Here is a 56,753-nt window from a genome sequence, read left to right on the forward strand (position 1 = left end):
CCCGGCACACCGGCCTTCATCCCCCCACCCCACATCGACCCCACCCAAACACCCCAACAAAACCACTACTTCAAACCACCCCCGCCACCCCACCCACCACGCGAAGAGTGTCCAAAGACAGTCCGTTAGGCTTCACCCATGACCGAAAACAGCAGCGCAAAAGCCTCCGAACTTCTCCGCCTCCACCAGGCCCCTGAGATCCTCCAGGTGGTCAACGTCTGGGATGCCATCACAGCCAAAGTCATCACGGACATCCCGGGAACCACTGCCCTGGCAACGGCAAGCCACTCGATCGCCGCGACGCTGGGCTACGAGGACGGCGAGAACATTCCCGTCGACGAGATGGTCAGCTTTGTGGGCCGCATCGCCGCCGCCACCCACCTGCCGGTCAGCGCTGACCTTGAGTCCGGCTACGGGAACCCTGGGGAGACAACCCGGAAGGCCATCGGAGTCGGAATCGTTGGCGCCAATATCGAGGACCAGATGCGCCCGCTCGAGGACGCGGTGAACCAGATGGCAGCCGTTGTGCATGCCGGCGCTGCAGAGGGAATCGACTTCGTCCTGAACGCGCGGACCGACGCCTTCCTCAAGGGCAAGGACCGGGACCCCGAAGACGTTCTTGCGGATGCCATCGCGCGGGGCAAGGCCTTCCTGGACGTCGGTGCCACCACGGTCTTCGTCCCCGGCCTTTTGGACGAGCCCACGGTGACTGCCCTGGTGGAAGGCATCGGCTGGAACAAGGTCTCGGTCATCAACGTTCCTGGGTCCCTGCCGCCGGCGACGCTGCAGGAACTGGGCGTGGCCCGCATTTCGTATGGTCCCTGGACGCAGAGGGTGGCGCTGACTGCCCTGGCTGACACGGCTGCGAAGCTTCTCGCCGGTGGCCAGCTTCCCGAAGACACACGCCCGCTGAACTGAGAGCTGCGGGGCGGAAACCAGGAGCTTCGTCATCCAAACCGAGCGAAGGAGTGGGAGGACCTTGACCGGGAACCTGTATGCCGCGGGAGTGTGGCCGCGGCCGCCGGCACTTCCAAGGCCGGTACTTTCCGACCAGCGGTGGCTTGATGCCGTCTTCCTTCACTGGCGCATTCCGGAGGCCACTGCCGCGGCGTTCATGCCGGACGGGGTTCAACCCGATGTGTTCGACGGCAGTTCCTGGGTTGGCCTGATCGGCTTTCGCATGGAGCAGGCAGCGCTTGGGCGAGGCCCCGGCATCCCGTATCTGGGGAGCTTCAACGAGGTGAACGTCCGGCTTTACTCCCGCGAGCCGGACGGCACCCGCGGAGTGGTGTTCCTGAGCCTGGACGCAGACCGGCTGCCCGTTGTCCTGGCGACCCGCGCTGCCGGGATTCCCTACATGTGGTCGCGCATCCGGCAATGGCCTCCCTTTCCGGGGTACGGCGGTGGACGGCAGCACGCCACCGGCGCGGCCGGAACACCCGGCGGCCAGACTGGATCTGCCGTTGGTTACTCCGTACGCCGGCTGGGCGCCACTGCCGCCCGCAGCAGCTTTGGGGTCATCCCCCAGCTGCACGCCGCGGCAGCCGACCCTTTGTCGATCTTCCTGACGGCCAGATACGGCATGCATGGCCGCTTCTACGGCAGAACCATCTACGTTCCAAACACGCACCACGAGTGGCCGCTCTTCGGCGCTGAGGTCCACCAGCTCAGCGATGGGTTGGTAGGAGCCGCCGGGATCGGTGTCAGCGGTCCGCCAGAGTCTGTCCTTTACTCCCCGGGAGTCCGGACAAGGTTCGGCAGGCCGCGCGTGCTGGAAACTACCGGCTAGAAACCTCGGTACCGCCAAAAGACCCGGTGGACTACTTGCCCAGGCCGGCCTTCCGAAGTGCCTCGGCCATGGCCGTGTTGACGGGTTGGGGTGCGGGGCTGGACCTGGCACCCCCACCGGACGCGCCTGATCCCTGCTTCCCCTGCTGTTGGCGATCCGGACGCCCGGCACGCTCGGTCTTTCGGCTCCCGGAATCGCGCCGGCCGGAACCTGAATCGCGCCGGCCTGGACTTGCCCCGCCGCCGGCGGGTTCGTCGTCGAGCCTCAACGTGAGCGAAATCCGCTTCCGCTCCGGGTCGGCCTCCAGTACCTTCACCCGGACCACCTGGCCGGACTTCACCACCTCGCGCGGATCGGACACAAAGCGGTTGGACAGGGCGGAAACGTGGACCAGGCCGTCCTGGTGGACTCCAACATCCACGAACGCCCCAAAGGCCGCGACGTTGGTTACCGTTCCTTCGAGAATCATGCCCGGCACCAGGTCCGAGATCTTCTCGACGCCTTCCGAGAACGTGGCGGCGGCAAAGGCGGGCCGGGGGTCACGCCCGGGTTTGTCCAGTTCAGCGAGGATGTCCTTGACGGTGGGCAGGCCGAACGTGCCGTCGACGAACTTTTGCGGGTCCAGGGAGGAGGCCGGGGCGGAACCGGCAGCCACGAGGATCTTCCTCGCCACGGCGTAGGACTCCGGGTGCACGCTTGATGCGTCCAGCGGCTCGGCTCCGCCGGTGATCCGGAGGAATCCTGCGCACTGCTCGAACGCCTTGGCGCCCAACCGCGGCACTTTCTTGAGGTCGGTCCGCTTGTTGAAGGGTCCGTGCTCGTTCCGGTACGCCACGATGTTTTCGCTCAGCAGGGGCCCAACGCCGGCAACCCGGCTCAGCAGCGCAGGCGAGGCAGTGTTGACGTCAACACCGACGGCGTTCACGCAGTCCTCCACCACCGCGTCCAGGCTCCGGTCCAGTTTCGACGCGGTCACATCATGCTGATACTGGCCTACACCGATGGACTTGGGATCGATCTTGACGAGTTCGGCGAGGGGATCCTGCAGGCGGCGGGCAATGGACACGGCACCGCGAAGCGAAACGTCCATTCCCGGCAGTTCAGCGGCGGCGAGCGCCGAGGCGGAATAGACCGACGCGCCGGCCTCGGACACCACGATTTTCTGGGGTTTCCGGTCCAACTCGGGAAGCAGCTTGATCAGTTCGGCAGCGAGTTTGTCCGTTTCGCGTGAGGCGGTCCCGTTGCCGATGGCCACAAGTTCGACGGCGTGCTGCCGCGCCAAACGCACCAAAGTGGCCAGCGCTTCGTCCCATTTCCGCGCCGGAGCGTGCGGGTAAACGGTATCGGTGGCCACTACCTTCCCGGTGCCGTCCACCACGGCGACTTTCACCCCGGTCCGCAGTCCCGGGTCGAGGCCCAGCGTGGCACGGTTTCCGGCGGGGGCGGCCAGCAGGACGTCCCTGAGGTTAGCGGCGAACACCCGGACCGCTTCGTCCTCCGCTGCGGCGAACAACCTGCCGCGGAGGTCGGAAGTGAGCCGTGCCAGCACGCGTGAACGCCAGGCCACCTGGGCTGTCTGCATCAGCCATGCGTCGGCGGGACGGCCACGGTCGGCGACCCCGAGGAACCTGGCAACTGCGGACTCGTAACGGGCGCGGGCGGCGGTCAGGGCGGCGTCGTCCGATGGGTCGGCTTCGGCGAGGTCCAGCTCAAGGACGCCGTCCTTCTCCCCGCGGAACAGCGCGAGCACACGGTGGGACGGCATCCGGTCCGGTGCCTGCGCGAACTCGAAGTAATCGGCGAACTTCTGGCCTTCGGCTTCCTTGCCCTTTTTGACGCGGGAGACCATCCGGCCCTGCGTCCACATCCTGTCCCGCAGGTTTGCGGCGAGGTCAGGGTCCTGCGCCACGCGCTCCACAAGGATGGCCCGGGCACCGGCGAGCGCGGCGGCGGGGTCACCGATGGCGTGGTCACTGTTGAGGTACTTCCCCGCCTCGTGTTCGGGGTCCAGGTCCGGCCGCTTCAGCAGCGCATCGGCGAGCGGCTCCAGCCCGGCCTCCCGGGCAATCTGGGCCTTGGTCCGGCGCTTGGACTTGAACGGGAGGTAGATGTCTTCTAGCCGCGATTTGGTGTCCGCGGCCAGGATCGCCTTGCGCAGTTCAGGCGTCAACTGGCCCTGCGCTTCGACCGCTTCGAGGACTGCGCGACGGTGGTCTGCCAGTTCGCGGAGGTAGCGCAGGCGTTCGTCGAGGTCACGGAGCTGGGTGTCGTCCAGCGTGCCGGTGGCTTCCTTGCGGTACCGGGCGATGAACGGAACCGTTGCCCCGCCGTCGAGCAAACCAACCGCGGCCTTTACCTGCCAGGCCTTGACCCCCAATTCGGCAGCGATCTGGGCGAAGATCGCATCGTCCTCCGATGCGCGGGAGGGGGCGGAGACAGCGGAAGGTGCAGGCAGTTGAGTCACCAGAACATCTTGCCTTACCGCGCTGCGGGGCTCCACCGGGCGCCGTGCGGATGGGGATTCAGCAGGGGACGGGAGGGTATTCCGCTGGGCCCGGCAAAGTGCTGTAGTGGACATGCCGTTACTGGCGCCCATGCTCGAGGAAGAGGCCATCATGCGGGAACTGCTTGTGGTGTTTCAGGAGGGATTCGATGAGGCTAACGTCACCGTGACCGTCAACGGCAAGGAGGTGCGGCGGGACCTTGGGATCTCGACCAATCCGCTGCTCGGCATCGCATCCGAGGTGTCCGTGGAGTTGCCGGCAAAGGGCGCACAGGTGGGAGTTGAGGTCACGAATCGGGGGTTGAAAGCCATTACCAAGGTCAGCGGGAAACCCAAGAGCGTGCTGGTTTCGATCGAGGATGGGCGCCTGCTGATGAAGGAAGGCACAGGCCGCGAGGCCGTTCTGTAGCTAACTTCCCAGGTGGCAAAACTGGCTCTGGTAAGAGTCCATTCGATGGAGTAGCATCTGATCACCGCCGGCTTCCAGTGGAGTCCGGCGGGCCACACAAGTCTTCAGCCGGGGGTCGTCGGATGGCCTCCGGCGCCGCTGTCCGGGACCAGCACCCCTGACAGCCAACGACGGCGGCACCCATGATGGGTGCCGCCGTCGTTGTTTCATCCGGGTTGGCCGGTGGGCCGCCACTTAGCCCTGGTACATCGGGTAATCCGTGTAACCGGTGGCGCCCTCCGCGTAGAACGTGGAGGCGTCGGGCTCGTTGAGCGGGAGGCTTTCCTTCCAGCGCCGGGCAAGGTCCGGGTTGGCGATGGCGGGGCGTCCCACCACAACGGCGTCTGCGTGGCCTTCCGCCACCAGGTTCACGGCTTCTTCGCGCGTGGTGATCACGCCGAAGCCGGTGTTCACCAGGAAGGTTCCGCCGAAGCGTGCACGAAGGTCCTGGACAAGTTCACCGGTGGGCTCGTGGTGCAGGATGCTCAGGTATGCCAGGTTGAGCGGTGCGATGCTGTCCACGAGGACCTCGTAGGTGGCACGAACGTCAGCTGCGTCCGTCTCGGCGATGCCCTGCACGTTGTGCTCGGGGGAAATGCGCACACCCACGCGGTTCGCGCCAAGGGCTGCCACCACGGCGTTGATGGTTTCGATGACGAAGCGGGCGCGGTTTTCCGGTGATCCGCCGTAGCTGTCCGTCCGGACGTTGGAGTTCGGCGCCAGGAACTCGTGCAGGAGGTAGCCGTTGGCCGCGTGCAGTTCCACGCCGTCGAACCCTGCCTCGATGGCGTTCAGCGAAGCGTTGACGAATTCCTGGATGACCATGGGGAGTTCGTCCGTGGTGAGGGCGTGCGGCACGGGGTACGGCTGCTTGCCGGCCGGTGTCCGGACCACGCCGTCGATGGCTACGGCGCTGGGAGCGACGATAGGCAGCCCACCGGTGATGTCGGAGTGGGAAACGCGGCCGCCATGCATGATCTGCGCGAACATGCGTCCGCCTTCGGCGTGGACGGCATCGGTGACCGTCTTCCACCCGGCAACCTGTTCTTCGGTGACGATACCGGGCTGGCCCGGGTAGGCCTGGCCAGCCGGGGTGGGGTACGTACCCTCGCTGACGATCAGGCCCAGGGAGGCGCGCTGGCGGTAGTGCTCGGCCAGGAGCGGCCCGGGGATGCCTTTCTCACCCGCGCGGAGGCGGGTGAGGGGTGCCATCACCAGGCGGTTGGGAAGTTCAAGTTCGCCGAGGGTGAGTGGGGAAAACAGCATGCGCAGTTCCTTTCGAAGGCTTAAGACGTACTGTCTTTGCCAACTGTGGGGCGCGTGCAACTATTCCGGACTTCCCCCGGTGCGACGGGGATCACAAGCTTCCTTCGGTCCCCGCGCTATCCCCCGACACCGGGGCAGCCCTGGCCCTGCGGATTTGCGTTGCAGTCGTCGGCATAGTTGCGGGTGAGCGAACGCCACACACTGATGCTTTGCGGCGGGGCGTTGAACTGGCCTTGACCGGGGATCGGCAGCGGCGGCCCGGAGTTCACCGAGTACGTGCCCTGGAACGAGGTGGTCAGGACAACCTGGAAATCGCCCGTGGAGGCATACGGCTGGTGCGGGTCTTTTCGCCCCACCGGTCCTGCGGCAACGGGCCGCCCATGGAAGGCTGCGGGCCGAAGACTGTGCCATCTCCGTAGTTCCACGTGTACTGCACAGGCGTGGCCACCACGTGGACTTTCTGGCCGAACATGGTGATGTCGAACTGCTGTTCAGCCGCTTCCGCGTAGAAATTCGTCTCGGCGCCCCGGAGGGTGTTGGGGCTGGGCTGGGCCACGACCGCCCCGGCATTGACAGGGAGGTTCTGGAACTGCCGCTGGATATCCGCGGCGATCCTGGGCAGGAGGTCCTCGGGCTTCGGATCGTAAAGGCAGGTGGGGCCCGAGTGATGCGCCCAAACAGCCCCTGGCACACCCCGGGGCCGCGACAGCCACATGACCGGAATGCCCTTGGCGCCGTCCTCACGGTCTTTGCAGTCGAGCTGGCGGGCTAGGCAGGGCGTATCGAAGTCGCCTCCGCCAAGATGGCACTGAAGTTCGTACTTGTATTCGTTGGGGTCGGTACTCACAGTGCCGGGAGGGACCGGAACAACAGATCCGGTCGAGGGATCTGACATCAGGTCGTCAGCACCAGCCTGGAGCCCAGTGTCCACGAAGCCAACGTCTACGGGAGGCTTGGGCTTGGAGTGGTCTTCGCCGAACGCAGGGCCGCCAAGGAGTAGAAGCGATAGCACGGACAAACAGAGCGCAAGAATCCCCCTATGTTCGGCGCGCATAGCTAGCGGATCAGGCTCAATTTGTTAATCGTCCAGCCCGCACTCCCGAATGAAGCGGTAGCCCGGCTTCCGGAGTTTGTGGCTGCTGTTGGTTCCTGATAGGGACTTCCATCTGCGTCCCGAATTACCAGTTCCTTTTGGATCACCTGCAAGGTGACATACGTCGATCCACCGGCAGGAGCATCGGCCGTAACTGCCGGAGTTTCTATTTGGCCGCCCGATATCCACTTCCCGTCGCTCCAGGCTGTTTCGATATTGTCGACCAGTCCTTTGCAGAAGAGGCAATCCGGCCCAGATAACGCAGACAAACGTTCGGTATCACCGGTTTCGTATCCATAGCTGAGGAGCTGGAACCAGTACTTAGCGAACGCTTCTGCACCTTCCTTCGTCTCCGTCTTAGCTACCTCGGGCAGCACGGGCACGGGAACGTTCTGGGCGGGTCCGGAGGCGTCGGCGGGCTTGTAGACGGCGCTCGGCGTTGGGGTGGGAGCGGCCGTGGCGCTGGCAGTAGGCTTTTCCTCCGCTACCTGGGACGAAGTGCCGCCCGGGCCCGGCGACCCTCCGGAGTTACAGCCGGACAAAGCGAGCGCCAAACCGACAACAAGGGCTGCTGCTCCCGACGGCACAGCGCGGGACGTAAAGGAGTTCTGTGATGTCATGGGCCGCTATTCCCCCAGTAGTTTCAAGACGGCTTGCTCCGAACAGTGCCTTAAGGGTAGCCCACGTCACAATTTGGCGATCAAACTTATCCACAGGCACCGCCCACAGTTCTACCACCGGGTCCGCCCGGCAAAAAGTCATAAAAGGAGCCGGTGCATAAAGTGCACCGGCTCCCCCGTCAATAAAGAATCAAGAAAACAAAACCCTACTTCTGTGCGGGCAGGACCAACTCCCCCGTCTTGTCCGTGGACAAGGCGAGCGACGAAACATACTGCGGGCCGCCGTCGGACGCGTCCTGTGCGGACCGCACCATGTCCGGCCGTTCGAACTCCAATCCCGTCACGTGGCACAGGAGCTTGGCGTCGCTGGGGTTCCCGTCGGCGTCGAACATGGGCAGGTCGATCCCGTCGTCGGTCCGGCGGAGGTAGTAGCGGCCGCGGGTCAGGACCGCGAGCGCCGGTGGCAGGACCAGCGCCAGCCCCACCGCGAAGATGGGCGAGTACGGCTGGATCGCAGTTCCAAATGCCCCGAAGAACACGGCAATCGAAACCCCTGCGGAGACCAGCATGGACACGAAGCCAACAGGGTTCACGGCGTACAGCATGCCGCGGCGGAACTCAGGCACCTTGGGGGAAATCTTGAGCAGGTACTTGTTGATGGCAATATCGGACGCCACGGTGACCACCCACGCCATGGCGCAGTTGGCATAGAACCCGAGGATGGTGTTGAGGAAATCGAACATGTTCGCTTCCATCAGGACCAGGGCGATCAGCAGGTTCACCACCACGAACACCATCCGGCCCGGGTAGGTCTTGGTGATGCGTGTGAAGGAGTTGGTCCAGGCCAGCGAGCCGGAGTAGGCGTTGGTGACGTTGATCTTGATCTGCGAGATGACCACCAGCACCACGGCCAGCGTCATGGCCAGCCACGCGGGCATCATCTCCTGGTACACGCCCAGGAACTGGTGCACGGGCTCATTGGCCGTGGCGGACGCGGCGGGATCCAGCGTGGCGATCAGGTAGATGGCGATGAACAGGCCCACGATCTGCTTGATGGCCCCGAAGATCACCCAGCCCGGGCCGGCCAGGATCACTGCGCGCCACCAGGCGCTCCGGTTGGCCTCGGTGCGCGGCGGCATGAACCGGAGGTAGTCGATCTGCTCGGCAATCTGCGCCATCAAGGACAGGCACACGCCGGCGGCGAGCATCACGGACGCAAGGTTGGGACCGCCGTCGCCCGTTGCTCCGGTGTAGGCGAAGAAGCTGTCGATGCTCTCCGGGTGCGAGACCAGCAGGTATCCCACAGGCACCACCATGAGGAGCAGCCAGAGCGGGGTGGTCCACACCTGGAGTTTGGCCAGCGTGTTCATGCCGTAGATGACCAGCGGGATGATGATCACCGTGGACGCGGCGTATCCCATCCACTGCGGAATGCCGAGCCCCAGCTCCAGCCCCTGCGCCATGATGGAGCCCTCCAGCGCAAAAAAGATGAAAGTGAACGTGGCAAAGACGACGTTGGTGACCACCGACCCGTAGTATCCAAAGCCCGAACCCCGGGTGATCAGGTCCAGGTCGATGTTGTAGCGCGCGGCGTAGTACGCCAAGGGAAAGCCGGTGGCGAAGATGACCACGGCCGCCACCAGGATTCCCAGGATCGCGTTGACCGTCCCGTAGGAGATGCCGATGTTCGCCCCGATCGAGAAGTCCGCCAGGTAGGCGATGCCGCCCAGCGCACTCGTGGCCACCACGCCCGCACTCCACTTGCGGTAGGACCGCGGCGCGAACCGCAGCGTGTAATCCTCCAGGCTTTCCTTGGTGGCGTTGAGGGCGGCAGTGTTGCCCGCCGTAGGGATTGCCGGAGAACGTCCGACGACGGCGGCACCAGCGGGTGCCGCCGGTTCCAGCAGTTGCGTTGTGTCTGTGTCGTTGCCCATTGGGTGCGTCGCTTTCGTTTGCCTTCAGCCGTCATGGCCCTGCGTGCGACGCTATCCAGCGGGAAATACAGCCCGGTCACAGACCTGTTTCCGAACTGTTAAGCCTTGACTGTGCTGTCATAAAGCGGAGGAAATGGGGCACAAAGCCTCTGGCGCATTTCTACTCCACGTAGAAGAATGGCCGCATGATGTTTGAACACGCGGACGGCAATCCTGTCCTGGAACTCGAAGATGAGCAGTCGTGGCGGCTTCTGGCGGCGACGCAGCACGGCCGGCTGGTGGTCTCCGTCGCAGGGGAACCGGACATCTTCCCGGTGAATTACGTGACCTCCAACCGGAAGCTCTACCTGCGCACAGCACCTGGAAACAAACTGGCGCAACTCACAATCAACGCCAAGGTGCTGTTCGAAACCGACGGCATCCTGTCGCAGGAGGCCTGGTCCGTTGTCCTCCGGGGGACGGCAAGGGTCCTCAGCAACTCGGACGAGCTCGCTGCCATCGAAGAACTGGGCCTGAAGACCTGGGTCCCCACGCTCAAGGACTTCTACGTGGAGATCGACCCAACCTCCGTCAGCGGCCGGCACTTCGTGTTCGGCGAACAGCCGGAACGGGAGATCTAGGCCCTCCTAGACTGGAAGGATGCCGGACGACTCCAGCGCTGCCAAGCCCACTGCAGACAAACTCACTCCTGCGCAGCGCAGCTGGAACATGTCCCGGATCCGTGGGAAGAACACCAAACCCGAGCTGCTGGTGCGGCAGCTGCTGCACGCCAGGGGCTACCGGTACCGGCTGCACGGCAGGTCCGGCAGCACCAGGCTGCCAGGCAATCCTGACCTCGTCTTCGCCTCCCGGCACAAGGTGATCTTCGTCAACGGCTGCTTCTGGCATTTCCACGACTGCAGGGTGGGTCTGCACGCTCCAAAAGCCAACGCCGAGTTCTGGGCAGCGAAACGGAGCCGGACCCGGGAACGCGACGCCGGCCAGCGCCGGAAGCTGGAAGACGCCGGCTGGGAAGTGCTGACGGTCTGGGAGTGCGAACTGAAGGATCGATCAGCACTCGAAGCCCAGTTGGTGCATTTCCTCGAAGCCGGCGCATGAAGGCTTGTAAACAGCCAATCTTGAGGAAATCTTTCGCTGCTCCGGCCACTGTCCTTGATCCTGGCGCGGCAGGATAAACGGGTTGCCGGCGATCAGGCAGCCGCCACTGACAGTTTCGGAGCAGCTATCCCCTATCCCCTAGCTTCTTCGAGCCAAAAGGGCGGACTTGAACGCCGACGCCGACGAGTCACTGCTGTTGATGCGCCAGTCTGTTTCCTTTTGCATATGGAACCAGACAAAGCCCATCACGTCCGGCTGGGCGGCAAGGTAGGACACCAGGTCCGTATTCCAGGTCGCTTTGGAACCTCCCAGTTCGCTGGACGCCGTTTCCGCGACCAGCACGGGTTTCCCGGGGGCCAGGGTGCGGAGCTGGGAGATGCCGGGGCCGAGGAGGTCCACGGGGGAAACCCAGCTGCTCCAGGTTTGCGAGGTGCCCCAGTTGTAGCCGTCCAAGGCCACGATGTCCGCGTAGCCCGGGCCCGGGTACAGGCCTGCCAGGTCAGTGGAGCCCCAGTACGGCACGTTGGGCGACCAGACCCACTGGACGTTCGCGGCGCCCGTGCCGGCAACGACGTCGTGCACGTGCCGCCAGGCGGCTACGTAATCTCCGGCCTGGTTACCGTTCACGCCTTCGGCCCAGGGATACCAGTTGCCGTTCATCTCGTGGGCGAAGCGCAGCATGACCGGTTTGCCCCATGCCGCGAGGGACTGGCCCCACTGGCTGATGTACCCGTCGAAGTCCCCGGCAGTAATCCGGGCCAGCGAAAACGCCGGCTGGTTGACGCCACCTCCCCAAGCCCACGGCTCCCAGGTAACCAGGGGCGTGGCTCCGCGGGAGCGGACAGCGTCCAGCTCAGTGATGGGCGGGGGCTGCAGGAAATCCTTGTAACTCATCACGATGGAAGGGATTTCCCCGGACACGGTGGCAACCTCGTCCAGTTCCGAACTGGCCAGGGGTCCCCCCGGCGTTGCCGCTCCAAAGCGCAGGGCGGCGGAACTGATGGCCGGTGCCGGTGCGGGCGCCGGAGCCGGCGCCGCCTGGACCACGAATGTGGCGGATGCCTTGATGGACGACGTCTTGGCGGTGATGGTGAGGTTCCCGGTGGCCGCCGCCGGAATGGTGATGCCTGTGCTGAATGCACCCGTCGAGGTTGTTTGGAACGCGAACGTGGTGGACCCGACGATCACGGTGCCTGTGGTGGAGGCCCTGAACCCGGTTCCGGCGATCGTCACGGCGGAACCGGCCGGTCCGGAGGTGGGATTGAGCGAAACTTGCGGTGACGTGGCTGCTGCGCTGGCCGGCTGGATGACGGAAACCGCCAATCCAACCCCGATTATGAGCGCGACAAATAAGGACCTAAGCATTCGGAACACGGCAATCTATCCCCAGATTGAGAGGCGGCCGCGGCCGCCGGTGGCGTCAATGCAGAAAGCACTGGCCTTGATTTTATGGGCAAAAATCCGCACTCCCATCAAGAAAACCACAATTCTTGCCGAGTCTTCTGCGAGGTCCTGGGAACAGTCCTAACCTGAAAAAGAGCAAGCGTTCCGGGCTCAGCGCCCAGATTCCCGAGTCTACAAAACCAGCAGAAAGGAGTGTCATGAGCACATCAGATGATGCCCCCAGGCCGCTGGTAGACCAGTCCGTCCTGGACCGGCTGCGGGACGAACTCGAGGAGGAGGAAGGCTACAGCCGCGTCTTCGTGGGGAACTTCATCGAGTACCTGCCCCAGCGGCTGGGCCGGTTGCGGCTGGCCCTGACCACGGGGGACCTGGAGGGCTCCATGGACGCGGTCCTCAGCCTGAAGACGTCAAGCCAGATGGTGGGAGCAGAGCGCCTGGCCGGACTGGCTTTGGAGCTGGAGAACGAGATCCGGGCCGAGGCGCGCCACGCAGACATGGCGGTGGCGCTGCCCAGGCTGGCCGCCACCTATCTGCGGCCCATCACCCAGTGCAGCAGGCAGACCATGCACCGGCTGCAGGCTCAGTGCTGCCCCGGGGCCAAACGGTAGCCCACCCCGCGAACGGTTTGCAGCCACCGTGGCTGCTGCGGTGAGTCGCCCAGCTTTTTGCGCAGGTTCCCCATGTGGACCTCCACGGAACGTTCGTCTGCTTCGCTGATGTAGCTGCCGACGTCGTAATCCTCGTCGCGAAGCCGCCGCACCAGGTCGGACTTGGTCCTGACCGTCCGTCCTGCTTCCAGGAGCGCGTAAAGGAGTTCGAACTCCGTACGGGTCAGGTTCATCTCTATGCCGTCAACGGTGACGGTGCGGGAGGCGTAGCTGAGCTCCAGGCCGTTGTGGGTGAAGTTTCCGCGCTCCGGATGGGCCGCGCTGTCCGCGGAGGCATCCACCGAAACTTCGTGCGGGTCAGGAACGGACCGCGGCCGGCGCATCATGGCCGCAACCCGGGCGCGGAGCTCCCGCGGGCGGAACGGCTTGGTGAGGTAGTCATCGGCCCCCGATTCGAGCCCGATCAGGGTGTCCAGTTCCTCGGTGCGCGCCGTCAGCATCACGATGTACGCATCCGAGAACTCGCGGATCTGCCGGGAGACTTCAAAGCCGTCGATGTCCGGCAACCCCAGGTCCAGGGTAATGACATCGGGATTAAGGCTCTTGGCCATCAGGACGCCCTCGGCGCCGCCGCTGGCGACGGTTACCTCAAATCCAGCCTGGGTCAGCACAGTGCGAACCAGTTCCCGAATGTCGTGGTCATCTTCGATGACCAGACCCACACGTGCCTCACTCATAGAGCCCCCTCAGTGCCAACGTCTGAAGTATAGCTGGCTGCGGATATCCTGCTGGTATGGTCCCGCACACCCCCACATCCGCGTCCCCCGCGCCATGAGCGACCCCACTGCCTGGTCCTCGGGCCGGCTGCGGTTTTTCAAGCGGCCCTTCCATGAGTACCGGCTGACGGACCGGGTGGCCTTGAGCCAGATGCCGTTGTTCGTGACCACGCTCCTCACGGCTTTCCTGGTGTGGGCGTTCTTCCCGGACACCATGGGCAATCCCCTCTTTGTTACGTTCCTTGTTTCGCAGCTGGCCATCATGGCGCTCTGCTATGTGATCCCCTGGGACCGGCTGCCCTACACCAGCTTCCTCGCCATCCCGCTGCTGGACTTCATCTCCATCGGCGCAGGCCGCGAAGGTGGCCAGGAAAGCCTGACGGGAATCAGCCTGCTGGCCGTGTTTCCCGTCATTTGGCTTTGCGCGTCCGGCTACTATCCGAGAGCCGCGTTGTGGTTCTCCTTCCTTGGACCGCTGGCCATCATCTGGGTGCCGCTGCTCCTGAAGGGCAACTTCACGCCGCAGGACTTCGCGCGCTCACTGCTGCTGCCCGTCATGATGCTGGGCATCGGCGTGTCCGTGAGCGTCCTGACCTTGAGCATGATGCGCCAGCAGAAGCAGCTGGAAGAAAAGGACGAGCAGCTGCGGGCCAACCTGCGGACCAGCAAGCGCCAGGAATCGCTGCTGAACACTGTGCTGGATACCGTGCATCTGGGCGTGCTGGCTATTGATGCCGACGGCCATGACATCCTGATGAACCGGAAGCAGCGGGCCAACCATGAACTGGCCCGGCCAAAGAACATTGCGGACCCCAACGAATCGCAGCTGCTGGTCTACGGCCCGGACCGGAAAACCCTGATCCCCGTCCAGGAGCGTCCCGTGCGCCGCGCCGTCCTGGGCGAAACCTTCACCGATTACCTGGTCTGGCTGGGTGACGGGAAGGACCAGCGGGCACTCGTGACCACGGCCCGGGCCATGAAGGACTCCGACGGCAACTTCACCGGCTCGGTGATTGTCTTCAGCGACGTCACGGACCTGGTGAATGCACTCACCGCCAAGGACGACTTCGTCTCCAGCGTCTCCCACGAATTCCGGACCCCGCTGACGTCCATCCTGGGCTACGTTGAGATCCTGCTGGCCGATGATCCGGACGAGCCTGAACGGGAGATGCTGGAGATCATCCGCCGGAATTCCGAGCGCCTCCTGACCCTGGTGTCGGACCTGCTGGCCAGCCGGAACGGCCAGCTGATCGTCTCGCCCGACGCCGTGGATGTTGCCGAACTGGTGCGCAGCAGCGTGTCCTCGGCGTTGCCCCGCGCAGCCGCAGCCGGCGTGGAACTGCGGGCGGAAACCCCGGAACGGCTGGAGGCCCGCGTGGACAGCGCCAGGATCTCCCAGGTACTGGACAACCTGGTGTCCAACGCCATCAAATACTCCCCTGACGGCGGCGAGGTGGTGGTGTCGCTGGCGCGGGAAAACGGCCATTTGGCCTGCCGGGTCAAGGACACGGGGATGGGCATGAGCCCGGAGGACACCTCCGAGGTGTTCGCCAAGTTCTTCCGGACCAGCAACGTCCGGCGCACCGCCATCCCGGGCGTCGGCCTGGGCCTGCCCATCAGCAAGGCGATCGTGGAAGCCCACGGCGGGACCATCGACGTCGAGAGCACGCTGGGCGAGGGAACGACGTTTACGTTCCGGGTTCCGGTGCAGCGGTCCTGAGCACCTCGCCCCAGGATTGGGAGGCAAGGTCCCGTAAGGATTCCAGGATGGCCGACGGCGGCTGGCTGAGATCCAGCGGGAACTCCACGATGTCGATGTCGGTGTTCAGGATGCGGCGGAGCTTCATCTCGCCTTTGCCCGCATAGACCAGCCAGGCGGTGGGCACGGCGAGCGCGGTGCAGTGGGCCAGCATTTGGTAGTGGTCGGCAGTCAGCGACGCGCCGGCATCCGAGGCCGCCCGGTACTTGGCGTTGTAGGCAACCACCGGGCGTCCGCCGAGCATGTGGACGGCATCCGGGCGCACGGACAGCCGGTCGGAATCGCGCACCGCCTCGCTGAGGAGGGCGTTGTACCGCAGCCGCAGCTCCCCCGGATATGACGCCATCGCACTGCGCAGTGCCGTTCCCACGAAGTCTTCGAAAACCTGGGCCATGTCCACCACGAACGACGCTGTCTGTTGCCTGCCCTCCCCCGCCTCGGCGGACGCGTTGCGCAGGACCAGCTCCGCGAGGCGCAGCACTGCGTGGTAGCGCAGGTTCATCCTGGTGGGCGTCCACGACGGCACCGGGGCGCCTGCTGGAAGGCGGGTGACGGCGTCGAGCTTTCCCTTCAGCTGGCGCAGCCGCCCCAGCACCTCGGGCCGGACGCCGGGCACCTGCCCCATCCGTTCCAGGGCGGCGCGCAGGATCCGGTTCTCGGCGATGTCCTCGGTGAACTCGTCGTAGGAGACCTCCAGCGGGACCAGCATGCCGGGGCGGCGGGATATCTGGTCCGAGATCCGGATCCGGCCCTTGACCGTGCGCAGGGATTCATCCACGGTGAGGTAGCCCTGCAGGACCCCGCGGCCCAGGGCACGCTCGGCCAGCTGCGCCAGGGACTCCGCCAGCGCACTCCACAGCTCCCGGTCCTCGTCCGCCGCCACCAGCTCCGGGCGGAACCCCTGCTCCCCCGCGTAGCTGAGCAAAAACAGGAGCCGGCTGAGCCCCAGCCGGTCCTTGGGCCGGACGTCCAGCTGGAGCGTGGGGGTGCGCACCGAGCCCACCTTGCCTACCGGCTCGATCCGGTACAGCCCCATGCCCATGGGCGAGGCCTTGGCCAGGCCACTGGAATTCAGGAAGGAAGCGCTTGGCGCATCCAGCCGCTCAACCAGCCCGGTGGACAGCTCGTCCAGGACCAGGTGCCGCACGGACGCCCTGGGGTCAGCGCGCTGCAACGCGTCCCAGCAGCTGGTCCAGCCCGAACCGCTCCTCCAGCTGCGCCCGCGTCAGCTGGCCGTGGTAATGCTCCTCCAGCAGCGGCATGAGCTCGTACTTCCAGATCCGGCGCAGACCTGCAGGGGTTTGGGCTGCCGGCTTCATGAAGTAGGACGGGCCGATCATCAGGTCCCGGTCCCACTCGTCAATCGCCCCGTTGAGCGCGTCCAGCAGCAGTGCCGGGGTGGTATCCAGTTGGCGGGCCTCCAGGAACCGGAGCAGGGAGCCCTTGACCGGCTCCGTCTGCGGGTGCAGCTCGATGAAGGAGAAGCGCCGGCGGATAGCCGCGTCCATCATCGCGATCGACCGGTCAGCGGTGTTCATGGTGCCGATGATGTAGAGGTTGTCCGGCAGCGTGAACGGCTCGTTGGGGCTGTACTGCAGGTAGATCCGGTCATCGCGGTACTCCAGCAGGAAGTACAGCTCGCCGAACACCTTGGCCAGGTTGGCGCGGTTCATCTCATCGATGATCAGGAAGTACGGCTTTTTCTCGTTGCCGGGCTTGGCGGCTTCCTCGGCGAGGCGGCGCAGCGGACCGGCCACCAGCTTGAAGGACACCTGGCCTTCATCCGTCTTGTCCGGCCGGTAGCCCTCGAAGAAGTCCTCGTAGGCGTAGGACGGGTGGAACTGGACCAGCTTGACGCGTTCGTCCGTGGTGTCGTCCGCCAGTTCCGCGGCGAGGTGCTTGGCCAGGTAGGTCTTGCCCGTGCCGGGAGGGCCGTAGAGGACCAGCTGGCGGTTTTCCTCCAGCAGGTCGGCGATCTCCTGGAGGGGCTCCAGTTCCATGTGCAGCGAGGCTGCGAATTCCTGCGTCAGAGGGCGGAAGCCCTCCTGGACAGGGGGGACGACGGCGGCGCCGTCAGTATCGCCGTCGGGCTCGGTTTCCGCCTCCGCCGGAAGCAGCGCCTGCAGCGCCTGGACCACGCGGGTCACGTCCACCACGATGCCGGGGGTGGCGAGCTGTCGCTGGACGTGCCGGGGAAGGCTGGTGGCGGTATGGCCGTCGTCGAACCAGCGCACCTTGCGGCGCAGGCGCCGGTTGTCGTCGTTGTATTGGGGCTCCCCCAGCACGCCGCCCAGCCGTACGGTTCCGGCGTGCTGGTACAGCACCAGGTCCCCGGGCTTCATGACGGTCAGGAAGGCAAAGACCGCGGTTTTGGTGTCTTCGCGTTTCACGTAGCCGAGGTGCTTGTAGTCCTCGTCCACGGCGTGCTGCACCAGGCCGGCGGTGACGCCGGGGTCCAGCGTGCGGAGATGCTCGACGTCGAGGGTCACCTTCTCCTCGCCGTGCCAGGCGGTGAGCAGCTCGGCATGGTCGCTGTGGGTCCGGAGCAGCCAGGCACGCCGGCCGGGGTCACCCACCTTGCGCCACTGGCTGACCAGCTGGCGGGAGTACCAGTCGATCCGCTGGCCGGCCTGCTCGTCCAGGTACAGCCGGATGCGGTGGATGTCCGCGGTGATGTCCTCTTCCCCGTCGCCCTTCGCGCCGCCCACCAGGGAGGCGAAGGCGTCGCGGATCTCCTGCCGCTCCACGTCCGCCACGACTGGCTCGAAGTAGCTGGGCCACGCCAGGAATTCGATGCTCCGGCGGATGGCGGGCTGGTCGTCGGGGGTGGATGCGGCGAGGCGGTGGAACTGGAGGGGGTCCTTGATGGCCGCCTGCACCACGGCAGCCGGCCGCTGGGCAACGTTCCGCACGAACCGGCACAGCCACTTCAGGTGGTCCCAGATGGTCCAGTTGAATTCGGCGGTCCGGTCCCGGATTACGCCGTGGTCGGTCATCCCGGCGTACAGCTCCTCTGGCAGTTCCAGCGGCGGTTCCAGCCAGCCGGCGGCTTCGGCCACGCGGGCGCGCTTGACCTTGAGGGACTTCACTTCGTGGGCCAGCGGAAGGGACTGGAGGAAGAGCAGCTCCACGGCCAGCTGTTTTGCTCCGCGGGTGGCACCCTCCAGGTTTTCGCGGAGGTTCGTCATCATCGGGGCTTTGGGGTCAGCGATGCCGCGGTCCAGCCGGTCGAGCAGCTCCGCGGCCGCCGGAACGGACCATGTCCTGGTGCGGCCGTCCAGGGGCGAGGCCTTGCCTTGGAGGCCGGGACCCAACACGAACCATGCCGCGTCCTCGATCTCCCTGGAGATGCCGAGGGCGCGGGTCATGGCAACAGTGGCAGTGGGGGTCATGCCCTCAAATTTACAGGGTCAAGCTGGGCGGCCGCTCCACGGGTGCCGGCCGCCCTCCTGCCAGCGGGGACTACTTGCCCGTGGCGGAGTGCTTCCGGCCGAAGATGAAGTAACCCATGGGGCCGATGAAATTGACGAAGGACGCCGCCCGCCACGCGGCCTTGGGCCCGTTGATGAGTTCTGCCGGCCGCCGGGAGATGTCGCGCTGGGCGGCAACCAGCAGGGACACCTGAACCAGGCCCGTCGCAATGGTGCCCATCTTGGCACCCGGTGACATTTCCTTCCAGGTCTTCTTTTTCCGGGCGGTGCGGTTCTTGTTGCCGGCCATGAGCGCTTCCTTTCGGTGTACAACGTGGTTCCAGTCCAGTAGGTCCGGTGCAGGCTGTCCAGAGTCTTAGTGCCTGTAGGGGGCCATCCGGTCTTTCTGTTCCTGGCTGAGCCTTTGTACCCGGCCCGTGGCTTCATCCACGAACGCCAGATGGCTGCTCGCCTTCACGCAGTCCTCCCGGGTAACGGGGTCCTGGAGCAGGTAGTGGATGTCGAAGCTGGCGCCCTTGACGGCACCGATCCATACCTGGACCACCGCAGGAACGTTGCGGTACTCCAGTGTCCGGACGTAACGGATCTTGTGGTCCACCACCAGGGCAAGAGTCCCGGCCGGGACGTCGTTGAACAGCGACACCGGGGGCTCAATGCCCGGAAGGCCCGCGCCCCGGGGCGGTCCGAAGGCTGCGATGCGGGCTTCCTCCAGCATCCGCACGATCTGGACGTTGTTGATGTGGCCATAGGCGTCCATGTCGCCCCAGCGCATCGGCACCAGCACCTCGATCCGCTGGCCGCCGTGCGCGCTCAGCTGCGCACCGCCGTCGAATCGTCAACCGGGAAGTCCCCGGCGTCCGCCCCGGCAAACTGCGACATGTAGAGGCGGTGGTAGGCCCCGCCGGCAGCGAGCAGCACCTGATGGTTGCCCTGTTCCACGATTCGTCCGTTCTCCATAACCAGGATCGTATCCGCATCACGGATGGTGGAGAGACGGTGCGCGATGACGAAGCTGGTCCGGTCTGAGCGCAGCGCCGCCATGGCCTTCTGCACCAGGAGCTCGGTGCGGGTGTCCACGGAACTGGTGGCCTCGTCCAGGATCAGCAGCGACGGGTTGGCCACAAATGCGCGGGCAATGGTGATCAGCTGTTTCTCGCCGGCACTGACGTTGTTGCCCTCTTCGTCGATCACGGTGTTGTAGCCCTCGGGGAGCGCCCGGACGAACCGGTCCACAAAGGTGGCCTTGGCGGCCGCCATGACCTGCTCCTCTGTGGCGTCGAGGTTGCCGTAGCGGATGTTGTCGTAGATGGATCCGCCGAACAGCCAGGCGTCCTGCAGCACCATGCCCACCTTGGAGCGCAGTTCGGAGCGGCTGAGGTGGGTGACGTCCACACCATCCAGCATGATGGAGCCCGAGTTGAGCTCGTAAAAGCGCATCACCAGGTTCACCAGGGTGGTCTTGCCGGCTCCCGTGGGCCCGACGATGGCCACGGTGTTGCCAGGCTCCGCCGTGAAGGACAGGTTCTCGATGAGCGGCTTGTCCGGGGTGTAGCTGAAGGTGACGCCCCTGAAGTCCACGTGCCCGTCGGTTTTGGCCGGCAGGTGTTCGGTGGCGGTTTCGGCATCCTGTTCGTCGGCGTCCAGGAATTCGAAAACGCGTTCCGAGGACGCTACGCCGGACTGGAGCATGTTGGCCATTCCGGCCATCTGGCCCAACGGCTGGGTGAACTCGCGGGAGTACTGGATAAACGCGGTGGCATCGCCCAGGGACATGGCGCCGGAGGCCACCCGGAGTCCGCCCACCACGGCGATGCCCACGTAGCTCAGGTAGGACACGAACTGCATGACGGGGAAGATGATCCCGGAGACGAACTGCGCCCCGAAGCTTGCCTTGTACAGGGCCTCGTTGCGTTCCTCGAACCGGGCCAGCATGTCAGCGTCCCGGCCGAAAACGCGGACCAGGTCGTGGCCGGAAAAGGATTCCTCGATCTGGCCATTCAGCGACCCGGTGTTTTTCCACTGGGCTGCGAACAGCTTCTGGCTCCGGGCCCCGATCACCCCGGCCGCCACCCCGGACAGCGGGAGCGCCACCAGGGCGATCAGCGCCAGTTGCCAGGAGACGATGAACATCATGATCACAATGCCCACCACGGTCAGCACGGAGTTCACCAGCTGCGCGAACGCCTGCTGGAGCGCCTGTTGGATGTTGTCGACGTCGTTGGTCACGCGGGACAGCACGTCGCCGCGCTGCCGGGTGTCGAAGTAGTTCAGCGGCAGGCGGTTCAGCTTGCTTTCGGTATCGTCGCGGAGCCGCCGGATCACTTTCATGACGATGCGGTTCAGCACGTACCCCTGCAGCCACATGAAGATGTTGGCCACGAAGTACATGAGCAGGACGATGGCGATGAGCATGCTGAGCCTGCTGAAGTTGATGCCGGTGCCCGGTACCAGTTCCATCCTGGAAACCATGTCCGCGAAGTTGTCCTGGCCCTGCTGGCGCAGGCCTGCCACGAACTGCTCCTTGCTGGCGCCGGCCGGCAGCTGCCTGCCGACTACCCCGGCGAAGATGACGTCCATGGCCTGGCCCAGGATCTTGGGAGCTATGACGTTCAGGACCACGGAGATGACCACCAGGCCCACCACCGCGTAGATGCCCATGGCCTCGGGCTTCAGGAGGCCCATGAGGCGTTTCGCGGAAGGCCAGAAGTGCTGGGCCTTCTTGGCGGGCATGCCACCGAACATGTCCCCGTCCGCCTCGGAGGGCGTGAATTCCTCTTCGAAGTAGTCGTCGTCCTGCGGCGGGGCGGGCTGTGTGGCCTGTTCCACGGAATCGGCATCCTTCCTGCGGGGACTCATGCCACTTCCTCCACGCTCAGCTGGGATTCAACAATTTCCTGGTAGGTGGGCGAGGTTTCCAGGAGTTCCTCGTGCGTGCCGCGGTCCACGATCCGCCCGTTGTCCAGCACCAGGATCTGGTCGGCCTCGGTGATGGTGGAGATCCGTTGGGCCACGATGATCACGGTGGCGTCCGACGTGGTGCGCTTGAGGGCTGCGCGGAGCCGGGCGTCAGTGGCGACGTCAAGGGCGGAGAAGGAGTCGTCGAACAGGTAGACCCGCGGCTCGGTCACCAGGGCGCGTGCGATGCAGAGGCGCTGGCGCTGTCCGCCGGAGACGTTGGTGCCGCCCTGGGAGATCCGGGAGTCCAGGCCGTGCTTCTTCTCGCGGACGAACGACTCGCCCTGTGCGACCAGGAGGGCGTCCCACAGTTCCTGGTCTGTGGCCTCGGTCTTGCCGAACCGGAGATTGTGCCCGATGGTGCCGGAGAACAGGTAGGGGCGCTGCGGTACCAGGGCCACGCGCCGAGTGATCTCTGCACGGTCCAGCCTGTCCACGGGGACCCCGTCCAGCAGCACCTGGCCTTCCGCGGGGTCATACAGCCGCGGCAGGAGGGACAGGAGGGAGGTCTTGCCGGCGCCTGTGGAGCCGATGATGGCGATGGTCTGGCCGGGCCGGGCGGTGAAGCTGATGTTGCTCAGTACGGGCGACTCGGCTCCGGGGTAGGCGAAGGTCACGTTGCGGTACTCCACCACCCCGGCAAGGGCGGCCGGGGCCTCGGGGTTTAGGGGGTCGTGGATGGAGGGCTCGACGTCGAGCACCTCGCCGATGCGGTCGGCGCAGACGGAGGCGCGCGGGATCATCATGGCCATGAAGGTTCCCATCATGACGGCCATCAGGATCTGCAGCAGGTACTGCAGGAACGCGGTCAAAGACCCCACTTGCATGGCACCGGCGTCCACGCGCTGGCCGCCAAACCAGAGCACGGCGGCGGTGGACAGGTGCAGGATCATGCTGATGGCCGGGAACATGAGGACGAACAGGGCACCGATGCGGAGCGAGACGTCCGTGAGTTCCTTGTTGGCGCCGCCAAAGCGGTCCGTCTCATAAGGTTCCCGCACGAAGGCCCGGACCACCCGGATGCCGATGATCTGTTCGCGCAGCACGGCGTTGATCCGGTCGATTTTCCGTTGCATGGAGCGGAACAGCGGCATGAGCCGGACCACCAGGTATCCCACCACCACGGCCAGCAGCGGGACGGACACCCAGACCAGCCAGGACAGGTTCAGGTCCTCGCGCAGCGCCATGATGATGCCGCCAATGCACATGATGGGCGTGGCCACCATGAAGTTCAGCCCCATCAGGAGGAGCATCTGCACCTGCTGGACATCATTGGTGCCCCGGGTGATCAGCGTGGGCGCGCCGAACGCATTGACGTCCTTGGCGGAGAAGCTGGTGACCTTGCCGAACACGGCGCGGCGCAGGTCCCGGCCAACGGCCATGGCTGTCCTGGAGCCGAAATAGACGCCGGCGATGGCCGCAGCCACCTGGGCGAAAGCCACAAGGAGCATCAGCGCACCGGTTCGCCAGATGAAATCGGTGTCTCCGCGCGCCACGCCCTGGTCGATGATCTGGGCGTTCAGGCTGGGCAGGTAGAGCGCGGCGATGGTGGCGGCAAGCTGGAAAATGACCACGGCGGCGATATACGGCAAATACGGTTTGGAGTAGCGCCGTATGAGGGTGAGGAGCATGGACTCAACTCTAATAACGCCCACCGACATTTGGGCTCCGGCGGAGCATCTTTTCCCGCGCCCACCCGCTGGTGACGGCGGGGGCCCGGCACACCGCCCCGGGCCGGCATGATGCAGGAAAGCCGCAGCCCCCACCCGGAGGGTTTTCCGGGTGCGGGCTGCGGCTTTGTTGCTATCCGTCGGGGGCTTGGCCGGCCCCGGCAGGGACGGCTTACTGCTGGCTTGCAGGCCGGCTACAGTCCCTGGTTCGGCTCCGAAGAACCATCGGCGGACGGAGTGGCAGTCGGGGCTGCGGCACTGTGCCGGCCGTGACCGGCCAGGTACAGCGCGGCTGCTGCCTGGATCTTGCGTTCCTTCAGCAGCTTGCGCTGCAGCCGGCTGAGCTCTGCCGCCGTGGCGGCCTGCCTGGCAGCCACCTCCTGCTGGGAGCGCAGCTGTTCCTGGATGTCCAGCACCATGGTTCCCAGTTCGGCCTGCTGGCGGGCCAGCAGGTGCTGGGTGTCCTGCAGCTTCTGCAGGGTGTCAGCGGCGCTGGCAATCGCGTTGGCGGCCTTGTCCACGTTGTCCGCGGACCGCAGGTCCAGCTCTTCCGAGCGGAAGCTGCGTGCAAAGACGTCCTCGAAGTCTTCCGTGGCAACCCTGCCGGACGCTGCTGCCGCAGCGGCAGCACCGGCGTCGTACATTTTTGCGGGAGCCGCGGCAGTCCGCACGGCGCTCCGGGGGGTGATGTCCCCGGCGGGGGCGCCCCTGTCCGGCGCGGCAGCGGAGACCATGGGCAGCTGGCCGGTCATGGCCGTCATGCCCGCTTCACCGGCCGCGTTGGCCTGCAGCGTGGCCTCGGGGGTGATGTCGACCGTCTTGCGCAGCGGCACTTCGTTGATGAAAATCACGGCGATGAGGGCAACGGCGCTCACCACGGCGGAGATCATGAAGATGCCGGCCGTGGCATCACCGTAGGCGGCGCGCATGACGTCCGCGATCGGTGCAGGCAGGTCCTTGAGGTCCAGCGTGGCACCGCTGTTTCCGCCGGCCGGGATGCCCAGCTTGGCGAGCCCGTCGGTGGCCAGGTCCTTGACGTGGTTTGCCATGACGGCGCCCAGGACGGACACGCCGATGGCACCACCGACGGAGCGGAAGAAGGCAACGGAGGCGCTGGCGGAGCCAATGTCCTTGGCCTGGACGGTGTTCTGGACGGCGAGGACCAGGTTCTGCATGAGCATGCCCAGGCCGATGCCGAAGATGCCGGTGTAAAGGCCGGTCAGCCAGAGTTCGGTGGTGTGGTCCATGGTGCCGGCGAGGGCCAGGCCGCCGATCAGCAGGATGGTGCCGCCGATCAGGAAGCGCTTCCACTTGCCGTAGCGGCTGATGAGCTGGCCGGAGACCACCGAGCCGACGAGGTTGCCGGCGATCATGGGCAGGGTGAGCAGGCCGGCCTCGGTGGGCGTTGCACCGCGGGCCACCTGGTAGTACTGGCCCAGGAAGGTGGAGGAACCGAACATGGCAACGCCGACGGCCACGGAAGCCACGATGGCCAGCGCCGTGGTGCGCTCGGAGATGATCTTCAGCGGGATGATCGGTGCGGACACCTTGGACTCAACCAGGACCAGCAGTGCGAGCAGCAGGACGCCGCCGCCCACCATGACGGCCGACTGCCAGGACCACCAGTCGTAGTAGTCGGCCTTCCCGGCGAAGGAAACCCAGATCAGGAGCAGGCTGACGCCGGAGGTCAACAGGATGGCGCCGAACCAGTCGATCTTGGCAGGACGGCGGACGTGCGGGATCTTCAGCGTGACCTGGAGCAGGATCAGGGCGACGACGGCGAGCGGCACGCAGACGAAAAAGGTCCAGCGCCAGCCGAGTGAGCTGTCTACGATGAAACCGCCCAGCAGAGGGCCGCCGGCGGTACCGACGGCCATGACGGCGCCCATGTAGCCGGAGTACTTACCGCGTTCGCGGGGCGGGATGATGGAGCCAATGATCGCCTGGGCCAGGGCGGTGAGGCCGCCCATGGCGATGCCCTGGATCACGCGGGCGGTGAGCAGGAACGGGATGTTTTCGGAGAAGCCTGCCATGACCGAACCGGCCACGAAGATCACGATGCTGAGCTGGACCAGGACCTTCTTGTCGAAGAGGTCTGCCAGTTTGCCCCAGATGGGGGTGGTGGCCGCGTTGGCCAGCAGTGCCGCCGTGATGACCCACGCGAAGTCCGTTTGCGTGCCCTTGAGCTCGGACATGATGGTGGGCAGCGCGTTGGCAACGATGGTGCTGCTGAGGATGGCGGTGAAGAAGGCAGCGAGGAGGCCGGTCAGGGCCTCCATGATCTGCCGGTGGTTCATGGGCGCGCCCGGTTCGTGGCGCTTGGATTGCCGCGATTCCTGTCTGGCGGTGCGTTCGCGCTGGCGCTCCTGCTCCTGGTCCGCGGCGGCGGCGGTGACGTTAGCCATTAATGGACTCCTGCGTCTTTCTGTTCGGTGGTTGTTCCGGCCGCCCTTGCCCGGATGGAATTCTTCAGGGATGCCGTGAGCTTGTTCAGCATCGCGGCTGTTGCAACGGCATCGTCCTCATTCCAGTCCGACAGGTACGCCTGGAGCGTTTCCGCCCGGTGCCGCACCAGCTCCGCCAGCTTCTCCTTGCCCCGCGGGGAAAGTGCCAGCAGCTGGGCCCGGCCATCGTCCGGATCCGGCATGCGAAGCACCAGGCCTGCGTCAGCCAGTTCGGCCACGTGCCGGCTGAGCACCGGCGCGCTGACCCCCAGGCGCTCGGCCAGGTGCGCTGCGCGGGTCTCCCCTTCGCCGATGAACTTGAGTACGCCCTGGAGGGCGATCCCGGTGTCCTGGCCTTTGACGTTGATCATGGTCACGCAGCGCAATGCACGCTGGAGGTCATAGATGTGGCTGACGAGGTCGGCTGCGGTGGCCGGTGCGACAGACATGATGCTCCCTAAGACTTAGTTGCTGCAAGCAACTGTATCAGGAAAAGGTTGCTTAGGGAAACGAAGTTAGTGGCATTGCCGGCTTAAACGCCAAGCTCCCCCACTTCAGCCGGAGGTGATCCGGTAAGCGGGGGAGCTTGCAGGGGCGTTGAGTCAGGGTGCCAGGTGGGTGGGGCCGAACATCTTCAGGAGGGTTTCGACCACGACGACGTTGGGGCCGTCCGCAGCGAATCCGGCCCTGAGCGCGTCCCCCACATCTTCCGGGGCAACCCGCGTTGCAGGCACACCAAAGGATTCGGCGAGCTTCACGAAGTCGGGCCGGGCCAGTTCGGTGGCGGTGGCCTTGCCGAACGCACCCACCATGTATTCGCGCAGGATGCCGTAGCCGCCGTCGTCCACAATCAGCCAGGTGACCGGCACGTTGTGCTGCTTCGCGGTGGCCAGTTCGGCAATGGAGTACATGGACGAGCCATCGCCGGAGACAGCGAGGACGCGGGCAGAACCAGCCGGCCTGCCCAGCGTCTCCAGCCCCACGGCAGCACCGATGGCCCCGGGAAACGCGTAGCCCAGGCCGCCGGCGCCCTGGGCGGAGTGGAACTGGCCTTCACGGGCGTCCCAGCAGGACCAGCCCCAGTACGCGGCGATGGTCATGTCCCAGAAGGTCTGCATGTCCGCCGGCACGGCCTCGCGGATATCCGCCATGAACTTCAGTTCCTTGGCCAGGTCCTGCGATTCCAGCCGGGCGCGGACCTTGGCAAGTGACTCTTTGACCAGCTCTTCCGGGGTGCTGCCGTGCCAGTCCGGCGTGGTTGTCCTGCCCGGCTCGAGGGCCGCGTCAAGAGCCTCGTCCAGCGCCGCGAGCGCCTGGCCGGCGTCGGCGCGGATGCCCAGGCCTGGCCGGTTGGACTCCAGGACGCGGGGTTCGGCGTCGATCTGGATGATCCTGCCGCGCGGCTCGAAGGTGAAGTAGTTGGAGGTGACCTCGCCCAGGGATGACCCGATGACCACCAGGACGTCGGCGTCCTCGAGGAGGTCGGTCATGTACCGGTCCTCGATCCAGGACTGCAGGGACAGCTCGTGGTTCCACGGGAACGCGCCGTTGCCGCCCGGGGTGCAGATGACTGGAGCCCGCAGCTTCTCCGCAATGGAGAGCAGCGACTTCTCGGCCCGGCCGCGGCGCGTGCCGCCGCCGGCGATGATGGCCGGGCGCTGTGCTGATTCCAGCCACTTCACGGCCTCGCGGACCAGCTCGATACGCGGCGGGTTGTCAGCCGCCTCTGCCAGGGCATCCTCCACCGGCGGGACCATAATCGGGTCCAGCAGCACGTTCTGCGGGATCTCCAGCCATACCGGGCCCTGCGGGGAGGAGATGGCCTCTGTCCAGGCGTCCTGAATGGCCGAGGGGATGCCTGAGGCGTGCTGGATCAACCGCTGGCTCTTGGTGACGTTGGCCGCGGAGGCCTTCTGGTCATCGAGCTGGTGCAGCATCCCTTTGCGGCGTGCACCCAGCCCCTCCAACGGGATCTGGCTGGCCACCACCACCATCGGAACGCCGGTGGCGTAGGCCTCCTGGAGTCCCGCCAGCGACGTCAGCGCGCCGGGGCCGGTGGAGAGGAACAGGACGCCCACTTCGCCGGTGGCGCGGGAGTATCCGTCCGCGGCGAAGGCGGAATTGTTCTCCACCCGTGAGGACACGAAGTGCAGGTTTCCGCGGCCCATGGCGTCAAAGAGGCCCAGGGCGTGCTGGCCCGGGATGCCGAACACAGTCTTGGCTCCCAGCGCTTCCAGGGTTTCGACGACGAGGTCCCCGCCATTACGGGCACCGCTCCCGTGCGCCGGGACAGGTGCGGCACCGGATTCCGTCATGGCCCTACTCCTTGCCGGCGGCCGCGAAGCCGGCGGGGCGGCGGGCCTCCTGGCCGAGCGCCTGGGCCTGGTACCCGGTCTCTGCCCCGAACCGGCTGCCGGGCACTGCGTTGTCCGCCATAAGGGTCACCAGTTCGTAGGCGACGTGGCTGGCAGCCACGCCGGTGATCTCGGCGTGGTCATAGGCGGGCGCGACTTCGACGACGTCGGCGCCCACCAGGTTCATGCCGCGGAAGCCGCGGATGATTTCGAGCAGTTCGCGGCTGGTAATGCCGCCGGCTTCCGGGGTGCCGGTGCCGGGTGCGTGGGCGGGGTCGAGGACGTCGATGTCCACCGAGATGTAGAGCGGGCGGTTGCCGATGCGGTCCCGGACCTTGGCCACGGTCTCCAGGACACCCTGGTAGTAGACGTCCGCGGAGGTGACGATGCCGAACCCAAAGCGGTGGTCGTCGTCGAGGTCCTTCTTCCCGTACAGGGGGCCGCGGGTGCCGATATGGCTGATGGCTTCGGTGTCCAGGATGCCCTCTTCCACTGCGCGGCGGAAGGGCGTGCCGTGGGTATATTCGGCGCCAAAGTAGGTGTCCCAGGTATCCAGGTGGGCGTCGAAGTGGAGCATGGCGATGGGTCCGCCGGCACGCTCGGCGGCGGCACGCAGCAGCGGCAGGGCGATGGTGTGGTCGCCACCCAGGGTCAGCAGCCTGCTCCCGGCGGCCGTAAGGTCCAGTGCGTTCTGCTGGATGGTCTCAATGGCTTCGTTGATGTTGAACGGGTTCACCGCCATGTCCCCGGCGTCAGCCACCTGGATGTTCTCGAACGGGCTGACGTCCCACGCGGGGTTGTAAGGGCGCAGCAGGCGGCTGGCCTCGCGGACGTGGTTCGCGCCGAAGCGGGCGCCGGGGCGGTAGGAAACTCCCGAGTCGAAAGGCACTCCCACTACTGTCACATCAGCCTTGGCCACCTGGTCCAGCCGCGGAAGGCGGGCATACGTGGCAGCTCCGGCATAGCGGGGGATCCGGGATGAATCGATGGGGCCAAGGTTGCCGTTGGCTTCAATGCGCAGCTCTTCCAATGGAGGCCTCTCCTTCGAGGAGTTGAGGGGACTGTGTGACTGCCATCATACACCGCGGTTTTCTAATGAGCATCAGATGTTTACAAGAAGGTCCCCGGGCGCACAACTGGGTAGCAGCAGGTGTCGTTATGGAGGTCCATAACGACACCTGCTGCTACCCAGTTGGGAAGGTCAGCGGCTCGCGGCGGGCACCAGGACCCAGAGCACCTCGACCGGCTTGTCCGTGGGGTTGACCCAGGTGTGGGGTTCCCGTCCCGGGAAGGTCACGGTGTCGCCCGTCTCGAGGTCGTATTCCTCGTTGGTGAGGATGAGCTTGATGGACCCCTTGATGACGTGCAGGACATCCACGTCGCAGTCCACGGCGTAAAGCTCGGACTCACCGCGGCCGTGCGGCTCGATCACCGCCTGGATGATTTGCACCCGCCGCTCCGAGCGGGCCGTCAGGAGCCGCTCCACGATGCCCTGGCCGCCAAGCGAGATCCGGGGACCGTCGTTGCGTTTGGTCAGGTGGGTTTCGGGTGCCACGAAAAGGTCGCCGATGGAGATGGAGAGCACCTGGCACAGCGTCACCAGGGAGGCAACGGACGGTGATGTCAGGTCCCGCTCCACCCGGCTGAGGAAACCTTTGGTCAGCCCGGTGGCATCCGCGACCTGCTCGATGGTGAGCCGCTGGGACTGCCTGGCGGCCCGGATCCTGGAGCCGATGGCAACAGGGACATTGCTCGGCTCAACTGGCAGTGCCTTCATCTACGAACCTTTCACGGCCGGCAGTCCGGCTCCACTCTCGAGCCATACTAATCGGCACCGCTTTTGTGACGCGCGCATGCCACACCCGCGCGGCTGCAGGCGCGGCCTCCTTGACTGTCACTCACGTCACACCCTAGTCTTTGGAAACTCCTGTTGCCTATAAGGCAATTGCAGGACCCTCTCCGTATTCGTCCGCGGCGGTTCCGGGCGTGCCTGCCCAAGGTCCCACACCCGGCCCCAACAGCTCCAAGGAGCCATTTATGGATGCAAGTGCCATCAACATCGCCATTGTGGTGGTGTATCTTCTCGCGATGCTGGCCTTCGGCTGGTGGGGCAAGTCCCGCACCAGGAACAACAGCGACTTCCTGGTGGCCGGACGCCGCCTGGGCCCGTTCCTGTACACCGGAACCATGGCCGCAGTCGTCCTGGGCGGAGCGTCCACCGTGGGCGGCGTAGGGCTTGGCTACAAGTTCGGCATCTCCGGGATGTGGCTGGTGGTGGCCATCGGTGCGGGCGTCCTGCTCCTGAGCCTGCTCTTTGCCGGAACCATCCAGAAGCTGAAGATCTACACGGTGTCCCAGATGCTCACGCTCCGCTACGGAAGCAGGGCCACCGAGGCGTCCGGCATCGTCATGCTCGCCTACACACTGATGCTCTGCGCCACCTCCACGGGCGCCTACGCCACCATCTTCGTCGTTCTTTTCGGCCTTGACCGGGCACTGGCCATTGCCATCGGCGGCGCCATCGTGCTGGTGTACTCCACCATCGGCGGCATGTGGTCCATCACGCTGGCGGACCAGGTCCAGTTCGTCATCAAGACCGTGGGCATCTTCTTCCTGATGCTGCCCTTCACGCTGAACGCCGCCGGCGGCCTGGACGGGATCCGCAGCCGGGTGGACGCCAGCTTCTTCCAGATCGACGGCATCGGCATCCAGACGATCATCACCTACTTCGTGGTCTACACCCTGGGCCTGCTGATCGGGCAGGACATCTGGCAGCGCGTGTTCACCGCCAAGACCCCCAAGGTGGCCCGCTGGGGCGGCGCCACTGCAGGGATCTACTGCATCCTCTACGGTGTTGCCGGCTCCCTGATCGGCATGGCCGCCAACGTTGCACTATCCAACGTCAAGATCGCCGCGAAGGACGACGTCTACGCCGAGGTTGCCCAGAACATCCTGCCCATCGGCATCGGCGGCCTGGTCCTGGCGGCTGCCGTGGCGGCCATGATGTCCACCGCCTCCGGCGCCCTGATCGCCGCCGCCACCGTTGCCCGCGCCGACGTCCTGCCGTTCGTGGCCGGCTGGTTCGGCAAGACGGTCAACACCGGAGACACCGAAAACCCAGAACACGACGTCAAGGCCAACCGGATCTGGGTCCTGGCGCTGGGCATCGTGGCCATTGTCATCGCCATCGTTACCAAGGACGTTGTCGCGGCCCTGACCATTGCGTACGACATCCTGGTGGGCGGCCTCCTCGTGGCCATCCTCGGCGGGCTGGTGTGGAAGCGCGGCACCGGCCCGGCGGCCGCGGCATCCATGGCGGTCGGCTCCGTGGTGACCCTGGGGACCATGATCATCCTTGAGATCAATGCCGAGGTTCCGCTGGACGGCATCTACGCCAACGAACCCATCTACTACGGCCTGCTCAGCTCAGCCGTTGTGTACGTTGCCGCCTCGCTGCTCACGCGCCCCACCGATCCCGCGGTCATGCGCGCCTGGCAGCGCCGCGTTGCCGGGCTGGAGCAGGAAGGCACTCCGGAGGAAGTCCTCGCCGGCCGCTGACCTGCAGGGACTGAACGCACGACGACGGCACCTCCTTTCGCCCTGCAGCGAAAGGAGGTGCCGTCGTCGTAAGTCCTACTCCCCCGTGTCGCGCTCCTCGTCATCCAGCGGGACCTCGCGGTCCTCGGCGTCGATGACTACCGGGGCCGGCTGGACCACCGGCTCTTCCTCGTCGATGAACTCGTCCTCCGCGTCCCAGTCCGCGTCGTCTACCGGTGCATCCTCGGCGTAGTCGTAGGCGGGGTCCGCTTCGACGGCGTCCAGGTGCGGCATGTCCGGGTGCTGTCCGGTGGTGCTCATGATTCAACCTCCGTATATTCGCCTGACGTGCTCTTTCAGGTAGGGCGCAGCCTGCGCCACACCTTCATCAGAGCACCGGCCGGGCGGACGGGTCAATAGCCGCAGCGGACCCGGAGAAGAGCCTGCAACCCGGGCGCGGGCACCGCCGGTTTTAAGGTAAACCGAAACTTCCCAGCGAGGTTTGCCAGCCAAAAAACCGCGGAAATCCGCAGTAGGCTGGCAGGGCAAAGGCGCGAGTTCATGCCCTTTCCAGCCCAGGAGTTACAGTGTCGCAGCACGCCCAGCCCGAATCCCACGCCACGCCCCCGGAGGCCGCCAACCCAACCCAGCCCTCGCCGTCGAACATCAAGCGGTGGCGCCAGTACCTGGCCGATGAGCGCGCCGAAGCCGCCGTCTACCGGGACCTGGCCCAGAACCGCGAAGGCGAGGAACGGTCCATCCTCCTGGCCCTGGCCGAGGCCGAAGGCCGGCACGAGGCCCACTGGCTCGCACTGCTGGGCGAGCACGCCGGCAAGCCGAAGAGGGCCTCCGCCCGCAGCCGGTTCCTCGGCTTCCTGGCCCGCCACTTCGGTTCCGTGTTTGTCCTGGCCCTGGCCCAGCGCGCCGAGGGCCGCTCCCCCTACGCCAAGGACCCCAACGCCACCGCTGCGATGGCCGCCGATGAACAGATCCATGAGGAAGTAGTGCGGGGCCTGGCCACCCGCGGCCGCAACCGTCTGGCCGGCACCTTCCGCGCCGCGGTCTTTGGCGCGAACGATGGCCTGGTCAGCAACCTCTCCCTGGTGATGGGCATGGCCGCGTCCGGCGTGGCCAGCAGCGTGGTGCTGCTCAGCGGCATCGCCGGGCTCCTGGCCGGTGCCATGTCCATGGGCGCGGGTGAATTCATTTCCGTCCGCTCCCAGCGGGAACTGCTGGCGGCCACCCGGCCCACGCAGGTCACGCTGGCGGCCGCGCCGCAGCTTGACCTCGAGCACAACGAGCTGCTCCTGGTGTACCTGGCCCGCGGCATGTCCCGGGAAGCGGCCGAACACCGGGTGGCCGAGCGCATGGGCCTGCTGCCCTGCGACTGCGATCCCAGCCTGTCCCTGCAGCCGGACCTGCCGGAGGAAGAGGACCAGCATGAAGCAGTGGGCACAGCCTGGGGTGCGGCGCTGTCCAGCTTCTGCTTCTTCGCCTCCGGCGCCATCGTTCCCATCCTGCCGTTCCTGTTCGGCCTCACCGGTGTCGCTGCCCTCGTAGTGGCGGGCGCCCTGGTGGGCATCGCGCTCCTGGCGACCGGTGCCGCCGTCGGCCTGCTGTCCGGCACGTCCCCGCTGACCCGCGGCCTGCGGCAGCTTGCCATCGGCCTGGGCGCGGCAGCCATCACGTACCTGCTGGGCCTGCTGTTCGGCACGGCCGTCGGCTAGCACCAGGCGGAAGGGCACTTCGTGGAGGTCCTCCGGCAGCGTTCAGCGCTGCCGGAGGACCTCCACTGCGTCATCCACCGTGTCCACCAGGTGGATGTAGTCCGCCATGGCCCTGCCTGCGGCCAGGCGGCGGAGCATGGGCCAAGCCGGAAACTCCTGCTCCCAGTGCCTGCGCCCCACCAGCACCATGGGTGCCACCTTCTCGCGGGCACCGTAATAGTTCTCGCAGGCGTCCTGGAAGATCTCCTGGACGGTGCCGGCCGCTCCCGGCAGGAAGACGATTCCGCCATGGCACAGTTCCAGCAGGATGGCCTCGCGGATGGCATTGGCGAAGTACTTGGCGATGTGCGTGGCGAAGTAGTTGGGCGGTTCGTGTCCATAGAACCAGGTGGGGATCCCGAGGGACGGCGTCCCGTCCGGATGGCGTTCGACGACGGCTGCCGCCGCACGTGCCCACGCCGACACCGAGGGACGGAAGCCGGGAACAGCGGCGAGCGTGGCAAGCGCGGCCTGCACGTCGCCGTCGGAGGCCCGGCTGAGGTACGCCCCGAGGTTCGCCGCCTCCATGGCCCCGGGGCCGCCGCCCGTTGCCACCGAGTGGCCGTCGAGGGCCAGGAGCCTGCCCAGCCGGGCAGCGTCCGCAAATTCCCGGCTGCCGCGGGGCGCTGCGTGGCCGCCCATCACGCCGACGATTGAGCGGCGGGGCCACGCTGCAGACCGGGTCAGCTCATCCAGCGCATCACCGATGGCGTGGTCATGCAGGGCCGAGGCCAGCGTTGAGTCCACACGGTGGCGCTGGCCGGGCTGGATGCTCCAGTGATAGATCCGGGCATCCGGCAGCTCCTCGTAGGGCGAGCTTTCCAGGCCGGCGTACAGTTCGGCCGGGGAATACAGCGACGCGCGGTAGGGGTCGAAGGGGACGCCCTCCAGGCGCGGGAAGATCAGGGCGCCGCGGCTGCGGAGGTTGGCTTCCATGCCGTCGTCGAAGAGGCAGCCCAGGAACATCGCGCCCTCGACGCTGACGTTTTTGAGTGCCGCCGACCGGCCCCGCAGGTCCAGCGACTGCGCGTGCCAGCCGTGCAGGTTGACGGCACCGCCGGCCACCAGGCTGTCGAAGCTGGCCAGGTCCTGGACTTCGAGGTTGCGGGGGCGGGGACCAAGGCTTCCGGCGAAATTCATGGTTGCTGCCCCGCGCTCCACATCATGGAGCCAGCCTAGGCCACCCCACGCAAAAAGCGGGGCCGGACCTTGCCCGTCCGGTTGATACCGGACGGCCTGGGTCCAACCCCGCCGTGAACCGCGCGATGCCGCGGTAGGGCGTCGCTAAGCGGAGACCTTTGCCGGAACCTCACCATCGCGGAAGTGCGCTTCGAGGTCCTCAAGGGAGTGGCCCTTGGTTTCGGGCACGAACTTGATGACGAACGCCAGGGAGGCCAGGTTGACCAGGACGAAGAGTCCGAAGGTACCGGTGGATCCCAGGGCGTTGACCACGATCGGGAACAGGAAGGAGATGGCCGCGTTCACGGTCCACAGTGCGAAGACCGCAATGCCCATGGCGAAGCCGCGGATGGCCAGCGGGAACATTTCGGAGAGCAGGAGCCAGACGCAGGTGCCGATGAAGCACTGGACGAAGGCAACGAACAGCATCATCGCGGCCAGGATGGTGTAGCTGGCAAGGTCGGACTGCGGGAGGAGGAAGACGATGGCCAGCAGGGCCTGGGAGCCGACCACACCGGAGAATCCGATGACCAGCATCCGGCGGCGCCCAACAAAGCCGAGCAGCCAGATGCCCAGGATGGTCATGAGGACTGAGGTGACGCCGACGCCGATGGTGGCCACAAGCGAGGCACTGACGCCAAGCCCGCTCTTTTCCAGGATGGTGGGGGCGTAGTAGTTCACGGTGTTGATGCCTGTTGCCTGCTGGACGGTGGCCAGGCCAATGCCGATCCAGAGCAGCCGGCGCATCCAGGGGTTGTTGCGGAGGTCGCGGAGGGCGTGGCCGCGTTCTTCCTTGGCGGTGCGTGCTGCGAGGGCAATTTCCTCGAATTCAGCGGCTGCCTCTTCCGGGCTGCGGCTCAGGTTCAGGACGCGGCGGCTGTCTTCCAGGCGGCCGCGGATGGCGTACCAGCGCGGGGATTCTGGAAGCAACAGCATGCCGGCGAGCAGTGCGAGTGCAGGGATGGACGCGATGCCCAGCATGCTGCGCCAGACCTCATTGTCGTGGATCAGGGCGTCGAGAAGGGCGTTGATGGCAAAGGCGAGCATCTGGCCGGTGACGATCATGAGTTCGTTGATGGTGACCATCCGGCCTCGAAGATGGGCGGGAGCCATCTCGGCCAGGTACAGCGGGCATGTCACGGCGGCGGCACCAACCCCGAGGCCCAGCACGATGCGGGCGGCAATCATGAAGGTCACGGTGGGCGCAAGGGCGCAGCCCATGGCACCGAGCAGGAAGAGCAGTGCGCAGACCAGCAGCGAGCCGCGGCGGCCCAGCTTGTCGGCCATGCGGCCGCCGGTGAGGGCGCCGACGGCGGCACCCGGGAACAGCAGCGCGCTCACCACGGTTGCTTCCTCGACGGCGCTCATGTTGAGGGAGTCGTTCATGTACAGCAGGGCGCCGGAGATCACGCCGGTGTCGTACCCAAAGAGCAGGCCGCCCAGGGTGGAGATGACAGTGAGCCGGGCGAGGTACCCGCGGCGCTTGCTGCCGGTGGCGCCCATGGTGTGTTTCTGCAACAGCATTGTTGCCTCTCAAATTCTCTCGGGGACCGGAAGACCCGGTCAGGAATGTGATGCGTGCCACTAACGTTAGAGCGCTCTAATTGTTCCCGTCAAGAGAAAGTCTTAATGTCAGTACAATTTAATTTCGCGGTCCCTCCCTCTCCCTGGCTGACACCCCTCTTGACCCACCTGACCCGCCTGCTACGATCAAGGAAGAAAGTATGTCCTATCAAGCGAACATATAGCGGCAAAGTGTCCGCTGGCGCAGCCTCCCACGAGGGGAATGCGCAGACACCGAAGACAAGGGAACGCACCGTGGCGAACAACCTGGGACTCAACATCGACCGCTCCTCCCCCGTACCCCTGTACCACCAGGTGGTCCAGGGCATTGAGGCGGCGATTTACAGCGGGGTGCTGGAGCCAGGCAGCAGGCTGGACAACGAGATCGACCTTGCCGCCCAGCTCAACCTGTCCCGGCCCACCATGCGCAAGGCCATGGATGAACTGGTCCGGTCCGGCCTGCTGGTCCGCAAGCGGGGCGTGGGAACTCAGGTGGTGTCCAGCCAGGTCCGCCGGCCGTTGGAGCTGTCCAGCCTCTACGACGACCTGACCAACAACGGCAAGAAGCCCACCACCGAGGTGCTGAGCTTCTCGCATCTGGAGGCGGACGACGCCACGATCACCACGCTGCAGCTTCCCGCGGGCTCGAAGGTGTACCACTTCACCCGGCTGCGGAGGGTGGGCGGCAAACCCCTGGCCCTCATGGAGAACTGGGTGCGTGATGACATCGCGGAGATGGATGAGGCCATGCTCAAGGCTGAAGGCCTCTATTCGATCCTTCGCCGCGGCGGCGTGAACTTCCGGCTTGCCACCCAGCGCATCGGTGCCATGACCGCCAATGACTACCAGGCATCCATGCTGGACACCCCGGAGGGCTCGGCGCTGGTCACCATGGAACGCACCGCCGTGGACGATACCGGCCGCCGGGTTGAAACCGGCCACCACGTGTACCGCGCCGATTCCTACAGCTTTGAAATGACACTCGTACAGCGCTAACCAAGGAGCCAACTCCATGACCAATTGGGTCTATCCCCTGGGCACCGCCGCCGACGGCGCCTGGGACGTGTCCATCGGAACCTCCGATTCCTCCCTTGCCGTGGACGGCTGGGCGCACACCGGACTGAAGGTGGCCACCCTGCCGGCGGGCGCCGCCGTCGAACTTCCCGCCGCGGATGAGGAACGGATCGTGGTGCCCCTCAACGGGTCCTTCACGGTGACCGTGGACGGCACGGACTACCCGTTGGCGGGGCGCCGCTCGGTGTTCGCCGGCCCGACGGATGTGCTGTACTGCGGCACCGGCCGCGCCGTCAGCATCAGCTCGGCCGACGGCGGCAGGGTGGCGGTTGCCACCGCGCCGGCCCAGGCGTCCCACCCCACCCGCCTGGTGTCCGCGGCGGAAACGCCGGTGGAGCTGCGCGGGGCGGGCAACTGCTCGCGCCAGGTCCACAACTTCGGCACCCCCGCCGCACTGGAAGCCGACCGTTTCATCGTGTGCGAGGTCCTCACCCCGGCCGGCAACTGGTCCTCCTACCCTCCGCACAAGCATGACGAGGAGAAGGACGGCGAGACCTCCCTTGAGGAGATCTACTATTTCGAAACCCAGGTGGGAGCTGGATCCGGCGCACCTGCCGACGCCGACGCCATCGGCTACCAGCGCGTCTACGCCTCCGATGAGCGCCCCATCGACGTTTCCGCCGAAGTACGGACCGGGGATGTTGTCCTGGTCCCCTACGGCTGGCACGGCCCGGCCATGGCCGCACCCGGCTACGACCTCTATTACCTCAACGTCATGGCCGGCCCTGGGCCGGTACGGGAGTGGCTGATTAGCGACGACCCACACCACGGCTGGGTCCGGCAGACGTGGGAGAGCCAGAACATCGACCCCCGGTTGCCGTTCGGGGCGTAGGCAGCCCGGCAGGCTGCCAGCGACTGGCATAGTGGAGTTCTGTGAAACAGATTTCCCCTTCGCCGCGGTCGGTGACCATGGAGGACGTGGCACGCGACGCCGGGGTGAGCCGCGCCTTGGTGTCCCTGGTGATGCGCGATTCCCCCAAGGTTTCGCCCGCAAAGCGGACGGCGGTGCTGGAAAGCGCCGCCGCCCTGGGCTACTCCCCCAACAGGCTGGCCAGCCGCCTGGCGAGCCACCGCACCAACACGCTGGGCGTCCTGTTCCTGGACCTGCACAACTCCGTCTTCGCCGATATTTATGACGGCATCACCGACGGGCTGGCGGGCAGCGGCAACCAGGTGATGGTCGCCGTCGGCTCCGCTGATCCCGGAACGGAACTGGAGGCCGTCCGTTCCTTCGTGGACCTTCGCGTGGACGGCGTGCTGCTGGCCGGTTACACCGGCAGCTCGGAGGAGCTGGCCGGGGCCCTGCGCGGGACGCCCGCCGTCGTCATCACCCGGGAGCTGGAGGCCGACGGCGTGGATTCCGTCCTGACCGACGACTTCCGTTCCGGGTCGCTCGCCGTGGAGCACCTGTACCACCTGGGGCACCGGCGGATTGCCCACGTGGACATCTCTGACTGGCTCCCCTACACGGCCCGGCGGGAGGGCTACCTGCACGCCATGAAGCAATTCGGACTGGAGCCGCAACTGGTCCACAGCGACATGACCGAACGCGGCGGCCGGGCCGTAATGGAGCAGTTTCTCGATTCGGGTGCCACGCCTCCCACGGCAGTCTTTGCGCACAATGACCTCACCGCCATTGGCATCATGGAGGCCCTGGCGTCCCGGGGACTGTCCGTCCCAGGCGACATGGCGATCGTTGGCTGCGACAACATCGAAGTGGGCGCCTCACCGCTGATTGGCCTGACGTCCATCGACCAGCATGCCGGGCAGCTGGGCCGGCTGGCGGCGCAGGCCATGCTGGAGCGGATTGCCGGGACGGCCGGACCAGCCGTGACCCGGAAGCTTGAACCCGCCCTGATGGTGCGCCGCTCGTCCGACCCCTCCGCCTAGCGGCTGACCAGCTCCTCCGCGGCCTGGACCCTGCCGCGGCCACCGCGGCGCTGTTCGCTCCGCCTGGCGCCTGCCGCGGCGAACGCCATGACGGCAACGCCCGCAAGGGTGATGAGGGCGCCGGCCCAGATGGGCGACGTGTAGCCGAACCCGGCGGTGATGGTGACGCCGCCCAGCCAGGCGCCCAGGGCGTTACCCACATTGAAGGCACCGATATTGGCGCCGGAGGCGAGGGTGGGAGCACCGGAGGCGTACTTCATGACCCGCATCTGCAGACCCGGTACGGTGGCAAACCCGAAGCCGCCCATCAGGACCAGCGAGATGACCGTCAGGACGGGATTGGCGGCCGTCAAGGCAAAGGCCACCATGACCATGGTCAGCGCGGCGAGCACCACGAGCAGCGTCCGGTCCACGTTGCGGTCGGCAGCTTTACCGCCCAGGGTATTGCCCGCAAAGAGGCCCACGCCGAAGACGATCAGCAGCCACGGCACCGTGGCTGCAGCGAATCCTGATACCTCCGTGAGGGTGTAGGCGATGTAGGTGAACGCTCCAAACATGCCGCCGAAGCCCAGGACGGTGACCACGATGGAGAGCCATACCTGCCCGGAGCGGAAGGCTCGGAGTTCGGAGCGGAGGCTGCCTGCCTCGTCGGATGCACCAGCCGACGCGGGGACGAGTGCAAGAATGCCGGCGAGCGCGGCTACGCCAATGACGGTGATGGCCCAGAAAGTGGCACGCCACCCGGCGGCCTGGCCCAGCAGGGTTCCGAACGGTACTCCCAGGACATTGGCCGCCGTCAGCCCGGTGAACATCAGTGCTATGGCCCCTGCCTTCTTGCTGGGCGGAACCATACCGGCCGCCACCACGGCCCCGATTCCAAAGAAGGCGCCATGCGAAAGGGCTGCGATGATGCGCCCCAGCATCATGGCCCAGTAACCGTCCGCGGTGGCGGAAAGCAGGTTGCCGGCAATGAACAGGACCAGCAGGGCAGCCAGCACGGGTTTGCGCGGGAAGCGGGTCACGGCCGCGGTCAGGCCCAGCGCTCCTACCACCACGGAGAGTGCGTAGCCGGAGATGAACCAGCCTGCGGACGCTTCACTGACTGCAAAGTCCGCGGCTACCTGCGGGAGGAGGCCGGCGATGACGAATTCGGTGAGTCCAATGCCAAACCCGCCCAGGGCGAGTGCTATCAGGCCAACAGGCATGAGAATGCTCCTTTGAGCTGTACGTGGTTGTTCCCGAGGCGGGAAGGCGCCTAAGATAGTTGCAGACGCGGTATTTATTGTTGCACATGCAAATATGCCGCGCAAGCAACTATCTATGACCGGAGCAATGGATGGCATCCTCTGCCATCTTCGAAGGAGCAACCATGGGCATCAAGGACGACGCCGTTGAGGTCCGCGCCCAGGGCTGGCGCACCCTCGCGGCGCTGCACGGGCTGATCGAAAACGAACTGGAACGCAGCCTCCAGGCGGAGTCGCAGCTTTCCGTGGTGGAGTACACGGTCCTGGATGCCCTCAGCCGGCAGGACGGGTGGCACATGCGGATGCAGCAGCTTGCGCGCGCCACGGCGCTGAGCCCCAGCGCCACCACCCGGCTGGTCAACCGGCTGGAAGACCGTGGCCTGCTGACCAGGATCCTGTGCGACGACGACCGCCGCGGCATCTACACCGAGCTCACCGCCAGTGGAAGCAGCCTGCTCGCGGAAGCGCGGCCGGTCCACGACGCCACGCTGGAGCGTGCCCTGGACGGGGCCCTTGCCATTCCGGAACTGGCACCGCTGGTGGATGCGCTGCCGCGGCTGCACGCACGCACCTAGGACCCGGCCACTCAAGGCACCAGCAACGCCCCCGCGAGGATCCTCATGGGGGCGTTGCTGTGGGGAACCGGGCGTGCTGGTCCGGTCAGGAAACCTGTGCGGCGGACACCTCAGCTTTGCCGCCGGCTACGTTCTTGAAGTAGTGCTCCAGGTCCTCCAGGCTCTTGTCCTTGGTCTCGGGAACGTATTTCGCGGCGAAGGCAATGGCCCCCACGCCTAGGACTGCGAAGACGAAGAACGTGTTGGAGATGCCGATGGCGGCCAGCAGCTGCGGGAACCCGAACCCGATCAGGAAGTTCACGATCCACAGCAGGAAGGCCGAGGCTCCCATGCCCAGGCCGCGGATCTTCAGCGGGAAGATTTCCGAGAGCATCAGCCACGTCACCGGGGAAATGGCACCCTGCTGGAACGCCAGGAACGTTACGGTCAGGGCCAGGATAACGAAGCCCCGGGCGGAGCCTTCGGGCAGGATCAGCGAGAAGAAGCCGATGAGCAGCAGTGCCGTGGTGGTTCCCACCTGGCCGGTGATCAGCATCCTGCGCCGCCCCACCTTGCCCAGCAGCCAGATCCCGACAAACGTGGCCAGTACCGAGATGACCCCGTTGGCGATGTTGGCCGTCAAGGCAGCTTCCCGGCCGAAACCGGACTGCGAGAGGATCTGGGTGCCGTAGTACATGATCGAGTTCACGCCCGTGATCTGCTGGATCACCGCGAGGCCCAGGCCCACCACGAAGATCCTGCGGAGCCACGGGATGCCCAGGTCCTTCCATGAACCCATTTTGGACTTGTAGTCCTCCACGGCCATGGCCTTGACTTCCTCGAACTCCTTACGGGCCTCCTCCTGCGACCGGATCCGCTGCAGCACGCTGAGCGTCTCACCGAAGCTGCCGATGGAAGCCAGCCAGCGGGGACTCTCGGGCATGAAGTTCATCCCGATCCACAGCGCGATGGCCGGCAGGGTGGCAATGACCAGCATCCAGCGCCAAATGCCGTGCGATTCACCGAAGGAGTTGCCCAGGTAGGCGTTGAAGATGAACGCAAGCAGCTGCCCGGTGACGATCATGAGCTCGTTCTGGGTGACGATCCGGCCGCGCCGGTGGCTCGGCGAGACCTCCGCCAGGTACACGGGAACCGTCACCGATGCGCCGCCCACGGCGAGTCCCAGGACGAAGCGGGCGGCGATCATTACCTCGGTATTGGGCGAGAACGTGCAGCCGATGGTGCCCGCGAGGAAGATGACCGCCAGCACCATGATCATTTTGCGACGGCCGTTGCGGTCGGCCAGGCGTCCGCCGAACAGGGCGCCGAAGGCGGCGCCGAACAGCAGGGATGACGTGACCAGCCCCTCGGTGAGCGGGGTCAGGCCCAGGTCCTCCTGCATATACGGCAGGGCGCCGTTGATCACGCCGGTGTCGTAGCCGAACAGCAGGCCGCCGAAGGTGGAGATGATGGTGACGGTCCGCAGGGCCCGCTGATGGTTGCCGGGCTGCTTGACCGCTGCCTTCCCGGAAACAGGCGAACTCATAGGCTTACCTTTTGGACGTACTGCTTCATGGTCTCCAGCTGGTAGCGGGACACTTCTTCGGCGTTCTCGTCCTCAGCGAAGACGCTGGACACCATCACCGTGTTCTCCCGGTCGAGGAAGCCGATTTCCTTCAGGCCGCCGAAGAATTCGTCCCAATTGACGTCGCCGTCGCCGATCTTCAGGTGCTGGTGGACGCGGACCGGGTTGCCCGGCGGGTTGGTGATGTACCGCAGCCCGTGCGAGGCGTGGTGGTCCATGGTGTCGGACACGTGGACCAGGCGCAGCTTGTCCCCCGCGGCCCGCATGATGTCCGGCGGAGAGTTCTTCATGTGGAAGCTGTGCGAGGCCACGTAGACCATGCCCACGTTCTTCGAGTTCACGCCCCGGATCACGCGGATGGCGGCCAGGCCTTCCTCCACGAAGTCGTCCGGGTGCGGGTCGATGAGCAGGTCGATGCCTTCACGCTCGATGATCGGCAGCAGTTCCTCCATGGACCGGTAGAACGCCCGCTCGGACTCCTCGGCCTTCTCGGGCCGGCCGCTGAACTCGGTGTTCATGGTCCTGACGCCCAGGTCCACGGCGATCTGGATGGCGCGCCGCCAGTAGCGGACGGCGGCTTCGCGGGCGTCCTCGTCGGGCCCGGACCAGCGGAGCACGGGGAGGATGGAGGCGATTTCAATCCCGGCGTCCCTGCAGGCCTTGCCCAGCCGGCCCACCAGTTCGTCGTCCGCTTTGGGGTGGTTGTAGAACGGGATGAAGTCCGCGTGCGGGGTCATCTGCATGTACTTGTAGCCGAGGTCGGCCACCACCTTGGGGAACTCCAGCAGGCTGTGCGAGTGATGGAACGGGGTGGGGTCAAGTGCGATTTTCACGTAAACACTCCATTGTGGATCAGGAAGGGTGGAGACACGAAAGGGGACGGATGGCTCCGCCCCCTTTCCGGTCCTGGTTACTTGTAAAGGTCGGGTTTCGGAGCCAGCTTCACGGCGACCTTTTCGCCGTTCTTCTGCGCTTCGACGCCTGCCTCGCAGCAGGCGGCGGTGGCGTACCCGTCCCAGGCGGAGGGGCCGCCGATTCCGCCCTTAAGTGCCGCGTCCACCCAGGACTGGATTTCGACGTCGTACGCCGCTCCGAAGCGCTCCTCGAAGCCGGGGGTGACGTTGCCGCCCCAGCGGCCGGAGCTGCGGGTGTAGGGGCCCTTGTCGCCGCCGATGCTGACGATGCCGTCTTCGAAGGAGGCCTGGGTAGCCACCTCATAGCCAAACTTGGCGTTGACGTAGATTTCGACGTCGGCCAGGACGCCTGATTCGGTCTCCAGCAAGACGTGCTGGGGGTCGTGCTGGCCGGACGGCGCGTTCTTGGTGGCCTTGCCCAGGCGGACCTGGACGCTGGTGATTTCCTCGCCGGTGAAGAAGCGGATGGCGTCGAACTCGTGGACCACGGAGTCGTTGATGAGCATCTCGTTGGTGAAGCCCTCAGGGGTGCTCGGGTTGCGGTGCTGGTGGTGCAGCATCAGCAGCTCGCCGAGTTCGTGGTTGCGGATGATCGAACCCAGCGTGGCGTATTCGGCGTCGAAGCGGCGCATGAAGCCCACCTGGATCCGCTGGCGGCCCAGCGCCACCTCGGCTTCGACGATCTTCCAGGACGATGCGGCGTCGGGCGTGAGCGGCTTTTCGCAGAGGATCGGGATGTCCCTGGCGAGGGCCTTGAGCAGGATGTCCTCGTGCAGGAATCCGGGGGTGGCGATCAGGACGGCGTTGACGTCGCCGTTGTTCAGGGCCTCGTCAGCGTCCGCCAGGGCCACGGCGCCCGGGATGCCTTCAATAGCGGCCTGGGCGCGGGCAAGGTCCACGTCCACGACGGCGGCAACTTCGGCTCCGTGGATGCGCTTGCTGATGCGCTGGATGTGGTCGGCGCCCATGCGGCCTGCGCCGATGACGGCAACGCGGAGGGTTTCAGTCATTGTTCTGTCCTTTGTGGTGTCTGTGGGGCGGGTTAGCTGACGGCAGTGCGGGAACCGCAGGACAGCAGGTAGTTGCGGGTGCGCTTGGCGATGGGCATCGGTACATCGAAGGCCACGGGGTACATGTCCTGTTCCACGATGCCGAAGATGGGCCGGTTGAGCGCTTCCACGGCTTCGATGACCGCGCGCAGGTCAGGGAGTCCGTTGGGCGGTTCGGTCATGACGCCGGCCAGGTTGGCAGCTGCCCAGGTCATGTTCTCCTCGTTGACCTTCCTGAGGATGTCCGGGTTGATCTGCTTCAGGTGCAGGTAGCCGATCCGGTCCGGGTAGTTCTTGATCAGTTCCAGGCTGGAGGCGCCGCAGTACTCGGCGTGGCCGGTGTCCAGGCAGAGGTTCAGGTACTGGGGATCGGTGGCGGCCAGCAGCGTTTCGATGTCCGTCTGCGCGCCAACGTGGGAGTCGGCGTGGGAGTGGAACTGCTGCTTCAGGCCGAAGTCTTCCAGCAGGGTCTTGCCCAGGCGGTTGTGGCCGGCGAACAGGTCGTCCCAGGCCTTTTCACTCAGCGTGCCGCTCTCCACGGCTTCGCCGGTGACGTCGTCCCGCCACATGGCCGGGATGACCACGATGTGGCCGCCGCCCATGGCCGCGGTGAGCTCGGCAACCTTGCGGGCCGGTTCCCAGGCGGTTTCCCACTGGTCCAGGCCGCGGTGGAAGGCGGTGAAGACGGTGCCGGCGGAGATCTGCAGGTCGCGCTGCTTCAGTTCTTCCGCCAGGCGGGTGGGGTCGGTGGGCAGGTAGCCGTACGGGCCCAGTTCGATCCACTTGTAGCCGGACTCGGCCACCTCGTCGAGGAAGCGTTCCCATGGGGTCTGCTTGGGATCGTCCGCGAACCAGACGCCCCAGGAGTCCGGCGCCGTGCCGATGATCAGCTTGTTCTCAGTCATTGTCTTTTCCTTTGCATCGGCTGCTCCGTAATTGTCGTTTTGGACGCTCAAAACGACAATTACGGAGCAATCGACGGGTAGGGCCCACGCCGCCAGGGTTCCCTGGCCGAGCTTGCGAGGCGAGGGCGGCGGTGGGGACTAGTTGGAGGGGAAGTTGTAGGAGGCGCCGGAGGCGTGGTGGGTTTCGGGCCAGCGGGAAGTGACTACCTTGCCGCGGGTGTAGAAGCTGACGCCTTCGGGTCCGTAGATGTGCTTATCGCCAAAGAGGGAGGCTTTCCAGCCGCCGAAGGAGTGGTAGGCCACCGGCACCGGGAGGGGGACGTTGATGCCGATCATGCCCACCGTCACGGAGCGCTGGAACTTGCGGGCGGCCGCGCCGGAGGAGGTGAAGATGGCGGTGCCGTTGCCGTAGGGGTTGGCGTTGATCAGCGTGATGCCGTCCTCAAGGGTGTCGACGCGGACCACCACCAGGACGGGTCCGAAGATTTCCTCCCGGTAGGCGCTCATTTCGGTTTTGACGTGGTCCAGGACGGTGGGGCCAACCCAGAAGCCGTTTTCGTGGCCGGGGACCACCAGGTCGCGGCCGTCCACCACCATGGCGGCGCCCGCGGTTTCAGCTTCGGTGACGATCTTGACGATGCGTTCCTTGGAGGCGGGGGTGATGACCGGGCCCATTTCGGCGCCGGGTTCGGTGCCGTTGTTGACCTTGACGGCTTCGGCGCGTTCCTGGACCTTGGCGACCAGGGCATCGGCGGCGTCTCCGACGGCGACCGCGACGGAGATGGCCATGCAGCGTTCCCCGGCGGAGCCGAACGCGGCGGCGGCCAGGTGGTCGGCGGCGTTGTCCAGGTCGGCGTCGGGCAGGATGATCGCGTGGTTCTTCGCACCGCCCAGGGCCTGGACGCGCTTGCCGTGCTTGGTGGCGGTTTCGTGAACGTACTGCGCGATCGGGGTGGACCCAACAAAACTAATGCCGTCCACGTCCGGGTGGGTCAGCAGCCCGTCAACAGTTTCCTTGTCGCCGTGCAGGACCTGGAACACACCGTCCGGCAGCCCGGCTTCCTTCCACAGCTTGGCCAGCAGCAGCGAGGCGGAGGGGTCGCGTTCGGAGGGCTTGAGGATGAAGGCGTTGCCGGTGGCGATGGCCATCGGGGCCATCCACAGCGGCACCATCACGGGGAAGTTGAACGGCGTGATGCCGGCGACCACGCCGAGGGGTTCGCGGAAGGAGAAGACGTCGATGCCGGTGGAGACCTGGTCGGAGTAGTCGCCCTTGAGCAGGGTGGGGATCCCGCAGGCGTACTCGACCACTTCCAGGCCGCGGCCGATCTCGCCCTTGGCGTCGGAGAGGACCTTGCCGTGCTCGGCGGTGACCAGCTGGGCGAGTTCGTCCACGTGGGCGGCGACGAGTTCGCGGAACTTGAACAGCACCGCGGTGCGCTTAGCCAGGGAAATGTCACCCCAGGTGTCGGCGGCCTTGCGGGCGGCGGCGACGGCGGTGTCCAGGTCAGCGCGGTTGGCCAAGCGCAGTTCGCCGGTCACGGCGCCGGTGGCCGGGTTGTACACGTTCGTGGTGCGGTCGCCTTCGCCGGCGGTCTCGGCGCCGTTGATGAAGTGGTTGATGACCGTTGTTTCGGTGGTGGTGGCAGTCATGGGACTCTTCCTTGAGTAGTGAAAAAGCGTGGTTAGCCGAGCAGTTTGCGCTGGCGTGACTTGTGGTCGACGTAGGTCTGGAAGGCCTGTTTGGTGGAGTCCAGTTCGGAGACCTGGGAGACAGGGACGTCCCACCAGGATTCGGAGGACGGTGCGTCCAGGAGGGGGTCGGATTCGACGTGGATCAGGATCGGGCCACTGTTCTCGGGGGCGGCCTTCGCATCCCGGATGGCCTGTTCGAGTTCGGCGATGACCTTTTCCCCCGGTTCGATCCGGATGACCTTCACGCCCAGGGACTCGGCGTTCAGGGCCAGGTCCACGGGCAGGGTCTCGCCCTCGTCGAAGCTGTGCTGTTCCTCGTTCAGCGCCCGGTACTGGGTGCCGAACCGCTGTGAACCGAGGGATTCGGACAAGGAGCCGATGGAGGCGTAGCCGTGGTTCTGGATCAGGACCACGATCAGCTTGATGCGTTCGGCGACGGCGGTGACCAGTTCGGTGTGCATCATCAGGTAGGAGCCGTCCCCCACCATCACGACGACGTCCCGCACCTGGGCCGCTTCCCCACCAACGCCGCCTGCCGCCGTCGTGCCGGCCGCTTCGGCGATTGCTGCACGCTTGACGCCCAAGCCGCCGGGGATCTCGTAGCCCATGCAGGAGTAGGCATATTCGACGTGGTAGCCGAACGGGTCCCGCACGCGCCACATTTTGTGGAGGTCCCCGGGCAGGGACCCGGCGGCGCAGATGACCACGTCGCGGGCGTCCATGGCCCGGTTGGTGGCGCCGATGATCTCGTTCTGTGCCGGCAGCGGAGTGTAGCGGGTGTCGAAGGCTTCGTCCACCGTGGCGTTCCAGCGCTTCTTCTCCGCGGCGACCTTTTGTTCCAGGTCCGCCCCGACCCGGTAGCCGCCCAGGGCGGCGTTGAGCTTGACCAGGGCCTTGCGGGCGTCGGCGACGATCGGCAGCGTGGTGCCGTGCTTGTACGCGTCGATGGGTGCGACGTTGATGTTCACGAAGCGCACGTCCGGGTTCTGGAACGCGGTCCGGGACGCGGTGGTGAAGTCCTCGTAGCGGGTGCCGATGCCGATGATCAGGTCCGCCTCGGCAGCGATGGCGTTGGCCGCCGTCGTGCCGGTGGAGCCAATGGCACCGAGGGAGAACTGGTGGTCCCACGGCAGGACGCCGACGCCTGCCTGGGTGTTGCCCACCGGGATCCCGGTCAGTTCGGCGAACTTCGCCAGTTCGTCGTTGGCGTAGGCGTAGAGGACGCCGCCGCCGGCGATGATGAGCGGGCGCTTCGCGGCCCGGATGGCTGCGGCGGCGCGGGCGATGTCCTCGTCGTCGGCGTCGGGGCGGCGGATCCGCCACTCACGCTCGGCCAGGAACTCGGCCGGGACGTCGAAGGCCTCGGCCTGGACGTCCTGCGGCAGGGAAATGGTCACCGCGCCGGTCTCGGCCGGGTCCGTGAGGACGCGCAGGCCGTGGTGGAACGCCGAGAACAGCTGCTCCGGCCGGTTCACCCGGTCGAAGAACTTGGACAGCGGCCGGAACGCGTCATTGACCGTGATGTCGTAGGCGTACGGCTGCTCGAGCTGTTGCAGGACAGGGTCCGCGGCGCGGGTGGCGAACGTGTCCGACGGCAGCAGCAGCACCGGGAGCCGGTTGGTGGTGGCCAGCGCGGCACCGGTGAGCAGGTTGGAGGAACCCGGGCCGATGGAGGTGCTGATGGCGTAGGTCTGGCGGCGGCGGGTGTGCCGGGCGTAGCCCACGGCCTGGTGGACCTGGGCCTGCTCGTTGCGGCCCTGGTAGTACGGCATCAGTGCCGGGTCCAGCTGCTGGTACTGCTTCAGCGCCTGGCCCACGCCGGCCACGTTGCCGTGCCCGAAGATCCCGAACGTGCCCGGGATGAGCCGCTCACGGTAGTCAACGCCGCCCACCGTGTCCACGGTGTACTGCCGGGAAAGGTATTCGACGACGGCCTGCGCCACCGTCATTCTGCGCGTTCCTGTTGGTGTGCCCATGGCTAGTTCTCCGGAAGTTCTGTGGTGTGGTGCAGGAGCGAGGCTGCCGCGGCAACGGCGCCGGCGACGTCCCCGTCCGCGGGGTAGAGCAGCGTCCGGCCGACCGTCAGGCCCTGGACACCGGGGAGGGCCAGCGCGGCACCCCAGGTGGCGAAGACCTCGTCCTGGGACCCGTCCGGGTCACCGCCCAGCAGGACCGTGGGCATGGTGGTGGCGGCCATGACGCGTTCCATCTCCGCCACCACGGGAAGCTTCATCCAGGTGTAGGCGCTGGTGGATCCCAGGCCCTCGGCGATGGCGATGGACTTGATGACGGCGTTGGGCGAGAGATCGTTGCGGACCCGGCCGTTCTCGCGGACCGACAGGAACGGCTCCACCATGGCGATCAGCCTCCGCTCCGCCAGCGAGTCGATGGCCTTGGCGGTCGCTTCCAGGGTCACCACGGTGTCCGGGTCGCCCAGGCAGATACGGGTCAGCATCTTGCCGCCGTCCGCACCCAGGGCCGCCAAAGCGGCGGCGGTGTGGCCGGTGAAGCGGTCATCGAACTCGTTGACCAGGCCGGACAGCCCGCCGCGGTTCATCGATCCGAACACCAGCTTCCCGTCCAGGGCGCCCAGCAGCAGCAGGTCGTCCATGATGTCCGGGGAGGCCAGGACACCGTCCACGGCCGGGTTGGCCAGGGCGATCTGCAGCCGGTCCAGCAGCTGCCGGCGGTCCGCCATGGCCAGCGGATCGCTGCCGACAGCCAGGGCGCCGCGGGCGGGGTGGTCGGCGGCGACGATGAAGTTCTGGCGGCCGGCCTTAACACCGGGGTGGCGGCGGCGTGCCTTCGCGGCACGGGCCACGGCGTCCGGGTCTTCGAGGCGGATGGTGCTCAGGTGCTCATAGCGGCGGGGATCATCATCCACGGCGTGGTTCGAGGCGAGGGGTGTGAGGGTCACAGTGCTGCTCCTTCGGGAATGGAAGCGCCGGAGACCGTACCCGGCACGGTACGTCCGCGTTCGGCCAGCAGCGAGGTGACCTCGTCCGGCGTCGGCATCGCATCGGCGCAGGACAGGCGGGAGGCCACAATGGCGCCGGCGGCGTTGGCGTAGTCCAGTACCTGTTGCAGCGGCCAGCCGGACAGCAGTCCGTGGCAGAACGCGCCGCCGAAGGAATCGCCGGCGCCGAGGCCGTTAAAGGTTTCAACCGGGACGGGGGCGGAGACCACGCGCTCGGTGCGCGTCTTGGCCATCACGCCTTCAGCACCAAGCTTGACGACGGCGATTTCCACGCCGGCGGCCAGCAGCCGGTCCGCCTGCTCGTCAGGGGTTCCCTCCCCTACGGCGACGGCGCATTCCTTGTCATTGCCGATGGCGACGGTGACGTGCGGGAGGACCCTGGCCACCTCTGCGCGGGCTTCCTCTTCGGACGCCCAGAACATGGGACGGTAGTCCAGGTCCAGGACAGTGAACTGCCCTTCGGCCAGTTCGGTGCGGGGACGGGCCTGGTGCGCGGCGATGTGCGCGGACCGGGAAGGCTCCTGGCACAGGCCGGTCACGGTGGACCAGAAGATACCGGCCCCGCGGATGGCCTCCAGGTCCAGTTCTTCAGCCTTGATCTGCAGGTCCGGAGCGGTGGGGAAACGGCCGTAGAAGTACAGCGGGAACTCGTCCGTGGCGGGCTTGATCGCGCAGAATGTCACCGGTGTCTGCAGGCCGGCGACCGGCGTAACGAAGGTGTCGTCGACGTTGAACTTGTGCAGTTCCCGGTGGAGGTAGGTGCCGAACGCATCGTCCCCGGTGCGGGTGATGACGCCGGTCCGGCGGCCGTGCCGGGCAGCGGCAACGGCGACGTTGGACGGCGAACCGCCAAGGTATTTGCCGAAGGAGTTGACGTCCTCCAGGCCAACCCCGATGTCGTTCGGGTAAATATCAACGCTGATGCGCCCGATCGTAAGAAGCTCGTGGGTCACGGGAATCGTGGACCTTTCTGGTGTGGAACTCGGATCCTTTGAGGAGCAGGAGTTCCGGGACTGGCAGGCCGTGGCGTGGGCCACAGGAACTACTTTGCCCTAGATCGAATGTCCTGTCAAAGGTTTGTACTGACATACTTACAACAAGCGTTGGATCGCTCCCATCCCGCCACGGATGGGAACGTTGGCACTACTTCCGGGGAACGGCCAACTCGCCGGTCATGTACTGGGCACGGCCAAACCCGAAGGACCAGTCGCCGGCAGTGTTTTCGACATAGCCAATGAAGACGTCCTCGCCGGCGACCCCCACTTCCGCAAGCTTTTCAGCCACCGCGGCAAAGAGCCGCTGCTTGGCCTCCTGGGACCGGCCACCCTGGGTAAAGATCTGGATCATCACCACTCCCCCGGTGCGCTCGAAGCCCAGGCCGGCGTCCTGGGCGAAGATCTGGCCCTGCGGGTGTTCGGTGAGGATGTGGAAGTAGTCCCGCTCCGGGATGCCGTACTCCGCAAGGATGGCATCGTGGATGCCGCGGCTCAGCTGCTGCAGCTCATCGGCAGTGCGGCCTTCGTTGACGTCAATGCGAACCAGTGGCATGAAGCTTCTCCTCTAATAGTTTGTACTGACATACTAACAAACTTAACTTTGACACCGCAAGATCCCCTTGCGCAGGTAAACGGAGCGGGCGTAGTCTTAATCAATCAAAAGGTTGATAAAGCTCTAGGTTGATTAGAAGAAAGGCGGGAATGGTGGCGGATGACGACGCGGCTTTGGACGTTGCTTTCCTTGCCCTGGCCGACCCCGTTCGTCGACGCATCGTTGCCCGGCTAAGCCGGGGCCCGGCCACCGTTAACGAGCTGGCCGAGCCGTTCGAGATTTCCAAGCAGGCAGTCTCGAAGCACATCCAGGTACTCGAGCAGGCGAATCTGGTCACCCGCAGCAGGGACGCCCAGCGCAGGCCCGTCCACCTGAACCCCGCACGGCTGGAGGCGCTCACTGCCTGGATCGACCAGTACAGGCTGGTCCGGGAAGGGCAGTTCCGCAGCCTCGATGCGGTGCTTGAATCCAGCGCCGGGCAAACGGCGCCTAAGGCAAAGGACAGGAAATGACCAACCAACTGAAGATCACGGCCCCCGAGGGACTCCCCTACATCGACTTCGAGCGGGAGTTCGACTTTCCGGTGGCGGACGTGTTCCGGGCTCACAAGGACCCGGAACTGGTGGCCCAATGGCTGGGTCCGCGGGGCATGAAGATGGAAATGGACCACTACGACTTCCGTACCGGCGGGAGCTACCGGTACATTCACACGGGTCCGGAGGGGGTGCCGTACGAGTTCCGTGGCATCTTCCACACGGTGCGCGAGAACGAGTTCGCCCTGCAGACCTTCGAGTTCGGCGGCTATCCGGACTCGGTCAGCCTGGAGTCCATGACATTTGAGGAGCTCGACGGCGGCCGGTGCAGGCTGAGGGGCCACGCCATGTACCAGAGCATGGAGGCGCGGGACGGCATGCTGCACTCAGGCATGGAGGGCGGCATGTCCGAAGGCTATGAGCGGCTGGACGAACTGTTGGCGGGCGCGTCGGTCTGACGCAGGAGGAGGGCTTCGTCCAGCACGCGGCCAAGGTTGGCGGCATCGTGGGCGAAGCGGCCCAGGAAGAGTCCGTCCGCGGCCGGCAGCCGGGGAAGCAGCCCGGGCCCGGCGCTGCCGCCGTAGATCAGCGGGCAGGCAGGGCCAAGGGCTGCGCGGATCTGCGCCAGAACGGCGTTGACGTGACGCGGCGCGGCGGGCTCCTGCGCACCGATGGCCCAGACCGGTTCGTAGGCCAGGACCAGGCGGTTCAGCAGGGCCGGGTCGCCGTCCGTGGCGGCGCGGACCTGCTGCACGCAAAAGGCGGCGGCAGCTCCGGCGTCGAGCCTGTCCGGCTCGCCGATGCAGAGCAGCGGGGTGAGGGAATGGCCGACGGCGGCACGCACCTTGCGTGCCACCACGGCGTCGTCCTCGCCAAACAGCCGGCGGCGTTCGGCATGGCCGATCTCGACGAGTGAGACGCCGAGTTCGGCCAGCATGCCGGGGCTGACTTCACCGGTCAGCGGCCCGTCGCCCCAGGCGCAGTTCTGGGCGCCGAGGAGTACGGGCGAACCTGCCAGGATCCGCGCGGCGGGCTCCAGGACAGGGAAGGACGGGATGGCGAAGACCCGGACCGGGGACTCCTTGGCGGAATCCATGCCCAGTCCGGGTCTGTCATCAACGATGGAACGCACCTCCGACAGCCACCGCAGGCTTGCCTGGTAGCCCAGGTACATCTTGGTGCTGACACCGATGTAGAGGGGGCCCGTGCCTGTGCTGCTGCCGGAGGTGCTCATCGTTTTCCTTGCGTGGGTGGTGGTGTGCTCAGTCGAGCAGGTCGTCGGCCTTGTTCTTGAACCGCCTGGTGGCGAACATCATCGCTGCCGCCACGAACGGCAGGACACCCAGGGCATAGACGCCCATGGACCCCGTTGGTGATTGCGTGGCTTCGTTGACTGCGGTCCGCAGGATGGGTGCCACGAAGCCGCCCAGGTTGCCCAGCGAGTTGATCAGCCCAATGCCTGCCGCGGCAGCGGAACCGGCGAGGAACGCGGTGGGATAGGACCACACCACGGGGCCGACGGCCAGGAAGCTGCAGACTGCCAGGGTTATGAAGATCATTCCCAGGACCGGCTGGTGGTTGGTTCCCGCCCAGGCCGAGCCGAAGATGCACAGGCCGGTGGAGATGAACAGGATGGTGCCGAATTTGCGTCGCTTGGCCACGGTGTTGGCCGCCTTGCCGATGAAGTAGCAGGCAAAGATGCCGAAGAACCACGGGACGGCGATGAGGAGGCCGACGGCGAGTCCCACCTTCTGCCCGGTCAGGGAGGACACCTGCTGCGGCAGGAAGAACGTCACACCGTAGACGGCGATCTGCAGGCAGAAGTAGATGACGGTGAAGTACCAGACGCGGCCGTTGCGCATGGCGGCGAGGATGCCGCGGGGGCCGTGCTCGTCCTTGATGTTGTCTTCAAGTGCCATGACCTCCTTCAGCGCGTACTTTTCCTCGCGGCTGAGGAACTTGGCCTTCTCCGGTCCGTTGATCAGGAAGAAGAACGCCGCAATGCCTGCCAGGACGGCGAGCATGCCTTCGACGAAGAACATGACCTGCCAGCCGCGCAGGCCCGGCACCTGGTCACCAATGTTGATCAGCCAGCCGGACAGCGGGTTGCCGATCATCTGGGAGAACGGCTGGGCCAGGTAGAAGATGGCGAACATCTGGACGCGCACCTTGTTGGGGAACCATTCGGCGAGGTACATGATGACGCCGGGGAACAGCCCGGCCTCGGTGACGCCCAGGAGGAAACGCAGGATCACGAACGAGGTCTCGCCCTGCACGAACGCGAAGCACGCGGAGACGATGCCCCAGGTGATGGCGATGCGCGCCAGCCAGATCTTGGCACCGACCTTCTTGAGCAGCAGGTTGCTGGGGATCTCGAAGATGGCGTAGCCAATGAAGAAGATACCGGCGCCCAGGGCGAAGGCCGCGGCGGACACCCCCTTGTCCGCCCCCAGTGCCGCCTCGGCGAAGCCGACGTTGGTGCGGTCCAGGAACGAAACGACGTAGAGGATGACCAGCATCGGCATGAGCCGGCGGGCCGCCTTGGAAATCGCGGACTTCAGGACCGGACGGGCCAGGAGTTCCTTGGATGTTGCGGTGGTTTCTGACACAACACTCTCCTTCGAGTGGTGACGTTGGTGGTTCCCCGCAGGCCGGCGGCCTGCGGGGCTTGTGGCATCCGGGGCGGATGCCGTCAGTGCATGTACAGGCCGCCGTCGACGTTCAGCGTCTGGCCGGAGATGTAGCCGGCGTCCTCACCGATGAGGAAGGAAATGGCCGCCGCGATGTCGCGGGTGGTGCCTACCCGGTTCACCACCAGGTCCTTCACGAGTTCATCCTTGCGTTCCTCGCTGAGGGTGCCGCCCATGATGTCGGTGTCGATCGGACCGGGTGAGATGGCATTGACCGTGATGTCGTACTCGCCCAGTTCGCGGGCGGTGGCGCGGGTCAGGCCGATGACGCCGGCCTTCGCCACGGAGTACGGGGTCTTGCTGAAGGTTCCGCCGCCGCGCTGCGCGGAGACGGAGGAGATGTTGACGATCCGTCCCACCCGGTTCCTGGCCATCGATTCGGCCGCGCGGCGGGTGGCGTAGTGGACGCCGTTCATGTTGATGTTCACGACGCGGTCCCACTCGGCGCTGTCCAGCTCCAGGTAGGGAACCGGGGAGCTGACGCCCGCGACGTTTGCCAGTGCCACCAGTTGGGGAAGCTCGGCTTCGATCTCGTCGATGGCGGCACGCACCGAGGCTTCGTCGCCGATGTTGGCGCCGGCGCCGTGGGCTTTGACGCCGTACTTTTCGGCCAGTTCCCTGGCCAGGTCCTTGCTGGCGGCGTCGTCGAGGTCGATCACGCCGATGTTCCAGCCGCGCTCGGCAAGGTAGTCCGCGGTGGCACGGCCGATGCCGCGTTCAGAGACTGCCCCGGTGACGATCACCGTGCGCTCTTCGGGGAAAACTGTCATGGAATGTTCCTTCTGGTTGAGGAAAGCAGGGCTAGGACAGCGGGGCCGGGCCCAGGTCCTCGATGAGCTTTTGCATGGCGACGTAGGCCTTGTTCCGGTAGGCAACCAGGGCGGCGGTGCGCTCTGCCGGGACATCAAGGAAGCCGGAACCGGTCTTGGTGCCCAACTGGCCGGCGTCGACCTTTTCCTGGAGGATCTGCGGGGTGGCGAACCGCTCCGGGAAGCCGGTCTGCAGTGACTTGTAGCAGAAGGCGTACACGTCCAGGCCTGCCATGTCGGCGATGGCGAAGGGGCCGAAGAACGGCAGGCGGAAGCCGAAGGTGGTGCGGACCAGGGTGTCCACGTCCTCGGCGGTGGCGATGCCTTCCTCCACCACCTGCGCGGCTTCGTGGAAGAGGGCGTACTGGAGCCGGTTCAGCACGAAGCCGGTGACGTCCTTGACGGTGGCGGTTTCCTTGCCGGTCTCCCCCACTATGGTGCGGGCGGCCTGGACGGTTGCCTCGGAGGTCCCCTCGTGCGGGATGACTTCCACGCCGGGGATGAAGGGTGCCGGGTTGGAGAAGTGGACGCCCAGGAAGCGCTCCGGGTTGTCCACCACTTCGGCGAGCTTGGCGATGGAGATGGTGGAGGTGTTGGAGCCGATGATGGCGTCCGGCCGGGCGGCGGCGCTGATCCTGCCCAGGGTGGCGTGCTTGATTTCGAGGACTTCAGGCACGGCCTCCTCGATGTATTCGGCGTCCGCTACGGCTTCTTCGATGTCCTTGGCTGCCCAGAGGTTTTCCTTGAGCAGGTCCGTCGCGTTGGCCGGGAAGAGCCCTGCTGCCACAAACTCGTCAGATTCCTTCAGCAGCCGTTCGTAGTTGCTTTGGGCGATTTCGGCGGAGACGTCTGCCAGGGCCACGCGGGCTCCGGCAAGTGCCAGGACCTGGGCGATTCCGCCGCCCATGTAGCCGGAGCCGACGACGGCGATGTTACGGGTGCTCATGTGGTTTCAAGTCCTTCCGACGCGCCCTCATAGGAGCAGATGGCGTCTACTTTGGCCGCGGATGCGGAGTTTTCATCGAAGCGGTAGTTGAGCCACTCGCCCACCAGCTTCTTGGCCAGTTCCAGGCCGATGACGCGCTGGCC

51 protein-coding genes (1 of these 51 running past the window's edge) are annotated in these 56,753 nt (G+C 66.0%); 15 read left to right on the forward strand and 36 right to left on the reverse strand.

Going from position 1 to position 56,753, the window contains the following annotated elements:
• Positions 1-138 precede the first annotated feature (138 nt).
• A complete protein-coding gene (locus AB0280_RS18345) occupies positions 139-918 on the forward strand; it encodes an isocitrate lyase/PEP mutase family protein (RefSeq protein ID WP_366368247.1) in 780 nt (259 codons plus the stop codon).
• Between the two features lie 61 nt (positions 919-979).
• Complete coding sequence (locus tag AB0280_RS18350) at positions 980-1,789, forward strand: YqjF family protein (protein ID WP_366368248.1); 810 nt, start codon at positions 980-982, stop codon at positions 1,787-1,789.
• 31 nt (positions 1,790-1,820) lie between these two features.
• Here the strand turns inward: AB0280_RS18350 and AB0280_RS18355 are convergent, their stop codons facing one another.
• Positions 1,821-4,253: a Tex family protein gene (locus tag AB0280_RS18355; protein WP_366368249.1), complete on the reverse strand. Its 2,433-nt coding sequence runs from the start codon at positions 4,251-4,253 to the stop codon at positions 1,821-1,823.
• Positions 4,254-4,383: 130 nt separating this feature from the next.
• Here AB0280_RS18355 and AB0280_RS18360 point away from each other — a divergent pair, with 130 nt between their 5' ends.
• The gene (locus AB0280_RS18360) at positions 4,384-4,701 is read left to right on the forward strand and encodes a hypothetical protein (protein ID WP_141157959.1); all 318 of its coding nucleotides are present in this window, start codon (positions 4,384-4,386) and stop codon (positions 4,699-4,701) included.
• A 234-nt stretch (positions 4,702-4,935) separates the two neighbouring features.
• On the opposite strand, the gene AB0280_RS18365 is transcribed toward AB0280_RS18360, so the two are convergent.
• From AB0280_RS18365 to AB0280_RS18380, 4 genes are all read right to left on the reverse strand, one after another.
• The gene (locus AB0280_RS18365; protein WP_366368251.1) at positions 4,936-6,006 is read right to left on the reverse strand and encodes an alkene reductase; all 1,071 of its coding nucleotides are present in this window, start codon (positions 6,004-6,006) and stop codon (positions 4,936-4,938) included.
• Between the two features lie 295 nt (positions 6,007-6,301).
• On the reverse strand, positions 6,302-6,853 hold the full coding sequence (locus tag AB0280_RS18370; RefSeq protein WP_366368252.1) for a hypothetical protein: 552 nt from the start codon (positions 6,851-6,853) through the stop codon (positions 6,302-6,304).
• A 209-nt stretch (positions 6,854-7,062) separates the two neighbouring features.
• The gene (locus AB0280_RS18375; protein WP_366368254.1) at positions 7,063-7,719 is read right to left on the reverse strand and encodes a DUF6318 family protein; all 657 of its coding nucleotides are present in this window, start codon (positions 7,717-7,719) and stop codon (positions 7,063-7,065) included.
• Between the two features lie 206 nt (positions 7,720-7,925).
• The gene (locus AB0280_RS18380) at positions 7,926-9,653 is read right to left on the reverse strand and encodes a purine-cytosine permease family protein (RefSeq protein ID WP_366368256.1); all 1,728 of its coding nucleotides are present in this window, start codon (positions 9,651-9,653) and stop codon (positions 7,926-7,928) included.
• A gap of 185 nt (positions 9,654-9,838) precedes the next feature.
• On the opposite strand from AB0280_RS18380, the gene AB0280_RS18385 reads away from it, so the two are divergent.
• A complete protein-coding gene (locus AB0280_RS18385) occupies positions 9,839-10,273 on the forward strand; it encodes a pyridoxamine 5'-phosphate oxidase family protein (protein ID WP_159632792.1) in 435 nt (144 codons plus the stop codon).
• A gap of 19 nt (positions 10,274-10,292) precedes the next feature.
• A complete protein-coding gene (locus AB0280_RS18390; protein WP_366368257.1) occupies positions 10,293-10,751 on the forward strand; it encodes a very short patch repair endonuclease in 459 nt (152 codons plus the stop codon).
• Between the two features lie 138 nt (positions 10,752-10,889).
• On the opposite strand, the gene AB0280_RS18395 is transcribed toward AB0280_RS18390, so the two are convergent.
• Complete coding sequence (locus AB0280_RS18395) at positions 10,890-12,116, reverse strand: glycoside hydrolase family 26 protein (RefSeq protein WP_366368259.1); 1,227 nt, start codon at positions 12,114-12,116, stop codon at positions 10,890-10,892.
• A 236-nt stretch (positions 12,117-12,352) separates the two neighbouring features.
• Between AB0280_RS18395 and AB0280_RS18400 the strand changes: the two genes are divergently transcribed.
• Entirely contained in the window at positions 12,353-12,763 is a 411-nt protein-coding gene (locus tag AB0280_RS18400) for an Hpt domain-containing protein (protein WP_159632795.1), read from the forward strand.
• Here AB0280_RS18400 and AB0280_RS18405 read toward each other — a convergent pair.
• A complete protein-coding gene (locus tag AB0280_RS18405; RefSeq protein WP_275181819.1) occupies positions 12,736-13,500 on the reverse strand; it encodes a response regulator transcription factor in 765 nt (254 codons plus the stop codon). The genes AB0280_RS18400 and AB0280_RS18405 overlap by 28 nt on opposite strands.
• Positions 13,501-13,594: 94 nt before the next feature.
• On the opposite strand from AB0280_RS18405, the gene AB0280_RS18410 reads away from it, so the two are divergent.
• Positions 13,595-15,259: a sensor histidine kinase gene (locus AB0280_RS18410; RefSeq protein WP_159632796.1), complete on the forward strand. Its 1,665-nt coding sequence runs from the start codon at positions 13,595-13,597 to the stop codon at positions 15,257-15,259.
• On the opposite strand, the gene AB0280_RS18415 is transcribed toward AB0280_RS18410, so the two are convergent.
• From AB0280_RS18415 to AB0280_RS18465, 11 genes are all read right to left on the reverse strand, one after another.
• On the reverse strand, positions 15,228-16,472 hold the full coding sequence (locus AB0280_RS18415; protein WP_366368261.1) for a 5-methylcytosine restriction system specificity protein McrC: 1,245 nt from the start codon (positions 16,470-16,472) through the stop codon (positions 15,228-15,230). The genes AB0280_RS18410 and AB0280_RS18415 overlap by 32 nt on opposite strands.
• Positions 16,459-18,690, reverse strand: coding sequence for an McrB family protein (locus tag AB0280_RS18420; protein ID WP_366368262.1), 2,232 nt, complete (start codon positions 18,688-18,690; stop codon positions 16,459-16,461). The genes AB0280_RS18415 and AB0280_RS18420 overlap by 14 nt, the downstream gene beginning before the upstream one ends.
• Before the next feature lie 70 nt (positions 18,691-18,760).
• Positions 18,761-19,018, reverse strand: a complete 258-nt coding sequence (locus AB0280_RS18425) for a PLD nuclease N-terminal domain-containing protein (protein WP_366368263.1) — start codon at positions 19,016-19,018, stop codon at positions 18,761-18,763.
• A 66-nt stretch (positions 19,019-19,084) separates the two neighbouring features.
• Positions 19,085-19,501 (reverse strand): acyl-CoA thioesterase, encoded by a 417-nt coding sequence (locus AB0280_RS18430; RefSeq protein WP_224025132.1) that lies wholly within the window; start codon positions 19,499-19,501, stop codon positions 19,085-19,087.
• A gap of 38 nt (positions 19,502-19,539) precedes the next feature.
• Positions 19,540-21,585: an ABC transporter ATP-binding protein gene (locus AB0280_RS18435; RefSeq protein WP_275966853.1), complete on the reverse strand. Its 2,046-nt coding sequence runs from the start codon at positions 21,583-21,585 to the stop codon at positions 19,540-19,542.
• Positions 21,582-23,315, reverse strand: coding sequence for an ABC transporter ATP-binding protein (locus tag AB0280_RS18440; protein ID WP_366368265.1), 1,734 nt, complete (start codon positions 23,313-23,315; stop codon positions 21,582-21,584). The genes AB0280_RS18435 and AB0280_RS18440 overlap by 4 nt, the downstream gene beginning before the upstream one ends.
• 233 nt (positions 23,316-23,548) lie before the next feature.
• Positions 23,549-25,759 carry an MDR family MFS transporter gene (locus AB0280_RS18445; protein WP_366368267.1) on the reverse strand — a complete coding sequence of 737 codons (2,211 nt, stop codon included), beginning with the start codon at positions 25,757-25,759 and terminating at the stop codon, positions 23,549-23,551.
• Positions 25,759-26,247, reverse strand: a complete 489-nt coding sequence (locus AB0280_RS18450) for a MarR family winged helix-turn-helix transcriptional regulator (RefSeq protein WP_366368269.1) — start codon at positions 26,245-26,247, stop codon at positions 25,759-25,761. The genes AB0280_RS18445 and AB0280_RS18450 overlap by 1 nt, the downstream gene beginning before the upstream one ends.
• Before the next feature lie 153 nt (positions 26,248-26,400).
• The gene (locus AB0280_RS18455; RefSeq protein ID WP_366368271.1) at positions 26,401-28,113 is read right to left on the reverse strand and encodes a thiamine pyrophosphate-binding protein; all 1,713 of its coding nucleotides are present in this window, start codon (positions 28,111-28,113) and stop codon (positions 26,401-26,403) included.
• Positions 28,114-28,117: 4 nt separating this feature from the next.
• Positions 28,118-29,182 carry an agmatinase gene (speB, locus tag AB0280_RS18460; RefSeq protein WP_307492150.1) on the reverse strand — a complete coding sequence of 355 codons (1,065 nt, stop codon included), beginning with the start codon at positions 29,180-29,182 and terminating at the stop codon, positions 28,118-28,120.
• Positions 29,183-29,353: 171 nt separating this feature from the next.
• A complete protein-coding gene (locus AB0280_RS18465; RefSeq protein ID WP_224025126.1) occupies positions 29,354-29,929 on the reverse strand; it encodes a helix-turn-helix domain-containing protein in 576 nt (191 codons plus the stop codon).
• A gap of 260 nt (positions 29,930-30,189) precedes the next feature.
• Here AB0280_RS18465 and AB0280_RS18470 point away from each other — a divergent pair, with 260 nt between their 5' ends.
• Positions 30,190-31,710 carry a sodium:solute symporter gene (locus AB0280_RS18470; RefSeq protein ID WP_159632807.1) on the forward strand — a complete coding sequence of 507 codons (1,521 nt, stop codon included), beginning with the start codon at positions 30,190-30,192 and terminating at the stop codon, positions 31,708-31,710.
• A 75-nt stretch (positions 31,711-31,785) separates the two neighbouring features.
• On the opposite strand, the gene AB0280_RS18475 is transcribed toward AB0280_RS18470, so the two are convergent.
• Complete coding sequence (locus AB0280_RS18475) at positions 31,786-32,010, reverse strand: hypothetical protein (RefSeq protein WP_224025122.1); 225 nt, start codon at positions 32,008-32,010, stop codon at positions 31,786-31,788.
• A 266-nt stretch (positions 32,011-32,276) separates the two neighbouring features.
• On the opposite strand from AB0280_RS18475, the gene AB0280_RS18480 reads away from it, so the two are divergent.
• Positions 32,277-33,416 (forward strand): VIT1/CCC1 transporter family protein, encoded by a 1,140-nt coding sequence (locus tag AB0280_RS18480; RefSeq protein ID WP_366368273.1) that lies wholly within the window; start codon positions 32,277-32,279, stop codon positions 33,414-33,416.
• A gap of 42 nt (positions 33,417-33,458) precedes the next feature.
• On the opposite strand, the gene AB0280_RS18485 is transcribed toward AB0280_RS18480, so the two are convergent.
• Together AB0280_RS18485 and AB0280_RS18490 are read right to left on the reverse strand one after the other, a co-directional pair.
• Positions 33,459-34,595 (reverse strand): LOG family protein, encoded by a 1,137-nt coding sequence (locus AB0280_RS18485; protein ID WP_366368274.1) that lies wholly within the window; start codon positions 34,593-34,595, stop codon positions 33,459-33,461.
• A 144-nt stretch (positions 34,596-34,739) separates the two neighbouring features.
• Positions 34,740-36,158 carry a sugar porter family MFS transporter gene (locus AB0280_RS18490; protein ID WP_275181833.1) on the reverse strand — a complete coding sequence of 473 codons (1,419 nt, stop codon included), beginning with the start codon at positions 36,156-36,158 and terminating at the stop codon, positions 34,740-34,742.
• Between the two features lie 294 nt (positions 36,159-36,452).
• Here AB0280_RS18490 and AB0280_RS18495 point away from each other — a divergent pair, with 294 nt between their 5' ends.
• The 3 genes from AB0280_RS18495 to AB0280_RS18505 are packed head-to-tail and all read left to right on the forward strand — an operon-like array spanning position 36,453 to position 39,161.
• Positions 36,453-37,193 (forward strand): GntR family transcriptional regulator, encoded by a 741-nt coding sequence (locus AB0280_RS18495; protein WP_275181834.1) that lies wholly within the window; start codon positions 36,453-36,455, stop codon positions 37,191-37,193.
• Positions 37,194-37,209: 16 nt separating this feature from the next.
• A complete protein-coding gene (gene iolB / locus AB0280_RS18500) occupies positions 37,210-38,103 on the forward strand; it encodes a 5-deoxy-glucuronate isomerase (RefSeq protein WP_366368275.1) in 894 nt (297 codons plus the stop codon).
• A gap of 41 nt (positions 38,104-38,144) precedes the next feature.
• Positions 38,145-39,161: a LacI family DNA-binding transcriptional regulator gene (locus tag AB0280_RS18505; protein WP_366368276.1), complete on the forward strand. Its 1,017-nt coding sequence runs from the start codon at positions 38,145-38,147 to the stop codon at positions 39,159-39,161.
• Here the strand turns inward: AB0280_RS18505 and AB0280_RS18510 are convergent.
• Positions 39,158-40,366: an MFS transporter gene (locus tag AB0280_RS18510; RefSeq protein ID WP_366368277.1), complete on the reverse strand. Its 1,209-nt coding sequence runs from the start codon at positions 40,364-40,366 to the stop codon at positions 39,158-39,160. The genes AB0280_RS18505 and AB0280_RS18510 overlap by 4 nt on opposite strands.
• A 164-nt stretch (positions 40,367-40,530) precedes the next feature.
• Here AB0280_RS18510 and AB0280_RS18515 point away from each other — a divergent pair, with 164 nt between their 5' ends.
• Positions 40,531-40,980, forward strand: coding sequence for a MarR family winged helix-turn-helix transcriptional regulator (locus tag AB0280_RS18515; protein WP_366368336.1), 450 nt, complete (start codon positions 40,531-40,533; stop codon positions 40,978-40,980).
• An 85-nt stretch (positions 40,981-41,065) separates the two neighbouring features.
• Here AB0280_RS18515 and AB0280_RS18520 read toward each other — a convergent pair whose 3' ends face one another.
• The 9 genes from AB0280_RS18520 to AB0280_RS18560 all read right to left on the reverse strand — a co-directional run bounded on the left by AB0280_RS18520 (position 41,066) and on the right by AB0280_RS18560 (position 51,632).
• The gene (locus tag AB0280_RS18520; protein WP_366368278.1) at positions 41,066-42,505 is read right to left on the reverse strand and encodes a sugar porter family MFS transporter; all 1,440 of its coding nucleotides are present in this window, start codon (positions 42,503-42,505) and stop codon (positions 41,066-41,068) included.
• Positions 42,502-43,377, reverse strand: coding sequence for a sugar phosphate isomerase/epimerase family protein (locus tag AB0280_RS18525; protein WP_366368279.1), 876 nt, complete (start codon positions 43,375-43,377; stop codon positions 42,502-42,504). Before AB0280_RS18525 ends, AB0280_RS18520 begins: the two co-directional genes overlap by 4 nt.
• 77 nt (positions 43,378-43,454) lie before the next feature.
• Positions 43,455-44,468 carry a Gfo/Idh/MocA family protein gene (locus tag AB0280_RS18530; RefSeq protein ID WP_159632818.1) on the reverse strand — a complete coding sequence of 338 codons (1,014 nt, stop codon included), beginning with the start codon at positions 44,466-44,468 and terminating at the stop codon, positions 43,455-43,457.
• A gap of 32 nt (positions 44,469-44,500) precedes the next feature.
• Positions 44,501-45,412: a sugar phosphate isomerase/epimerase family protein gene (locus AB0280_RS18535; protein ID WP_159632819.1), complete on the reverse strand. Its 912-nt coding sequence runs from the start codon at positions 45,410-45,412 to the stop codon at positions 44,501-44,503.
• Positions 45,413-45,550: 138 nt separating this feature from the next.
• Positions 45,551-47,065 carry a CoA-acylating methylmalonate-semialdehyde dehydrogenase gene (locus tag AB0280_RS18540; RefSeq protein ID WP_159632820.1) on the reverse strand — a complete coding sequence of 505 codons (1,515 nt, stop codon included), beginning with the start codon at positions 47,063-47,065 and terminating at the stop codon, positions 45,551-45,553.
• A gap of 32 nt (positions 47,066-47,097) precedes the next feature.
• Positions 47,098-49,056: a 3D-(3,5/4)-trihydroxycyclohexane-1,2-dione acylhydrolase (decyclizing) gene (iolD, locus tag AB0280_RS18545; protein ID WP_425328626.1), complete on the reverse strand. Its 1,959-nt coding sequence runs from the start codon at positions 49,054-49,056 to the stop codon at positions 47,098-47,100.
• A gap of 29 nt (positions 49,057-49,085) precedes the next feature.
• A complete protein-coding gene (locus AB0280_RS18550) occupies positions 49,086-50,024 on the reverse strand; it encodes a Cgl0159 family (beta/alpha)8-fold protein (protein ID WP_366368283.1) in 939 nt (312 codons plus the stop codon).
• The gene (gene iolC / locus AB0280_RS18555) at positions 50,021-51,037 is read right to left on the reverse strand and encodes a 5-dehydro-2-deoxygluconokinase (RefSeq protein WP_224025096.1); all 1,017 of its coding nucleotides are present in this window, start codon (positions 51,035-51,037) and stop codon (positions 50,021-50,023) included. The genes AB0280_RS18550 and iolC overlap by 4 nt, the downstream gene beginning before the upstream one ends.
• A 190-nt stretch (positions 51,038-51,227) precedes the next feature.
• Positions 51,228-51,632: a tautomerase family protein gene (locus AB0280_RS18560; protein ID WP_159632824.1), complete on the reverse strand. Its 405-nt coding sequence runs from the start codon at positions 51,630-51,632 to the stop codon at positions 51,228-51,230.
• A 149-nt stretch (positions 51,633-51,781) separates the two neighbouring features.
• Between AB0280_RS18560 and AB0280_RS18565 the strand changes: the two genes are divergently transcribed.
• Together AB0280_RS18565 and AB0280_RS18570 are read left to right on the forward strand one after the other, a co-directional pair.
• Positions 51,782-52,144 carry an ArsR/SmtB family transcription factor gene (locus tag AB0280_RS18565; protein ID WP_366368285.1) on the forward strand — a complete coding sequence of 121 codons (363 nt, stop codon included), beginning with the start codon at positions 51,782-51,784 and terminating at the stop codon, positions 52,142-52,144.
• Positions 52,141-52,623 (forward strand): SRPBCC family protein, encoded by a 483-nt coding sequence (locus AB0280_RS18570; protein ID WP_159632825.1) that lies wholly within the window; start codon positions 52,141-52,143, stop codon positions 52,621-52,623. Before AB0280_RS18565 ends, AB0280_RS18570 begins: the two co-directional genes overlap by 4 nt.
• Here the strand turns inward: AB0280_RS18570 and AB0280_RS18575 are convergent.
• From AB0280_RS18575 to AB0280_RS18595, 5 genes are all read right to left on the reverse strand, one after another.
• On the reverse strand, positions 52,581-53,399 hold the full coding sequence (locus tag AB0280_RS18575) for a triose-phosphate isomerase family protein (RefSeq protein ID WP_366368287.1): 819 nt from the start codon (positions 53,397-53,399) through the stop codon (positions 52,581-52,583). The two genes, AB0280_RS18570 and AB0280_RS18575, sit on opposite strands and share 43 nt — an antisense overlap.
• A 28-nt stretch (positions 53,400-53,427) precedes the next feature.
• Entirely contained in the window at positions 53,428-54,774 is a 1,347-nt protein-coding gene (locus AB0280_RS18580) for an MFS transporter (protein ID WP_159632827.1), read from the reverse strand.
• 83 nt (positions 54,775-54,857) lie between these two features.
• The gene (locus AB0280_RS18585; RefSeq protein WP_275181847.1) at positions 54,858-55,625 is read right to left on the reverse strand and encodes an SDR family NAD(P)-dependent oxidoreductase; all 768 of its coding nucleotides are present in this window, start codon (positions 55,623-55,625) and stop codon (positions 54,858-54,860) included.
• Positions 55,626-55,656: 31 nt separating this feature from the next.
• Positions 55,657-56,610: a 3-hydroxyacyl-CoA dehydrogenase family protein gene (locus tag AB0280_RS18590; protein WP_159632829.1), complete on the reverse strand. Its 954-nt coding sequence runs from the start codon at positions 56,608-56,610 to the stop codon at positions 55,657-55,659.
• Positions 56,607-56,753, reverse strand: partial view of a ribose-5-phosphate isomerase gene (locus tag AB0280_RS18595; protein ID WP_224025091.1) — the final stretch only. It continues 348 nt past the right edge of the window; only the last 147 of its 495 coding nucleotides appear in the window; its start codon lies beyond the right edge, outside the window — the gene reads right to left on this strand; it ends in the stop codon at positions 56,607-56,609. The genes AB0280_RS18590 and AB0280_RS18595 overlap by 4 nt, the downstream gene beginning before the upstream one ends.

This window comes from Pseudarthrobacter sp. 902506025 (assembly GCF_040702325.1).
GTDB lineage: Bacteria > Actinomycetota > Actinomycetes > Actinomycetales > Micrococcaceae > Arthrobacter.

Bases quoted from the DNA above. Each gene is read 5' to 3' on its own strand.
- AB0280_RS18345 (WP_366368247.1), top strand. From the start codon at position 139: ATGACCGAAAACAGCAGCGCAAAAGCCTCCGAACTTCTCCGCCTCCAC.
- AB0280_RS18360 (WP_141157959.1), top strand. From the start codon at position 4,384: ATGCTCGAGGAAGAGGCCATCATGCGGGAACTGCTTGTGGTGTTTCAG.
- AB0280_RS18365 (WP_366368251.1), bottom strand. From the start codon at position 6,006: ATGCTGTTTTCCCCACTCACCCTCGGCGAACTTGAACTTCCCAACCGC.
- AB0280_RS18375 (WP_366368254.1), bottom strand. From the start codon at position 7,719: ATGACATCACAGAACTCCTTTACGTCCCGCGCTGTGCCGTCGGGAGCA.
- AB0280_RS18380 (WP_366368256.1), bottom strand. From the start codon at position 9,653: ATGGGCAACGACACAGACACAACGCAACTGCTGGAACCGGCGGCACCC.
- AB0280_RS18385 (WP_159632792.1), top strand. From the start codon at position 9,839: ATGATGTTTGAACACGCGGACGGCAATCCTGTCCTGGAACTCGAAGAT.
- AB0280_RS18390 (WP_366368257.1), top strand. From the start codon at position 10,293: ATGCCGGACGACTCCAGCGCTGCCAAGCCCACTGCAGACAAACTCACT.
- AB0280_RS18395 (WP_366368259.1), bottom strand. From the start codon at position 12,116: ATGCTTAGGTCCTTATTTGTCGCGCTCATAATCGGGGTTGGATTGGCG.
- AB0280_RS18400 (WP_159632795.1), top strand. From the start codon at position 12,353: ATGAGCACATCAGATGATGCCCCCAGGCCGCTGGTAGACCAGTCCGTC.
- AB0280_RS18405 (WP_275181819.1), bottom strand. From the start codon at position 13,500: ATGAGTGAGGCACGTGTGGGTCTGGTCATCGAAGATGACCACGACATT.
- AB0280_RS18410 (WP_159632796.1), top strand. From the start codon at position 13,595: ATGAGCGACCCCACTGCCTGGTCCTCGGGCCGGCTGCGGTTTTTCAAG.
- AB0280_RS18420 (WP_366368262.1), bottom strand. From the start codon at position 18,690: ATGACCCCCACTGCCACTGTTGCCATGACCCGCGCCCTCGGCATCTCC.
- AB0280_RS18425 (WP_366368263.1), bottom strand. From the start codon at position 19,018: ATGGCCGGCAACAAGAACCGCACCGCCCGGAAAAAGAAGACCTGGAAG.
- AB0280_RS18430 (WP_224025132.1), bottom strand. From the start codon at position 19,501: ATGCGCTGGGGCGACATGGACGCCTATGGCCACATCAACAACGTCCAG.
- AB0280_RS18435 (WP_275966853.1), bottom strand. From the start codon at position 21,585: ATGAGTCCCCGCAGGAAGGATGCCGATTCCGTGGAACAGGCCACACAG.
- AB0280_RS18440 (WP_366368265.1), bottom strand. From the start codon at position 23,315: ATGCTCCTCACCCTCATACGGCGCTACTCCAAACCGTATTTGCCGTAT.
- AB0280_RS18445 (WP_366368267.1), bottom strand. From the start codon at position 25,759: ATGGCTAACGTCACCGCCGCCGCCGCGGACCAGGAGCAGGAGCGCCAG.
- AB0280_RS18450 (WP_366368269.1), bottom strand. From the start codon at position 26,247: ATGTCTGTCGCACCGGCCACCGCAGCCGACCTCGTCAGCCACATCTAT.
- AB0280_RS18455 (WP_366368271.1), bottom strand. From the start codon at position 28,113: ATGACGGAATCCGGTGCCGCACCTGTCCCGGCGCACGGGAGCGGTGCC.
- AB0280_RS18465 (WP_224025126.1), bottom strand. From the start codon at position 29,929: ATGAAGGCACTGCCAGTTGAGCCGAGCAATGTCCCTGTTGCCATCGGC.
- AB0280_RS18470 (WP_159632807.1), top strand. From the start codon at position 30,190: ATGGATGCAAGTGCCATCAACATCGCCATTGTGGTGGTGTATCTTCTC.
- AB0280_RS18475 (WP_224025122.1), bottom strand. From the start codon at position 32,010: ATGAGCACCACCGGACAGCACCCGGACATGCCGCACCTGGACGCCGTC.
- AB0280_RS18485 (WP_366368274.1), bottom strand. From the start codon at position 34,595: ATGAATTTCGCCGGAAGCCTTGGTCCCCGCCCCCGCAACCTCGAAGTC.
- AB0280_RS18490 (WP_275181833.1), bottom strand. From the start codon at position 36,158: ATGCTGTTGCAGAAACACACCATGGGCGCCACCGGCAGCAAGCGCCGC.
- iolB (WP_366368275.1), top strand. From the start codon at position 37,210: ATGACCAATTGGGTCTATCCCCTGGGCACCGCCGCCGACGGCGCCTGG.
- AB0280_RS18510 (WP_366368277.1), bottom strand. From the start codon at position 40,366: ATGCCTGTTGGCCTGATAGCACTCGCCCTGGGCGGGTTTGGCATTGGA.
- AB0280_RS18515 (WP_366368336.1), top strand. From the start codon at position 40,531: ATGGGCATCAAGGACGACGCCGTTGAGGTCCGCGCCCAGGGCTGGCGC.
- AB0280_RS18520 (WP_366368278.1), bottom strand. From the start codon at position 42,505: ATGAGTTCGCCTGTTTCCGGGAAGGCAGCGGTCAAGCAGCCCGGCAAC.
- AB0280_RS18530 (WP_159632818.1), bottom strand. From the start codon at position 44,468: ATGACTGAAACCCTCCGCGTTGCCGTCATCGGCGCAGGCCGCATGGGC.
- AB0280_RS18535 (WP_159632819.1), bottom strand. From the start codon at position 45,412: ATGACTGAGAACAAGCTGATCATCGGCACGGCGCCGGACTCCTGGGGC.
- AB0280_RS18540 (WP_159632820.1), bottom strand. From the start codon at position 47,065: ATGACTGCCACCACCACCGAAACAACGGTCATCAACCACTTCATCAAC.
- iolD (WP_425328626.1), bottom strand. From the start codon at position 49,056: ATGACGGTGGCGCAGGCCGTCGTCGAATACCTTTCCCGGCAGTACACC.
- AB0280_RS18560 (WP_159632824.1), bottom strand. From the start codon at position 51,632: ATGCCACTGGTTCGCATTGACGTCAACGAAGGCCGCACTGCCGATGAG.
- AB0280_RS18565 (WP_366368285.1), top strand. From the start codon at position 51,782: ATGGTGGCGGATGACGACGCGGCTTTGGACGTTGCTTTCCTTGCCCTG.
- AB0280_RS18570 (WP_159632825.1), top strand. From the start codon at position 52,141: ATGACCAACCAACTGAAGATCACGGCCCCCGAGGGACTCCCCTACATC.
- AB0280_RS18575 (WP_366368287.1), bottom strand. From the start codon at position 53,399: ATGAGCACCTCCGGCAGCAGCACAGGCACGGGCCCCCTCTACATCGGT.
- AB0280_RS18585 (WP_275181847.1), bottom strand. From the start codon at position 55,625: ATGACAGTTTTCCCCGAAGAGCGCACGGTGATCGTCACCGGGGCAGTC.
- AB0280_RS18590 (WP_159632829.1), bottom strand. From the start codon at position 56,610: ATGAGCACCCGTAACATCGCCGTCGTCGGCTCCGGCTACATGGGCGGC.